The 57671-nt window shown below is 59.9% G+C and carries 50 protein-coding genes (1 of these 50 running past the window's edge); 22 read left to right on the top strand and 28 right to left on the bottom strand.

Annotated elements, in window-relative coordinates:
• The 8 genes from D1641_RS05550 to rnc all read left to right on the top strand — a co-directional run.
• Positions 1–718, top strand: the 3' portion of a protein-coding gene (locus D1641_RS05550) for a transporter substrate-binding domain-containing protein (RefSeq protein WP_160663503.1). The gene continues 239 nt to the left of window position 1, outside the view; the window shows 718 of its 957 coding nt (coding positions 240–957); its start codon lies off the left edge, out of view; its stop codon occupies positions 716–718.
• A gap of 166 nt (positions 719–884) precedes the next feature.
• Positions 885–1580 carry an amino acid ABC transporter permease gene (locus D1641_RS05545; RefSeq protein ID WP_160663501.1) on the top strand — a complete coding sequence of 232 codons (696 nt, stop codon included), beginning with the start codon at positions 885–887 and terminating at the stop codon, positions 1578–1580.
• Positions 1567–2289, top strand: coding sequence for an amino acid ABC transporter ATP-binding protein (locus D1641_RS05540; protein ID WP_160663499.1), 723 nt, complete (start codon positions 1567–1569; stop codon positions 2287–2289). Before D1641_RS05545 ends, D1641_RS05540 begins: the two co-directional genes overlap by 14 nt.
• A 117-nt stretch (positions 2290–2406) precedes the next feature.
• Positions 2407–3567, top strand: a complete 1161-nt coding sequence (locus D1641_RS05535; protein ID WP_160663497.1) for a leucine-rich repeat domain-containing protein — start codon at positions 2407–2409, stop codon at positions 3565–3567.
• 46 nt (positions 3568–3613) lie between these two features.
• Positions 3614–4054: a hypothetical protein gene (locus D1641_RS05530; RefSeq protein WP_160663495.1), complete on the top strand. Its 441-nt coding sequence runs from the start codon at positions 3614–3616 to the stop codon at positions 4052–4054.
• 47 nt (positions 4055–4101) lie between these two features.
• A complete protein-coding gene (locus D1641_RS05525; RefSeq protein WP_347707389.1) occupies positions 4102–5493 on the top strand; it encodes an alanine/glycine:cation symporter family protein in 1392 nt (463 codons plus the stop codon).
• A gap of 85 nt (positions 5494–5578) precedes the next feature.
• Positions 5579–5812, top strand: coding sequence for an acyl carrier protein (acpP, locus tag D1641_RS05520; protein WP_160663491.1), 234 nt, complete (start codon positions 5579–5581; stop codon positions 5810–5812).
• 87 nt (positions 5813–5899) lie between these two features.
• Complete coding sequence (gene rnc / locus D1641_RS05515) at positions 5900–6568, top strand: ribonuclease III (RefSeq protein ID WP_160663489.1); 669 nt, start codon at positions 5900–5902, stop codon at positions 6566–6568.
• Between the two features lie 41 nt (positions 6569–6609).
• Here rnc and D1641_RS05510 read toward each other — a convergent pair whose 3' ends face one another.
• The 8 genes from D1641_RS05510 to D1641_RS05475 all read right to left on the bottom strand — a co-directional run bounded on the left by D1641_RS05510 (position 6610) and on the right by D1641_RS05475 (position 16385).
• Positions 6610–7488: an AAA family ATPase gene (locus D1641_RS05510; RefSeq protein WP_160663487.1), complete on the bottom strand. Its 879-nt coding sequence runs from the start codon at positions 7486–7488 to the stop codon at positions 6610–6612.
• A gap of 139 nt (positions 7489–7627) precedes the next feature.
• Positions 7628–9019 carry an NADPH-dependent glutamate synthase gene (gene gltA / locus D1641_RS05505; protein ID WP_160663485.1) on the bottom strand — a complete coding sequence of 464 codons (1392 nt, stop codon included), beginning with the start codon at positions 9017–9019 and terminating at the stop codon, positions 7628–7630.
• Positions 9012–9860, bottom strand: a complete 849-nt coding sequence (locus tag D1641_RS05500; protein ID WP_347707388.1) for a sulfide/dihydroorotate dehydrogenase-like FAD/NAD-binding protein — start codon at positions 9858–9860, stop codon at positions 9012–9014. Before D1641_RS05500 ends, gltA begins: the two co-directional genes overlap by 8 nt.
• Before the next feature lie 80 nt (positions 9861–9940).
• Positions 9941–11932, bottom strand: coding sequence for a metallophosphatase (locus tag D1641_RS05495; RefSeq protein ID WP_160663483.1), 1992 nt, complete (start codon positions 11930–11932; stop codon positions 9941–9943).
• 24 nt (positions 11933–11956) lie between these two features.
• Positions 11957–12958 carry an asparaginase gene (locus D1641_RS05490; protein ID WP_160663481.1) on the bottom strand — a complete coding sequence of 334 codons (1002 nt, stop codon included), beginning with the start codon at positions 12956–12958 and terminating at the stop codon, positions 11957–11959.
• A 10-nt stretch (positions 12959–12968) separates the two neighbouring features.
• A complete protein-coding gene (gene rfbA, locus D1641_RS05485; RefSeq protein WP_160663479.1) occupies positions 12969–13826 on the bottom strand; it encodes a glucose-1-phosphate thymidylyltransferase RfbA in 858 nt (285 codons plus the stop codon).
• 360 nt (positions 13827–14186) lie between these two features.
• Positions 14187–15761 (bottom strand): recombinase family protein, encoded by a 1575-nt coding sequence (locus tag D1641_RS05480; protein ID WP_160663477.1) that lies wholly within the window; start codon positions 15759–15761, stop codon positions 14187–14189.
• Positions 15762–15965: 204 nt separating this feature from the next.
• A complete protein-coding gene (locus D1641_RS05475; RefSeq protein ID WP_160663475.1) occupies positions 15966–16385 on the bottom strand; it encodes a hypothetical protein in 420 nt (139 codons plus the stop codon).
• Between the two features lie 402 nt (positions 16386–16787).
• On the opposite strand from D1641_RS05475, the gene D1641_RS05470 reads away from it, so the two are divergent.
• Entirely contained in the window at positions 16788–18098 is a 1311-nt protein-coding gene (locus D1641_RS05470; RefSeq protein ID WP_201757254.1) for an ATP-binding protein, read from the top strand.
• A gap of 36 nt (positions 18099–18134) precedes the next feature.
• Positions 18135–20789 carry a TrlF family AAA-like ATPase gene (locus D1641_RS05465; RefSeq protein ID WP_160663473.1) on the top strand — a complete coding sequence of 885 codons (2655 nt, stop codon included), beginning with the start codon at positions 18135–18137 and terminating at the stop codon, positions 20787–20789.
• Positions 20790–20928: 139 nt separating this feature from the next.
• Here the strand turns inward: D1641_RS05465 and sigK are convergent, their stop codons facing one another.
• The 3 genes from sigK to D1641_RS05450 all read right to left on the bottom strand — a co-directional run bounded on the left by sigK (position 20929) and on the right by D1641_RS05450 (position 23342).
• A complete protein-coding gene (gene sigK / locus D1641_RS05460; RefSeq protein ID WP_160663471.1) occupies positions 20929–21576 on the bottom strand; it encodes an RNA polymerase sporulation sigma factor SigK in 648 nt (215 codons plus the stop codon).
• 83 nt (positions 21577–21659) lie between these two features.
• A complete protein-coding gene (gene sigE / locus D1641_RS05455) occupies positions 21660–22361 on the bottom strand; it encodes an RNA polymerase sporulation sigma factor SigE (protein ID WP_243149273.1) in 702 nt (233 codons plus the stop codon).
• A 111-nt stretch (positions 22362–22472) separates the two neighbouring features.
• Positions 22473–23342, bottom strand: a complete 870-nt coding sequence (locus tag D1641_RS05450; protein WP_160663469.1) for a sigma-E processing peptidase SpoIIGA — start codon at positions 23340–23342, stop codon at positions 22473–22475.
• Between the two features lie 171 nt (positions 23343–23513).
• Here D1641_RS05450 and D1641_RS05445 point away from each other — a divergent pair, with 171 nt between their 5' ends.
• The 5 genes from D1641_RS05445 to D1641_RS05425 all read left to right on the top strand — a co-directional run bounded on the left by D1641_RS05445 (position 23514) and on the right by D1641_RS05425 (position 28859).
• A complete protein-coding gene (locus tag D1641_RS05445; RefSeq protein ID WP_160663467.1) occupies positions 23514–23831 on the top strand; it encodes a helix-turn-helix transcriptional regulator in 318 nt (105 codons plus the stop codon).
• Positions 23828–24997: a DUF2812 domain-containing protein gene (locus D1641_RS05440; RefSeq protein ID WP_160663465.1), complete on the top strand. Its 1170-nt coding sequence runs from the start codon at positions 23828–23830 to the stop codon at positions 24995–24997. Before D1641_RS05445 ends, D1641_RS05440 begins: the two co-directional genes overlap by 4 nt.
• Before the next feature lie 28 nt (positions 24998–25025).
• Positions 25026–26264: a DUF2812 domain-containing protein gene (locus D1641_RS05435; RefSeq protein ID WP_160663463.1), complete on the top strand. Its 1239-nt coding sequence runs from the start codon at positions 25026–25028 to the stop codon at positions 26262–26264.
• 76 nt (positions 26265–26340) lie between these two features.
• The gene (locus tag D1641_RS05430; protein ID WP_160663461.1) at positions 26341–27615 is read left to right on the top strand and encodes a DUF2812 domain-containing protein; all 1275 of its coding nucleotides are present in this window, start codon (positions 26341–26343) and stop codon (positions 27613–27615) included.
• Complete coding sequence (locus D1641_RS05425) at positions 27612–28859, top strand: DUF2812 domain-containing protein (RefSeq protein WP_160663459.1); 1248 nt, start codon at positions 27612–27614, stop codon at positions 28857–28859. The genes D1641_RS05430 and D1641_RS05425 overlap by 4 nt, the downstream gene beginning before the upstream one ends.
• A 22-nt stretch (positions 28860–28881) precedes the next feature.
• Here the strand turns inward: D1641_RS05425 and D1641_RS05420 are convergent, their stop codons facing one another.
• From D1641_RS05420 to D1641_RS05410, 3 genes are all read right to left on the bottom strand, one after another.
• Positions 28882–29475, bottom strand: a complete 594-nt coding sequence (locus D1641_RS05420; protein WP_160663457.1) for a DUF4093 domain-containing protein — start codon at positions 29473–29475, stop codon at positions 28882–28884.
• A 93-nt stretch (positions 29476–29568) separates the two neighbouring features.
• Positions 29569–30654, bottom strand: a complete 1086-nt coding sequence (gene holA, locus D1641_RS05415; RefSeq protein WP_160663455.1) for a DNA polymerase III subunit delta — start codon at positions 30652–30654, stop codon at positions 29569–29571.
• Positions 30655–30670: 16 nt separating this feature from the next.
• Positions 30671–32971 carry a DNA internalization-related competence protein ComEC/Rec2 gene (locus D1641_RS05410; RefSeq protein WP_160663453.1) on the bottom strand — a complete coding sequence of 767 codons (2301 nt, stop codon included), beginning with the start codon at positions 32969–32971 and terminating at the stop codon, positions 30671–30673.
• Positions 32972–33169: 198 nt separating this feature from the next.
• Between D1641_RS05410 and D1641_RS05405 the strand changes: the two genes are divergently transcribed.
• From D1641_RS05405 to D1641_RS05385, 5 genes are all read left to right on the top strand, one after another.
• Positions 33170–33571 carry a ribonuclease III domain-containing protein gene (locus D1641_RS05405; RefSeq protein ID WP_160663451.1) on the top strand — a complete coding sequence of 134 codons (402 nt, stop codon included), beginning with the start codon at positions 33170–33172 and terminating at the stop codon, positions 33569–33571.
• A gap of 1 nt (position 33572) precedes the next feature.
• A complete protein-coding gene (locus D1641_RS19835; RefSeq protein ID WP_160663449.1) occupies positions 33573–33857 on the top strand; it encodes an antitoxin Xre/MbcA/ParS toxin-binding domain-containing protein in 285 nt (94 codons plus the stop codon).
• An 88-nt stretch (positions 33858–33945) separates the two neighbouring features.
• The gene (locus D1641_RS05395) at positions 33946–35712 is read left to right on the top strand and encodes an NFACT RNA binding domain-containing protein (RefSeq protein ID WP_160663447.1); all 1767 of its coding nucleotides are present in this window, start codon (positions 33946–33948) and stop codon (positions 35710–35712) included.
• 101 nt (positions 35713–35813) lie between these two features.
• Entirely contained in the window at positions 35814–36497 is a 684-nt protein-coding gene (locus D1641_RS05390) for a hypothetical protein (protein ID WP_160663445.1), read from the top strand.
• Between the two features lie 3 nt (positions 36498–36500).
• The gene (locus D1641_RS05385) at positions 36501–36938 is read left to right on the top strand and encodes a hypothetical protein (RefSeq protein WP_160663443.1); all 438 of its coding nucleotides are present in this window, start codon (positions 36501–36503) and stop codon (positions 36936–36938) included.
• A 45-nt stretch (positions 36939–36983) separates the two neighbouring features.
• On the opposite strand, the gene D1641_RS05380 is transcribed toward D1641_RS05385, so the two are convergent.
• The 8 genes from D1641_RS05380 to tsaE all read right to left on the bottom strand — a co-directional run bounded on the left by D1641_RS05380 (position 36984) and on the right by tsaE (position 48034).
• Positions 36984–40001: a tetratricopeptide repeat protein gene (locus D1641_RS05380; RefSeq protein WP_201757253.1), complete on the bottom strand. Its 3018-nt coding sequence runs from the start codon at positions 39999–40001 to the stop codon at positions 36984–36986.
• A 122-nt stretch (positions 40002–40123) separates the two neighbouring features.
• Positions 40124–41335 carry an RNA polymerase sigma factor RpoD gene (gene rpoD, locus D1641_RS05375; RefSeq protein WP_160663539.1) on the bottom strand — a complete coding sequence of 404 codons (1212 nt, stop codon included), beginning with the start codon at positions 41333–41335 and terminating at the stop codon, positions 40124–40126.
• Between the two features lie 83 nt (positions 41336–41418).
• The gene (gene dnaG / locus D1641_RS05370; RefSeq protein ID WP_243149270.1) at positions 41419–43176 is read right to left on the bottom strand and encodes a DNA primase; all 1758 of its coding nucleotides are present in this window, start codon (positions 43174–43176) and stop codon (positions 41419–41421) included.
• A 53-nt stretch (positions 43177–43229) separates the two neighbouring features.
• Positions 43230–44234, bottom strand: coding sequence for a deoxyguanosinetriphosphate triphosphohydrolase (locus D1641_RS05365; RefSeq protein ID WP_160663439.1), 1005 nt, complete (start codon positions 44232–44234; stop codon positions 43230–43232).
• 118 nt (positions 44235–44352) lie between these two features.
• On the bottom strand, positions 44353–45834 hold the full coding sequence (gene abc-f, locus D1641_RS05360) for a ribosomal protection-like ABC-F family protein (protein WP_160663437.1): 1482 nt from the start codon (positions 45832–45834) through the stop codon (positions 44353–44355).
• Positions 45835–46141: 307 nt separating this feature from the next.
• Entirely contained in the window at positions 46142–46777 is a 636-nt protein-coding gene (upp, locus tag D1641_RS05355) for a uracil phosphoribosyltransferase (RefSeq protein ID WP_160663435.1), read from the bottom strand.
• A gap of 121 nt (positions 46778–46898) precedes the next feature.
• On the bottom strand, positions 46899–47612 hold the full coding sequence (gene tsaB, locus D1641_RS05350) for a tRNA (adenosine(37)-N6)-threonylcarbamoyltransferase complex dimerization subunit type 1 TsaB (RefSeq protein WP_160663433.1): 714 nt from the start codon (positions 47610–47612) through the stop codon (positions 46899–46901).
• Positions 47609–48034, bottom strand: a complete 426-nt coding sequence (tsaE, locus tag D1641_RS05345; RefSeq protein ID WP_160663431.1) for a tRNA (adenosine(37)-N6)-threonylcarbamoyltransferase complex ATPase subunit type 1 TsaE — start codon at positions 48032–48034, stop codon at positions 47609–47611. Before tsaE ends, tsaB begins: the two co-directional genes overlap by 4 nt.
• 230 nt (positions 48035–48264) lie before the next feature.
• On the opposite strand from tsaE, the gene D1641_RS05340 reads away from it, so the two are divergent.
• Positions 48265–49470 carry an FtsW/RodA/SpoVE family cell cycle protein gene (locus tag D1641_RS05340; protein WP_201757252.1) on the top strand — a complete coding sequence of 402 codons (1206 nt, stop codon included), beginning with the start codon at positions 48265–48267 and terminating at the stop codon, positions 49468–49470.
• Positions 49471–49526: 56 nt separating this feature from the next.
• Here D1641_RS05340 and D1641_RS05335 read toward each other — a convergent pair whose 3' ends face one another.
• The 3 genes from D1641_RS05335 to gltX all read right to left on the bottom strand — a co-directional run bounded on the left by D1641_RS05335 (position 49527) and on the right by gltX (position 53322).
• Positions 49527–51173: a hypothetical protein gene (locus tag D1641_RS05335; RefSeq protein ID WP_160663429.1), complete on the bottom strand. Its 1647-nt coding sequence runs from the start codon at positions 51171–51173 to the stop codon at positions 49527–49529.
• Positions 51170–51727 (bottom strand): sigma-70 family RNA polymerase sigma factor, encoded by a 558-nt coding sequence (locus D1641_RS05330; RefSeq protein WP_160663427.1) that lies wholly within the window; start codon positions 51725–51727, stop codon positions 51170–51172. Before D1641_RS05330 ends, D1641_RS05335 begins: the two co-directional genes overlap by 4 nt.
• A 116-nt stretch (positions 51728–51843) precedes the next feature.
• Positions 51844–53322 (bottom strand): glutamate--tRNA ligase, encoded by a 1479-nt coding sequence (gene gltX, locus D1641_RS05325; protein ID WP_160663425.1) that lies wholly within the window; start codon positions 53320–53322, stop codon positions 51844–51846.
• A gap of 222 nt (positions 53323–53544) precedes the next feature.
• Between gltX and D1641_RS05320 the strand changes: the two genes are divergently transcribed.
• Positions 53545–55332 (top strand): CvpA family protein, encoded by a 1788-nt coding sequence (locus tag D1641_RS05320; RefSeq protein ID WP_243149269.1) that lies wholly within the window; start codon positions 53545–53547, stop codon positions 55330–55332.
• Positions 55333–55517: 185 nt separating this feature from the next.
• Here D1641_RS05320 and D1641_RS05315 read toward each other — a convergent pair whose 3' ends face one another.
• From D1641_RS05315 to D1641_RS05305, 3 genes are all read right to left on the bottom strand, one after another.
• Positions 55518–55763, bottom strand: coding sequence for a GIY-YIG nuclease family protein (locus D1641_RS05315; protein ID WP_160663423.1), 246 nt, complete (start codon positions 55761–55763; stop codon positions 55518–55520).
• Between the two features lie 12 nt (positions 55764–55775).
• Complete coding sequence (locus D1641_RS05310; protein WP_160663421.1) at positions 55776–56354, bottom strand: hypothetical protein; 579 nt, start codon at positions 56352–56354, stop codon at positions 55776–55778.
• Between the two features lie 105 nt (positions 56355–56459).
• Positions 56460–57515: an IS30 family transposase gene (locus tag D1641_RS05305; RefSeq protein ID WP_160663419.1), complete on the bottom strand. Its 1056-nt coding sequence runs from the start codon at positions 57513–57515 to the stop codon at positions 56460–56462.
• Positions 57516–57671: the final 156 nt, after the last annotated feature.

Raw genomic sequence — 57671 nt, 5'->3', positions numbered from 1 at the left:
CATCGTGGGTGTGGACGTAGACGTCATGAACATGGTGGGCGAAAAGCTGGGCCGCAAGGTGGTCTACACCAACGTGGAGTTCGGCACCATCATCGACACCGTCTCCGCCGGCAAGCTGGCCGACGTGGGCGCGGCGGGCATTACCATCACCGACTCCCGGAAGGAGCTGGTGGACTTCTCCGACCCCTACTTCACCTCCGTGCAGTATGTGATCTATCCCGCCGGTTCCATGACCCCCGACGGAGCTGACGGCGACGTGAGCTACATCCTCTGGGACTCCCTGGCCGGCAAGAAGATCGGCGTCCAGGCCGACACCACCGGCGATATCTATGTGGACATGGAGATCAACGCCGCTGACGGCGACGACTACGACCTGGGCCGGGACGGCGTCCTTCTCAACACCGGCGCCGAGGAGACCCGCTACGACAGCGCCCAGCTGGCGGCGGACGCCGTGGGCGCGGGCCAGGTGGACGTGGTAGTTGTGGATTACCTGCCCGCCTCCTACATTGTGGAGAAGAACAGCGGCTTTGAGTGCGCCGCCCTGTACTACGACGCGGGCGTTGACGGTGCAGAAGCCCCCTTCCCCACCGAGGAGCAGTACGCCATCTGCGTCACCAAGGGCCAGGACGAGCTGCTGGCGGCCATCAACGGCGTGCTGGCCGACCTGGGCAAGGACGGCATCAACGACCTGGTGATGAAGCACATGGGTCTGGAATAAGCGTATACTGCGGCGGAACGGTACTCTCAGGCACTGTTCCGCCGCTTGCCGTAGGGGCGCACATTGTGCGCCCGCCACGATGCAGGAGCCGCCAATCGACCACGGGCGTACAATGTGCGCCCCTACACGCCCTGTTATGGGCATTACAGCGGAAAGAGGGAATCACATGACCTTTTTTGAGAAATTCACCCTGATCTTTACCAACGCCAAATATCTGGACAGCATGCTGACCGGCCTGCGCATGACTCTCGCTATCTCCGTCGGCGCGGCGGTGCTTGGCCTGATCCTGGGGACCATTGTGGCCCTGGTGGGGCTGGCCAAGTCGAAAAACCCGCTGATGAAGATACCCAAGCTGATCTGCGCCCTCTATGTCACCGTGGTGCGGGGCACCCCCATGGCCCTCCAGCTGTTTATCATGGCCTTTGTAGTCTTTGCCATCCGGGGCTTCCCCCTGGTGGTCACCGCCATCATCGCCTTCGGCATCAACTCCGGGGCCTATGTGTCGGAGAACATCCGGGGCGGCATCCTCTCCGTGGACATCGGGCAGACGGAGGCCGGGCGCTCCCTGGGTCTGTCCTCCGCTGCGACTATGTGGTACATCGTCATCCCCCAGGCTATCAAGAATGTGATTCCCTCCATCGGCAACGAGCTGATTGCCCTGATTAAGGAGACCTCCATTGTCAGCATGATCGGCATGTACGACCTGACTGCCGCCGCAAAGAACGTGGGCAGCGGACAGAATCTGGCAAACTACCTGGCCCCCATGTCGGTGGCCGCCCTGTTCTACCTGGCTATTGTCTATCTGCTCACATTCATCATCAAAATCATTGAGGGGAGGCTGCGTCAAAGTGATCGACGTTAAAAATCTGTCCAAGTCCTTTGGCGACCACCTGGTGCTGGACAACATCTCCGAGCACATCAGTCCCGGAGAAAAGGTGGTTGTGATCGGCCCCTCCGGGTCGGGCAAGTCCACCTTCCTGCGCTGCCTCAACCTGCTGGAGACCCCCACGGCGGGGACCATCACCTTTGAGGACACCGTCATCACCGACCCCAAGGTGAAGATCGACCAGGTCCGCCAGAAGATGGGCATGGTGTTTCAGCACTTCAACCTCTTTCCCAATATGACCATCCGGAAAAACATCACCCTGGCCCCGGTTCAGACCAAGCTGATGAGCCAGGCCGAGGCCGACGAGGTGGCCGATACCCTGCTCAAGCGGGTGGACCTGGCTGACAAGGCGGAATCCTACCCCAACCAGCTGTCCGGCGGCCAGAAGCAGCGCATCGCCATCGTCCGGGCCCTGGCCATGAAGCCCAAGGTCATGCTCTTTGACGAGCCCACCTCCGCCCTGGACCCCGAGATGGTGGGCGAGGTGCTGGACGTGATGAAGGAGCTGGCCCGGGACGGCATGACCATGGTGGTTGTCACCCACGAGATGGGCTTCGCCCGAGAGGTGGGCAGCCGGGTCCTCTTCATGGACAGCGGCCACATTCTGGAGCAGAATGAGCCCCACGCCTTCTTCGACCACCCCCAGAACCCCCGGACCCAGCTGTTTTTGTCCAAGGTACTGTAATCAACCCGAAAGGGGCCGTCCAGCCGACAGCCCCTTTTTATTTTTGCGTTTTTCCCTTTTCAGGGGTAGAAATACCCATGAATCTGGTGTATAATGACGAAAAAGGAGGATGCAGAAATGAGAAAAACCTTTATCCTGCTGGCCGCCCTGACGACGGTACTGCTCTGTGGCTGCGGTCAAGGGGACGCGGCCCCCTCAGGCGCCCCCCTCTCCAACTCCGGCTCCGCCTCCCTGCCCGCTCCGGAGCCTCCCCCGCCTCCCCCCTATACCCTGGACCGCTCCGGCATCCCGGAGGAGGTCAATGTGGAGGTCACAGCTCTGACGTCAGGGACGCCGGTGACCTACAGTCAGGTGTTGGACGAGGCGGAACGCCAGGGGGACCTGGGAGGACAGATCGACCTGACCGGCTACCAACTCACCGTCCCCCAGATCAAGGACGTGACCGCCCGGTGTCAGGGCAGGTCGGTAATGTGGCAGCTGGACGTGGACGGCGAGATCGTGACCCCTGACATGGCGGCGCTGGACCTGTCGGGCCACGACCTGGCCGGTCAGGGGGTGAACCTGTACGAGATTTTTGAGGTGCTCCCCTGTTTGACCTGGGTGGACCTGTGCAAGACCGGCTTCACCAACGCAGAGTACGCCGCCCTCCAGGATACCTTCCCCGACATCCGCATGATCTGGGAGATCGTGTGGCACCACTGGACCTTCCGCACCGACGTGGTAGCCTTCTCCACCATGAAGACCTGTGCCCAGACCTTCTTCCTCTACGACGAGGACGCCCAGTACCTGCGGTACTGCACCGACCTGGTGGCCCTGGACCTGGGGCACAACCGGGTTCACGACTGGTCCTTCCTCCAGTACATGCCCAATCTGAAGATTCTCATCGCGGTGGATAACCAGGTAAAGGACCTGTCCTGGATTCAGTACACCCCCAAGCTGGAGTACCTGGAGTTCTTTGTGGGCTATGTCACCGACCTGAGCTTTTTGCAGTACACCCCCAACCTCAAGGACCTGAATATCAGCTACAACCGGGTCAGCGACGCCACCTACCTCTACAACCTGCCCAACCTGGAGCGGCTGTGGATGGAGCACACCCGGATTCCCTACCGCGACTACCAACAGCTGAGGGAGACCTACCCCGATGCCAAAATCGTCCGCAACGGCGAGGGCTCCATCGACCAGGGCTGGAGGACCCATGAGCGGTATTACGCCATGCGGAGCATGTTCAAAAACAACAATGTCCATGAGCTGTTTATGGACAAGGAGGAAGCAGGATAGCCTCCGCCATCTTATTTCATCAAAATTCATTGTCAGGAGTATCGCTATGTTTGAGTACAGATGCGGCATCAAGCTGAAAAGTACCACGGCAGACGCGGCTGCCTTGAAGCTACTAAGAAAGCATTTTCCCAACACCTCCCTCGGGGATCTGCGGAGCAAAATACAAGCCCATGACTATGTATATCTGTCCGACATGCTGAAGCAGGACGGGGAGCGGGAAGCCGTAAAAATGCTTCGGGAATTTGACAAGGCAGGCATTGAAACGGAGCTCTTTGAGGAGAGTCGGAACACCCCTGGTCCCTGGAACACCAGGCCCTTAGATAGAGATGTGCTTTACAATATGCTCCAGCGCTCCAGAGGCATCCAGCGACAGGTACTGGAGGATATTGAACGGGAAACAACGGGATATATCAGTCCGGAGGCTGAGGCATACATTGACGAGGAGATATCAATAGAGGAGGAAATAGACAGAAAAATAATGGAGTAATCATGTCCTTGATTTCCGCCGCATATCACTCATTGAGGTGGTATGCGGTGGATTTTTTGTCGCGGGCGGCGGACGCCCTGTGGAACCCCTGGCTGCTGGGGCTGTTTCTGCTGACCGGGCTGGTGTACTCCGTGGGCTCCGGGTGGTTTCAAATTTTCGGCTTTCGGACCTGGTGGCAGGCGACAGCGGGGTCGCTGCTCCGCAGGCAGAAGGGGCGGGGCGGCGGGCTGTCCCCCCTCCAGGCCCTGGCCACCGCCCTTGCCTCCACCATGGGCACCGGCTCCATCGCCGGGGTGGCCGCCGCCCTGACCCTGGGCGGGCCGGGGGCGGTGTTTTGGATGTGGGTGTCCGCCCTGCTGGGGATGATGACCTCCTTCGGGGAGAAGCTGCTGGCGGTGCAGTACCAGCGCCCCGGGCCGGAGGGCGGGCTCCGGGGCGGGCCCATGTACTACCTCCGGGACGGGCTGGGCTCCCCTGTCCTGGCCGCCTGCTTCTGCCTGGCCGGCATCCCCGCCACCCTGGCGGGAGGAAATCTGGTCCAGTCCTCCTCCATCGCCTCCAGCCTGGAGGCCGCCTTCGGCTGTCCCCGGCCGGCTGTAGGGCTGGTCACCGCCCTGCTGGCCGGGCTGGTGATGCTGGGCGGGCTGGGACGGATCGCAGCAGTGTCCTCCGCCCTGGTGCCCGTTATGGCGGCCCTCTATCTGGGCAGCGGTGCGCTGGTTCTTCTGTTTCACTGGAGCAGCATCCCCCGTGCTCTGGGGCTGATTTTCTCCTGTGCCCTCTCCCCCGCCGCGGCCGCCGGAGGCGGGGCAGGCTGGACGCTGGCGGCCGCCCTGCGGTACGGGGTGGCCCGTGGGGTATTCACCAACGAGGCCGGTCTGGGCACCTCCGCCATGGCCCACGGGGCCGCCCGGACAGCCCCCGCTCAGCAGGGCATGTGGGGCATTTTTGAGGTTTTCCTCTCCACCATACTGGTGTGCACCGTCACCGCCCTGGCTATCCTGGTCAGCGGACTGCCCCTCTCCCCCACGGGACTGACGGGCGCACCCCTCACCGCCGCCGCCTTCGGCAGCGCTTTGGGCCGGACTGGCGAGCTGGTAACCGCCCTGTCCCTGCTGCTGTTCGCCTTCTCCTCCATTCTGGGCTGGAGCTACTATGGGGAGCAGTGTCTTTCGTTCTTTTTCTTGAAAGAAAAAGAACCAAACAGAATTTTGGCTGTTTTTTCCCTTTTATACCGCGCGGCCTTTCTGGGATGCACCGTTCTGGGGGCCGTCTGGGAGCCCGGGCAGGTCTGGGCGCTCACCGATTTGTGCAACGCGATGATGGCCTTTCCCAATTTGACAGCCCTGCTATGCCTTGCGCCCCAGGCGTTTGCTCTTCTTCCTCACCAATCTGGAGGGCCTGTCCGGAGGATTCCCCGGTCAAAATGCATAAAATGAAAAAAACCTATTGACAGTTTAAAGGAATACTCCTATGATAAGGGCAGGAAAGTATGCAGACACAAAACAGAAGGAGCGACTTGTTATGATCTTTGAAAAGCTGGCTGCTCTGATTGCCGAGCAATTCAATGTTGACGCTGACAGCATCACCCTGGAAACCTCTTTTACCGACGACCTGAATGCGGACTCTGTGGACATTGTGGACCTCTCAATGGCATTGGAAGAAGAATTTGGAATAGAGGAGCTGGACGAGGAGGAGGCCTCCGCCATCAGAACGGTGGGCGACCTGGTCCACTTCCTCCAGAATAAGATCGACTGACAAATTGACGGAACTCCGCCTTAGGCGGAGTTCCACTGCTGTGACCTGCCGGGCGGTTTTCTTCCGGCGGACTCTAAGGAGTTTACCATGACTGAATTGGAACAAAAGCTTGGATATACCTTTCAGGACCCCGCTCTGCTGGAGAATGCCCTGACCCACAGCTCCCGGGCCAACGAGAGCCGCGGGAAGCTGCCCAGCAACGAGCGGCTGGAATTTTTGGGGGATTCCGTTCTGGGCATGGTGGTGGCCGACCACCTGTACCGCAATCACCCCGACCTCCCGGAGGGCGATCTGACCCGTACCCGGGCCGCCCTGGTGTGTGAGGAGAGCCTGGTGGAGGTCGCCCGGGAGCTGGGTCTGGGGGAGTATCTGCGCCTGGGCAAGGGAGAGAGCTCCGGCGGAGGCCGGGAGCGCCCCTCCATCCAGGCCGACGCCGTGGAGGCAGTCCTGGCCGCCATCTACCTGGACGGCGGCATTGGCTCAGCCCGAAAGTTTATCCAAAAATTTGTCCTCAGCCGGGAGGTGGCCGGGCTTGCCAAGCCCCGGGACCACAAGACCTCCCTTCAGGAGCTGGTCCAGCGGGAGAGCGGCCAGGTTCTCCAGTACCGCCTGGTGGGCGAGGAGGGCCCCGACCACAACAAACGCTTCTTTGTGGAGGTCACCCTAAACGGCAGGACCATCGGCTCCGGCTCGGGCCACAGCAAGAAGGAGGCCGAGCAGATGGCCGCCCAGGCCGCGATTCAGACGCTGCAATAAGATGATAAACAGCCGGCTTTCCAAGGGAAAGGCGGCTGCTTTTATGTCTCAAACTCCCCGCGGTGCTCCTGAAAGAACTGCCAGTAGGTCCGGATGTGCTCCAGCTCGGTCCAGGAGCAGGGCTGGACCGGAGCGCTGTCCAAATCATAGATTTTGGCCTCCCTCATAGCCAGCAGAAAGGGCGAGTGGGTGGAGATAACAAACTGACAGCGGTAAAACCGGACAGAGTCCTCCAGAAAGGACACTAGCTCCCGCTGAAGCCTGGGGGACAGGCTGTTCTCCGGCTCATCCAGCAGGTACAGGCCCCCCTCCTGAATCTCCTTTGTGAAAAAGGCGAAAGCGCTCTCCCCGTTGGACTTCTCCACCACGTCGTTCATCACCCGATCCCGGACATACCGGGAGCCGGTCCTGCGCTGGGCATCCACCACCTGGCGCAGCCTGTCCACGTCCTCCATGGACCGCATCTGGAATTTGGCGTATCGGGCGTCGGCGTACTCCTCCAGCAGCTCCCGGCGGCGGTGGTCGATGTTTTCGTTCATGTACCGCAGGTCCAGCAGATAGTCGAACACGTCGTCGCTGGTGATGACCCGGCTGTTCTCCTTCGCATCCCGGAAGGCGGGGGCGGTCTCCGCCCGGCACAGCTCCAGGTAGTCTTCAAAGAAGGAGCTGCGGTTGAACACCGTCCCCCGGCTCAGGCCCAGCTTCTCCCCCATCAGGTTCAGAATGGTGGTCTTGCCGCTGCCGTTGCCCCCGCAGAGGATGGTGACGGGCTCCAGCTTCAGAGTCAGGGCTCCCCGGCTGAGAAAGACGCCGAAGGGGTAGCGGCTGGTGTAGCAGGTGCGCTTATTCTCCCGGCTGTTTCCGAGAAAACTCAGCTCCGCCCCCTCGCCTGGGAGGGAAAAACGGGTCAGGTAGATCATGGCGGCCTCCTTGATTCGGATGCAGGGGCGGGTATTACCCGCCCACACGATATAACCACAGTGGAACGGGCGGATGATATCCGCCCCTACAGGAATACCAATATAGGGGGCGGTCTAAATCAGACCGCCCCCTCTTACATTACTGCTTGCTCTTGATATACTCGTCAATGGACTTGGCGGCGCTCTTGCCGGCGCCCATCGCCAGGATGACGGTGGCCGCTCCGGTGGCGGCGTCGCCGCCGGCGAAGATGGCCGGGCAGGAGGTGCAGCCGTTCTCGTCGGCGGCCACACAGCCCTTCCTGTTTTTCTCCAGGCCGGGAGTGCCCTCGTAGCTCATGGGATTGGGCTGGGTGCCCAGGGACATGATGACAGCGTCCACGTCCATCTTGAACTCGCTGCCGGGGACCGCCATGGGGCGGCGGCGGCCGGAGGCGTCAGGCTCGCCCAGCTCCATTTTGATGCAGGTGATGGACTGAACCTGACCCTTCTCATCCCCCTCAATGGACACAGGGTTGGTGAGCAGGTCGAAAACGATGCCCTCCTGCTTGGCGTGGTGGACCTCCTCGGCGCGGGCGGGGAGCTCCGCCTCGGAGCGGCGATATACGATGTGGACCTCGGCCCCCAGACGGCGGGCGCACCGGGCGGCGTCCATGGCCACGTTGCCGCCGCCCACCACCGCTACCTTCTTGTTCCGGAGCACGGGGGTGGGAGAGTCCTCCTTGTAGGCCTTCATCAGGTTGATGCGGGTGAGGTACTCGTTGGCGGAATAGACGCCAACCAGGCTCTCGCCGGGGATTTTCATAAACATGGGCAGACCCGCGCCGGAGCCGATGAATACAGCCTCGAAGCCCTCCTGCTCAAACAGCTCGGTGATGGTGAGCACCTTGCCGATGACCATGTTCAGCTCGATCTTGACCCCCATCTTCTTCAGCTTCTCCACCTCACGGTTGACAACCGCCTTGGGCAGACGGAACTCGGGGATGCCGTAGCTGAGCACGCCGCCGGCCACATGGAAGGCCTCGAAGATGGTGACGTCGTAGCCCATGCGGGCCAGCTCGCCGGCGCAGGTCAGGCCGGCGGGGCCGGAACCGATGACCGCCACCCTGTGACCGTTGCTGGGAACAGGCTCCACCTTGTCGGTAATCCCCCGGAAGGCAGCCCAGTCGGCCACAAAGCGCTCAATGCGGCCGATGGCGATGGGCTCACCCTTGATGCCCCGGACGCACTTGCCCTCGCACTGGGTCTCCTGGGGGCAGACCCGGCCCGAGATGGCGGGCAGAGCGTTGGCGGCGGAGAGAATCTCATAGGCGCCGCCGATGTCGCCGTCGGCCACCTTCCGCAGAAAATCGGGAATGGGGATGCCCACCGGGCAGCCGCTGACGCAGGGCTTGTTGACGCAGTTCAGGCAGCGGTCGGCCTCGTTCATGGCCGCGCCGGTGGAGTAGCCCAGAGCCACCTCTTTAAAATTCCTGGTGCGGTTGACCGGGTCCTGATCCCCCATGAGGGTCCTTACATTCTGTGTATTAGCCATTCATGGCACCTCCTCCCAGGCGGCAGAGATGCTTCTCTCTCGCCTTCGTCTCCTGCTCCAGATAGGTCGCGTTGCGGGCGATAACCTCGTCAAAGTCCACCTTGTGGCCGTCGAAGTCGGGGCCGTCCACACAGGCGAACTTCACCTCGCCATCCACAGTAAGGCGGCAGCAGCCGCACATGCCGGTGCCGTCGATCATAATGGGGTTCATGCTCACGGTGGTGGGGATGTTATACTTCTCGGTGAGCTTGCAGGCAAACTTCATCATCAGCAGGGGGCCGATGGCAAAAACGTGGTCAAACTTGACGCCGCTCTCGATCAGCTTCTCCAGCATGCCGGTGACAAAGCCGTGGTAGCCATAGGTACCGTCGTCGGTGCAGATGTGGAGGTCGGTGCAGGCCTCTTTCATCTCCTCCTCCAGAATGACGATCTCCTTGGTCTTAAAGCCGCCGATCAGGTCCACCTGATTGCCGGCCTGATGCAGGGCCCGGGCCACAGGCAGGGCGATGGCACAGCCCAGACCGCCGCCCAGAACGGCCACCCGGCCCAGGTCCTCCACCTCGGTGGGCAGGCCCAGGGGGCCCACAAAATCCTGGAGGCAGTCGCCCTCGTTCATCTGGTCCAGAGCCATGGTGGAGCCGCCGATCTTTTGGAAAATTACCGTGACCAGGCCGTCCACCGCGCTGGAGATGGTCAAAGGAATCCGCTCACCCGCTTCGTCCACCCGCAGAATAATGAACTGGCCCGCCTTGGCTTTGGCAGCCACCAGCGGCGCGTACACCGAAATCTGACTGATCTCCGGCGTCAGCACCTTTTTTGTTACGATCTCGTACTTCTTCACTGTTTCTCCTCCTGTCAAAGTACTTCCCTTTTCCATCATAGTTATATTGCCAGCGGCTCGCGCCGCACAGATCATATGCTTTACCACCTGTTCCGGCGCCCTCCGCCGTAGCGGCGGCGCCTTTTGGCCGCCAGCAGCCACCGGACCAGGAAAACCGCCAGGGCGATTGCCGCCGCCAGCACCAGCAGGGCTGCGGCCCCGATCCAGTTCAGGTTTGTCACCAGCTCGAGGGGGTTCCAGCTGCGGCTGACATGCTTCCGCCCGTCGCCGCCGGGCTTGGCATACCTGTCAGGCAGGCCCTCCTCCCCGAAGCTCTGGAGATAGGCGGCCAGCGCATACCACTCCTTGATCTCATTGCCGTTGGCATCCCGGAGGATGCAGGCTTCAAAGTCAGTGACCGGACTGCCGTCGGCCATTTTGGGCTCCAGGGACAGCAGGCCGAAGGACTTGCCCTCCACCGCGCCCAGCATCTGGGCGGAGTACATGCCGGTAACCACCCGATAGAGCCGGTCGTCCTCGATTTCACTGGGAAAAACGGCGCTGTTCCCGCCAGGCTCTCCAGGCGTGCCATCGGGGTTTGTCACCTCTGCATCGTAGGTGTAGTCCATTCTCCAATACAGCTGTGCATCCGTCACCCGGTTGAAGAACATCCGGTGGGTGTTGAAGGAGTAGTCCAGCCCCGCCATATACAGCTGGGCGGCGGGCATGAGAGGGGTTACCGAGGCGTCCACCTCGGCAACGGCCTTCAGCTCCCTGCCGGTGAGGTACACCCCCACCAGGGGAAAGCCGGAGGTACCGTCGCTCCCAACCCCCATGGACAGCACGTCGAAGGCCATGGAGGCGGTAATCTCCCCCTTCGCCAAGGGGGCACGGAGCACCCCGTCGGCGGTGACGGTAATCATGACGTCGAACAGATCGGGGGCGTCAGCCTCCAGATTACGTGCCGCCCAGAGGAAGGAATCGGCCACCAGCTCCCCCAGTGCGCTGCCGCTCTGGACCCCGGACTCCGGGGTGGGCAGGTCGAAATCCGTTCGGGTGAGCACCTGGTCATAGGTCAGGCCGTACCGGCCCAGATAGGTTCCCCCCACCAGCCGCTTCCACTGGTCCACCAGCAGGCCGATCTCCCTGTCCTCGGGAAGGGTCTCGTCAATGGGGGTCAGGTGGTAGTCGGCGAGGGTCTTGTCCCCGCCCTCCGTCCAGGTCAGGGTTATGGAGCCCAGATTCTGGCAGTAGGGCCCGGCGGAGACAATATAGGTGTCCCCCACCACAATTGGCTCGGTGAGGGTGGAGTGGGTGTGCCCCGAGACAATAAGGTCGATGCCGCTCACCGCCTCCGCCAGCCGCTCATCCTCAGACAGCTTTCTTTTCTCGCTGGTCCCCGAATGCGACAGGCAGATGATAAACTGAGCGCCCTCCGCCTTCAAGGCGTCCACACACCGCTGGGCGTTGGAGGCCATATCCCCCAGCGTGAAGCCGGAGGAGGGGGCGCAGGCGTGGGAATCCACCCCCATCAGACCAAAGAGACCGTAGGTCACCCCGCCCCGCTCCAGGAGCATATAGTCCTGGACGCCGTAAGCCGCCATGGAGCGCTGGATATCCAGCTTATCCGGGTTATCATTGGCGGGCTTGTAGTTGGCCATCAGAAGGGCGGGGACCGGATCCCCGCTGTCCGCCGCAGCATTGAGCATGGAGGCGAAGCCCGTTCCGGTGTGGTCAAACTCATGGTTGCCCACGGCGGCGGCGTCATAGCCCATGGCCCCCATGGTGCGCAGCTCCGCCCCCTGGGTGGTATACAGGGTCTGGATCAGAGAGCCGATGGAGAAGTCCCCTCCATCCACCGTAAGGGCGTCAGGATGGGCCCTCCGCTCCCGGTCCAAAGCGGTCTTGAGCCGGGCGTAGCCCCCCGACTCGCCCCCCTCTCCGTCCGCCTGGGGCAGGAAATGTGAGTGAAGGTCATGGGTAAAAAGCACCGTTGTGCTGTGGCTCTCCGGGGCGGCCGCCCAGGCGGCCGGCAGGGAAAGCAACAGCAAAATCGCCAGCAACACAGCGGAAATACGGTGGAAACGCTTCACTGAGAACCTCCGTTATCTGAACAATCATTGAATCATGTCAAACTGCACCGGGCGGTAAAACAGCGCCCGGACCTGTTCCAGGTCACGGGTCTGGCCCAACACCCACATCAGCTTGGCGGTGGCGGCCTCCAGAGTCATATTATAGGCCTCCAGCAGCTGAAAGCGCTCCTTCACCTGCTGGCCCACCTGATAGACCGACATATCGCTGCCCTCATAGGGCACCTGCGTCATCATCACAATGGTCCTCCCGGCGGACAGCCACTCCTCCATCGCCAGGGCCAGGGGGCCGTGTCCCCCGCCGGGCAGGCCGCCCACCCCGAAGGACTGGAGAATCACCGCCTGATAGCTGTCCTTCAGCCGACGGAGGCCCTCCGCTCCCATACCGGGGATGAGGGTGAGCAATAGAACCCTGTCTTCCAGCCTGTCGTAGCAGGTTGGCTCCGCCCCGCGGGGGTAGGACCGGGGAGCCAGATAGCGGATGAGCTTCCCGTCCCGGATGACCGCCCGCTCCGGGTAGTCCACACAGGAGAAGGCGTTAAAGCTCTTGCTGCGCTCCTTCCTGGCCCGGGTGCCCAGAATCACCTTGCCGTCAAAGACCAGACTCACGTCGTGGGACTGGTCGTCCGCGGCGTAGAGAAAGCTGTCGTACAGGTTCCGCCGGGCGTCGGTGTCGTTGAGGGCGATGGACTTCTGCGAGCCGGTGATGACAATAGGCTTTGGGGAGTCCTGAATGAGATAGGACAGGGCGGCGGCGGTATACGCCATGGTGTCGGTGCCGTGGGTGAGGACAAAGCCGTCAAAATCAGCGTACCGCGCCCGGATGGCGGCGGCCATCTCCAGCCAGTGGCCGGGGCCCACGTTGGTGCTGTCCAGATTCATCAGCTGGACGGCCTCCACCTGGCACAGCTCCCCCACTGCGGGGACATGGCTCAAGATCTCCTCCGAGGTGATAGCAGGGCTCAGCCCCTGTCCGCTGTCCATGGAGGCGATGGTCCCGCCGGTGGCCAGCATCAGGATACGTTTCATGGGCTTCTCCTCAAAGGCACTGCAAATATTTTCCGTACAGGGTCATGGACAGCTCGTCGCCGATGGCATGGACCTGCTCCTCGGTGACCCAGCCCTCATAGAGAGCCAGCTCCTCCAGACAGCCCACATACCGCCCTGTGGTGTCCTGAATCCTCTTGATGGTATCTCCCGCCGAAAGCAGGCTGTCCGCGGTGCCGGCGTCCAGCCAGGTAAAATTCTTCTCCAGGGGAATCACCTGAAGCTGCCCCCGGCGGAGATACTCCAGATTCACGTCGGTGATCTCCAGCTCTCCCCGGGCGGAGGGCTTCAGCTGGTGGGCGATCTCCATCACCTGGTGGTCGTAGAAGTAAAGACCGGGAATGATATAGTTGGACTTGGGGTAGCGGGGCTTCTCCTCGATGGAGATGGCCCGGCCGCCCTTGTCAAACTCCACCACGCCGAAGGGGCGGGGGTCCTCCACCCAGTAGCCAAACACAGTGGAGCCCCGGTCGTTGGCGGCGGCCCGTTTCAGGGTGACGGCCAGCGTGGGGGCGTAGAAGATATTGTCCCCCAGCACCAGACACACCCGGTCACCCCCTACAAACTCCTGCCCGATCAGCAGGGCATCCGCGATGCCCCGGGCCACCGGCTGCTCGGCGTATTCAATGTGCAGCCCATACTGCTCCCCATTTCCCAGCAGGGCCTGGAAGGTGGCCGTCTCCCCCGGCGGGACAATAACCATAATTTCCGAAATGCCCGCCTGCATGAGAATAGCAATGGGATAGTAAATCAGAGGCTTGTCATACACCGGCAGCAGGGGCTTGCACACCGGCTTGGTCATCGGATACAGGCGGGTCCCCTTCCCCGCCGCCAGGACAATACCTTTCATAGTTCCTTCCTTTGTTCTGCCGCCTGTTTTTCGCAGTTCGGCCTTCTTATGTCTATACTATTTTGTTATTTTATCATACAATATATCACTTTTCAAGAAAAAGCTGTGCCCAAGAATCACAACCGGCGGTGCCAAAAAGCCCCGCCGGTTGTTTGATTTATCTAATTGGGCCGTCCTCCTGCCCTCAGGCGGCTATGTCCTTTTTCGCACCCGCGTGCCGGCAGGCCGCAGCTTCTGTTTTTCTTCATGGCGTCCACCCATCCATCCCCACCTGAAGCTTTTCCAGTGCCTTCTTTTCGATACGGGACACATAGCGCCCCTGGTATTGTAAACGATGCAGTTTGTGATTTTATGCCGAATTTATGCGGTTTCCAGCTGTTTGAAGCGGAATTTGATGATGATTTGCTTGTCGCTGGTCAGCTCCACCCGTTCGATGAGGCTGACCAGCAGCTCCCGGTTGGTGGAGGCGGTTTCCAGGAACCGCTCCACCAACTTTTTTGCCAGGTTAACCTGTTCCGCCGGGGAGTAGTCCGGGCGGTCCAGCTGGCTGAGACGCTGCTCCAAAGCGGCACGGTCGGCTTTGACTTTGGCGTAGATGCGCTGGAAGTCGGCTTCATCCAGGACGTCGCTCAGCTTATCCATGTACACTTTGTCCAGGTGGGTGGTCAGGCTGTCGATTTTGGCTTTTAGTGAGACAATCTCCTTTTCGTTGTTCGCTTTCGCGACAGCCTTGGCCACCGCTCTCTGCGCCTGGGGAAGAAGCTGATCTGCTTGCAGATAGCCTCGGCAGACCTCCTGCACCTTCTCAATCACCGTCTGGGTGACCGTCTCCTCCTTGATGGTGTGGCTGGTGCAGACACCTGCCTTGGTGAAACGCTGGTAGGTGCGGCAGACAAAATACAGCCGGTCCTCCCCTGCCGCATTCTTGCGGTTGAGCACCGCCAGCGGGTAGCCACACTCGTGGCAGAAGATCAGCCCCTTGAACAGAAAGTCATAGGTCCGGCTTCGGGTGTGCCTGCGGCTGTTGACCAGCGCCCGTACCTTGTCGAAGGTCTCCCGGTCAATAATCGGCTCGTGGGTGCCCTCTACTACCACCCAGTCCCGGCGGTCCTGTTTGATGCACTTTTTGCTTTTATAGTTGATTTTCCGTGTGCGGCCCTGCACCATACTCCCGATGTAAGTCTCGTTTTGCAGCATATCGGAAATGCGCTCACTGCTCCACAGGCCAGTGTAGGGGCCAGGATTTGCCACCGGCAGACCGGCATAGGTGGCGGGAGTAGGTACGCCCTCTGCATTCAGTTGAGTGGCAATTTTTCGGCAGCTCATGCCATCCAAAGCCATAGCAAAAATCCGCCGCACCATAGAGGCTGCGTCCTCGTCGATGACAATTTTGTTCTTTTCTGTCGGGTGCATCTTATAGCCGTAGACTGGCTTGCCTCCGATGAACAGACCTTTCCTTTGCTTGTCATGCTTGACGCTGGAAATCTTTTTAGAGATGTCCTTGGCGTACATATCGTTCATAATGGCGCGGAAGGGTGTAATGTCGTTGGCGGTGGAGTCTACCCCAGTGTCGATGCCGTCCAGCAAGGAAATATAACGCACACGGTGCTCCGGGAAGTATCGCTCCATGTAGTGGCCGGTCAGAATGTAGTCGCGGCCCAGGCGGCTCAGGTCCTTGGTAATGACCATGTTGACCTTTTTGGCCTCAATGTCTGCAATCATGCGCCGGAAATTTGGCCGGTCAAAGTTAGTTCCGCTCCATCCATCATCAATATAGGTGTCGAAAACGGTCAGGCGGTGCTGCTGGACAAATTCATTGAGCAGGGATTGCTGGTTGTTGACGCTTTCGGACGGACCTTCATTTTCATCCTCCTTCGATAACCTGATGTATAATGCCGCATGGTAATCCATGGGGTTGCTTATCTCTAAGTACATATCATACCTCCAGAGATAAGCGGCCATTCATCGTATGTATCATACAATATGGCACAAGAAACTTGCAATGTTGTGAAGCTCCTTTTTGAGAAAAAGTTCTAAGGAATTTAGGATGATTTGCTGGACATCGGGTGCATCTTTTGTACAGAGGGTGGTTACAGTCAACTCTTGCGGTTTCACGGAAACGCCTCCTGATCTGAGATGTTAAACTATATTCACAGTACGCGAGAAATAGCCTTGGAGATACATATGCAGATATTTTTGTAAGGAAACGCAGAATTCATAAAAAAGCGTCGGATCGACCATGTGTTGAATGATCGCATAGGGCGGGAATCGTCCGGTCCATTCGTAAGCAGTAAAAATCCAAGCCATGACGGAGGTGCGTTCTTCCTTGTCCAAATTTTCTGCAATCGTCCAGAGGAAAATGTCCCGGCACCGGTCTGAGATGCTTTCCTGTGATGCAAACTGTATGAGCGACAACGCTCCAGCCTGAGCATTTTGCTCAACGGCATCCGCACTCCAGCCACCACGTTTCACATCAATCCCACTCAGTCGAAGCGAGTCAATAAAGTCGGCGTGGTTCTCTCGCAGAACTTTTTGGATTCTTAATTTTAAAAGGATCATTCGGTTATCTCCTCTATTTAAATTTTCAGAGCATAAGAAAACGTTGTTATCGTGTTAAGTCAACCAGCCCCAAAATATTGGGGCTGGCAACGGTGACAACTTCTTATCCATAGCACTTTGCTGATTTATCACGATAATCACATAAGAAAAAGGCCCACTCTTTATAGAGCAGACCTTTGGAGCCATTCGTCTCATAGTATGTTGGCGTTTTTTAATTCCCCCTCTTAAAAATTCGTTCAACGAGTCCTATGCCCGCGATATTGCCCTCCTGCCCACAGCAAAAATCTTTCTATTTCAATGTAAAAAATCGTGTCAAATTTATTTTTTATTATTTTGATGTAATAAACTTGCTTTCTGGGCATAAATATGCTATGCTTGACATGAATAGGGAGGGTAATGATTATGCAGAAGCCAATGCTGAAAAAGCGCGACCTCTATCTGAATCGGATGATTGCATTTCAAGACACCGAGATGATAAAAGTCATAACCGGTATACGGCGCTGTGGGAAATCCAGCCTCATGAAACTGATGGCCCAGCATTTGCGTGAAAACGGCATTGGCCAGGATCAGATACTGGAAATGAACTTTGAGTCCATGAGCTTTCCTGATATGGATGTCAGAGGTTTTTACGAATATGTGAAAGCCCGTGTCCTACCTGAGCGGCGGATGTACTTGTTCTTTGACGAGGTACAGAGAATCTCAGGTTGGGAAAATGCTGTCAACTCCTTCCGTGTAGATTTTGATTGTGATATTTATATCACTGGCTCTAATGCCTACTTGCTTTCGTCTGAGCTGTCCACCTACCTTTCTGGCCGATATGTTGAGATCAAGGTACTCCCCCTTTCTTTTAAGGAGTTTTTAGATTTCCACGGCTACACCGTGACTGAAAAAAAATCGCCTACTGGAGCACTGAAGCGTCGGATCACAGACCAGGACGGCGATATTTACGATGAGCGGGAACTGTTCAATGAATATGCCCGGTTCGGTGGTATGCCTATGTTGGCAGATGTGGGCCTGGAAATTGACCGTGTAACAGCGGCGCTGGACGGCGTGTACTCCGCCGCTGTTGTCAACGATATTTTGGAGCGTGAAAAGCGGAAGGGGCGCCGCACCATCACTGACCCGGTCCTGCTCCGAAAAATCATCATGTTCCTAGCAGATAACATCGGTAACAATGTGTCTGCGACCTCTATTGGCAACACGCTGGTCAACGAGGGTCTATTAGAAGAAAAAGGCCGCAGGAAACCTGCGGTGCATACGATACAGAGCTATATTGAGGCACTGTTGGAGGCGTATATCTTCTACGAGATCAAGCGGTTCGACATCAAAGGCCGGGAGTATCTGCGCACACTGGGCAAGTATTATATCGTGGATATGGGCCTGCGGAACTATCTGTTAGGTTATCGGGATGGCGACAGTGGGCATATTCTGGAGAACATCGTCTATTTTGAGTTGCTGCGGCAGGGATATGATGTAGCCATCGGAAAGATTGACAACCAGGAAGTAGACTTTATTGCCACAAAGGCGGATGCGAAGAAGTATATTCAGGTTACGGAGAATATGAATGCTCCAGAAACCCGGGAGCGGGAATTGGCTCCGTTACGGAAAATTCGGGACAATTATGAGAAATTGGTGATTGCGTTAGAATGTGACCTAATGCAGACACAGGATGGGATTAGAATTCAAAGCGTGTTAGATTTCCTTTTAAAATAGAAATTTTTATTTATAGATAGAAAGAGGGTCTTTGTAATGAATGGAGCAAAATGGTGGAAATTTGATTTCCATTTGCACACACCGGCATCATCTGACTACAGAGAACCAGAATTATCTGCCAAGGATTTCTTACTTTCTGCTATGCAAAAACATATTGACTGTATTGCTATTACAGATCACGATTCTTGTGCTTGGACAGAAATTTTACGAACAGAATTACAGAATATTAAAGCTGAAAATAGTGATTTATACAGAGAACTCGCCATTTTTCCTGGGGTAGAAGTCGAAGTCTTTCCTGCAATTCATTTGTTGGCCATTTTTGATCCCCAAAAACCTGTTGATGATATATCTTCAGTAATTTCACGCATACAAAATGGTGGAGATCAAATAAAATTTCACCAAGCAGTAAACTTAATCCAACATTCTGGGGGCATTGCAATTCCGGCACATGTGAATGATGTAAAGGGTCTTTTTAATGCAGTTGACGGTAGTGCACTGAAAAATGTGTTGGACAACTGTGATTTTTTTGCGGTTGAAGTTACAGACCCCATGTATCAGCTCCCACAGCTTTGTGTAGATATGAAGCGTGAATTTACTTATGTTATGGGATCTGATGCGCACAAGTGCTCTGATGTTGCAAAACGATTTTCTTGGGTTAAGATGGAAGCTCCAACTATTGAATCTTTGGCCCTCGCCTTACAAGACAGGGAGGATGGAGTTATTATAGATGGGACAAGCGTTGATGATCCAAATAATCTTGGTGAACGTTGCTTCATTGAAAAATTAGAAATTGAACAAGGACAAAAAATAGGGAATGGAGCTGCATTTTGTATACATTTTAGTCCTTGGCTCAATACAATAATTGGAGGTCGAGGATCAGGCAAAACAACCATTACAGAGTTTTTGCGTATTGCCTTCGGGAAAGTCCATAATCTTCCAAGTGAAATAGAGACCTCATTTAATAAGTTTTCAAAAATCCCAACTAGCCGCACAGATGTTGGTATGTTGCGTCCAAATACGACAATACAAGTTCATGTAAAAAAAGATGGACGAAAACTTAAATTGATTTGGGAATCCGAAAAATGGACTGAATATTACTATGAGCATGGTGACTGGAAACTAAGTGATGGGGCTGGTAATGTTGACCAGAGGTTTCCTGTCCAAATTTATAGTCAAAAGCAATTATATGAAATGGCGGAAGATCCCAATTGCTTGATTCATTATATCGACAGCTTATTTGACTATGATGCTTGGAAACAACAACTATCAACTCTTAGTGAAGAATACAAAACTATATGTAGACAGTCGCGAGAAATAAGTAATAAAATAGCCCAAGAAGAATCCCTGAAAGCACGTTTAACTGATCTCGATGCGAAAATTCATGCACTTGAAACCGTTGCAAATAATCCTATACTAACAACCATAAAATCATTTTCTTCCAAGTATGAAACCTTTAAATCAGAACTGGCTACCATCATCTCCAGACTGTCTGAGTTGCAGTATGATATTGTTCAAACAACTTTGGTAGATCAGGTCGATATTGATGCCATCTTAGACGAAGAGTCAGCTAAAAAATATAAACGCTTTATTTTAGAGTGGAGCAAATTGATGAGCGAGTATATAGCTCTACAAGAAAAAATGGTTGCTCTGAAGAATGCCGCAGAAGAGTTAAGTAAAAATCACCGTATATCTGCTGATTTTGAAACCGCTAGAACAGAATATTTAAGTGCAATTTCTCTTTTAAAACAACGAGGAATTGATAGCATTGATGAACTTGAGACACTGTATTCTCAGAGAACGGATTTGGAGCAAAAAATTGCAGATGTACTATATTGGAAAAATCAGTTGGAAGAAATCGAGGGAAAAAAGTCTGCTCAATTTGAAGCAATCATCTCGCATCAAAAGCTATTACGTCAAGAGCGGGCTCGTATCATAGCGGAGTTAAATTCGGACCAAGTACGGATCACATTGCTCCCTATGCAGGATATGAGTTTAGCTGAGAAAGAATTTAGAAATATTATCCGTAAAGATAGCCAGTTTCAATCTGACATCCTTGATTTAGATGATATTCATAATTCTTTCATTGGACAGCTCTGCGCCCCGAATCATGGAGCAGATATTTGGCAGAATAGATTAGAAACTCTGTCTAGCCTTATAAACAAAGATCTTGGCGGTAAAAAGTACGGGAAACGTTTTAGTGCTTATATTTCTTCTTTGTGTATTGAGCATCCTGAGGATATTGACGACTTGCAAATATGGACTCCACCTGATGCTATTCAATTGGAAATTAAAATGGATGGGAGGTTTTCAAATATTGCTCAAGGCTCAGCTGGACAAAAGACAACAGCATTATTGTCTTTAATTTTGCGTTCTAATAATGGCCCCCTCATTATTGATCAGCCAGAAGATGATTTGGATACGAAACTGATTTCTGAAATGTTAGTATTTGAATTGCGTAGACAAAAGCTTAAGAATCAAGTGATTGTCGTGACACATAATCCAAACATTCCAGTTAATGGTGCCGCAGAACAAATAATCGCTATGTACTTTACGAATGGGCAGGTTCTCTGCAAGGTTGAGGGAGCATTGCAAAATCAGGCGATTAGAAATGAAATCTGTGATGTTATGGAGGGTGGGCGCGATGCCTTGAAGAAGAGATATTTTAGAATATATAAGCCTTTATACCAATAATCCGAGCAAATATCAAATGATGAATGGCCGCTTATCTCCCTAAAATTCCTCCACCGTTTGCAATAACCACGGTGCTACCCCAAACATCCGATGCCCGGACAAGCCCTTGCGTTGCAAGGCTTTCCGGGCATCGTTTACATTAAGCGCGGCGGGATACATAGGACCGACTGATGCCGCACCGGCTGGCAATTTCCCGCTGAGTCTGGGGCAGCTTATTGTTCAGGCCGTAGCGCAGAGTGATAATCATCCGCTCCCGCGGAGTCAGACAGGTCTGGACGCATTGACGGACCTTGACGCAGGCATCCCGAGTATCCAGATCCTCCAGCATGTTGTCGTCTACCGCGATCACATCCATCAGCGACAGGGTCCCTCCGTCCCCCGCCGCCTCCAGGGTGTCGGTGAGGGATACCTCACTCTGGAGCTTGCGCTGCGCACGAAAATGCATGAGAATCTCATTTTCAATGCACCGGCTGGCATAGGTGGCCAGCCTTACATTTTTATCCGCCTTGAAGGTGGAGATTCCCTTAATCAGTCCAATGGTCCCAATGGAGATCAGGTCGTCCTGATCTCCGGTTTGAGCGTAATATTTTTTAACGATATGCGCCACCAGGCGCAGGTTGTGCTCCACAAGGATATTTCGTGCCTCCAAATCCCCCTGGGCGCAGCGCTCCAGATATTCCTTCTCCTCCGCGGCCTTCAGCGGTCTGGGAAAGGAGCCTCCTCCTCCAGACAGGCGCAGGGTAAAAAACAGTCCGTTCATCATCAGGTAGATCACAGGTGACAGCATTTTATCACACCTCCGCTCTACCTTATTCGCACCCGGCACGTCCCTATACCCCCTCCTGCCGCTGGCCTGGCGGCGGGACATCCTCACAGCATTTTCACAATCTCCTTTTTCAGCCGGGCGATGATCCGCTTCTCCAGCCGGGAAATGTAGGACTGGGAGATGCCCAGCCGGTCGGCCACCTCCTTCTGGGTGCACTCCCGCCGGCCGTCCAGCCCAAAGCGCAGGGTAATGATATGCCGCTCCCGCTCGTTCAGCCGCTCCATGGCCTGGCGGAGCAGCTGCCGGTCCACGTCGGCCTCCAGGGGCTGGACTACCAGGTCCTCGTCGGTGCCCAGCACGTCGGACAGCAGCAGCTCGTTCCCGTCCCAGTCGGTGTTCAGCGGCTCGTCGAAGGACAACTCTGTCTTTTGGTTGGCCGTCTTGCGCAGGTACATCAGGATTTCGTTCTCAATGCACCGGCTGGCATAGGTAGCCAGCTTGATAGCCTTAGCGGGCTGATAGGTGCCCACCGCCTTGATGAGCCCGATGGTGCCGATGGAGATCAGGTCCTCAATATTGATCCCTGTATTCTCAAACCGGCGGGCGATATAGGCCACCAGGCGCAGGTTGTGCTCGATGAGGCGGTTTCGGGCCTCGGTGTCCCCCGCCTCCAGGCGGGCGATGAGCTGGGCCTCCTCCTCCCGCTTCAGGGGAGCGGGAAGTGTGTCGCTGCCGCCGATATACATCACCTTGCCCGGAACCAGCAGTCCCAGCCGGTTCAGGAGAGCTGACAGGCCCTCTTTCAGATTTATGTAAACTGTTTTCAATACAAACACCTCGTTCATTTCCGTTCTGTAGGGGCGCATATTATGCACCCGCAATATGCAGATACGTCCGCGGGCGGATGATATCCGCCCCTACATACCATCCACCGACCCGATCAGCGCCTGATACCCGCCTCCGTCGGACACAGGGGTGGGAGACAGGGCCACCAGCGCAGGGCCTCTCCCCTGCCCGTCCAGTTCCAGGCTGTCCGCCCGGACGCACAGCAGCAGCCCCCGCTCCACCCCCACGCTGCGGTAGGGCAGCAGGCGGAACCTGGCCTTCCACTCCCCTGTCCCCAGCCGGGTCAGGGCGGAGGAGGGGTCCGTCAGGTCGGCGGGACCAGGGCGGTGGTCCGGCGGAAAAAGCGGCCCCAGCCGATCCCCCTCCGCCACCACCACCGGGCGGCCGGAGGCGGGATCGGTGAGGGTGTTCCCTGTGTCCACCAGGGCGGTGAGGACCACCTGCTCCCTGCCCAGCCGCAGCCGGAGGGGCACCAGCTCCCTGTCAGTGGCGCTGTGCCGCCCTATCCGCTGAAACACCAGGGTTATCACTCCGTAGCACACCGCCGCCGACAGGAGGACCACCTTGATATCCAGTGCGGAGTAAAACACCCCGTTTCCCAGAGCGAGTCCTGTCCCTCCCAGCAGACCAATCGCAACCACCCCGCCCCCCAGGGCGCAGGTGAGAGCCACAAACAGCAGCCCCTGACGCAGCAGCCGGCGGCTGCCCCCGTAGGCGGTTACCAGCATCAGGACCAGGGAGGCCAGCCTGCACAGGGGGTGGGCCAGAAAGCCCAGTCCGGGCAGGAAGATGGCAACTGCATACATCCCCCCCAGCGCCCCGCCCAGGGCGAAGCGCCAGCGCAGGAGGGGCTCCCCCGCCAGCCGGGCAGCCGCCAGCAGCAGCAGGTAGTCGATGACCCCGTTGAGGAGGAACAGCGTATCCACATAGATAATTGTCATGGTCTCGCCTCCCCCCTCAGCACGTCCTATTATAGGAGCTTGGCCTGGAGAAAGCGGTCAGATTTTTGATAGGGCTTTGGGGCGAATTTGGTCCGGCCTATTGACATCCGTGTAATATCCTGTTATAATATCGTCAGACGATATTATAAACCGATAGAAAGGAGAAGCAGTATGCCAGGACGGGAAAAGGGGCCGCTGACCGAGCCCATGTACTATGTGCTGATGTCCTTCCTGCGCCGGGAGATGTGCGGCACTGAGGTCACCGACTTTGTGGACCGCAAGACAAAGGGCCGGGTGCGCCTGGGTCCGGGGACGCTGTATACCCTGCTGGCCCGGTTCCAGGATGAGGGGATGATTGCCGAGACCTCGGTGGATGGCCGGAAGCGGACCTACAAGCTGACCGACAAGGGCCGGGCGGCCTTCGAGGAGGAGCTGGCCCGGCTGCGGGCCTGCGTCAACGACGGACTAGAGGAGGAGGAAGCGCCATGAGCAAGCTTTGTATTCGATTTTCGCCGTTAAACGGCTATGACATCCCCGGCCTGGAGAGCTGGCTGGAGAAGCAGGCGGCCAAGGGTCTGGTATTCGCCATGACTATGGGGCCTCTGGTCCTGTTCGAGCGTCAGGAGCCCGCCAAGCTGCGGTTCCACCTGGAGCCCGCCCCCAGCAAGCCCGACTGGACCGACCCGGAGCTGAACGAGCTCTACGAGCAGGCGGGGTGGAAATACCTGGGGCTGTTCCGAAACAGCTTTGCCGTCTTTGTGACGGAGGACCCGGAGGCCCAGGCCCACACCGACCCGGAAACCTGGGATTACGCTCTGAAACGGTTCCTCCGGCGGAAGCTGCTGGGGGGCGTCGGGCTGGCAATCCTGAACTTTGTCCTGCTGAATTTTTCCTGGTCCTCCCAATTTACCCCGGAATACATTCACTACTACTGGGCGGAAATTTTGAGCTACGGCTTTTTGCCTTGGATACTGACCGTCCTGGGACTGGTGCTGATGGATATCTCCTACCTTCACGGCCTGTTTGTCCTGTGGCGGCTCCACCGGCAGACCAAGAGCGGCCTGCCCATGACCCCCGCCCCGGGCAGCCGCCTCAGCGGAGCGCTGGCGGCCCTGTCCGCCATCCCCCTGTTTCTGGTGGCGGTGGAATTTGCCTTTCTCTGCGCCACCCACGGCTACTTCCCCTACGATCTGGCCGACTCCAACTTCGTCACCCTGACCGAAATTGAGGGCTCCGGTTTTCAGATTTCCCAAAAATGGCCCGACTATATGGACTACATCTCCCATGAGTACACCCCCCTCACTCCCGAAAGCTGGTTCTTCCGGCAGTACGGCGTCGGTCACTGGAACGAGGACGGTACGGAAAACCGGAACGTCCCACATTTGGAGATCAATATCACCCGGTATTTCCTCCCCAACCTGGCAGAGCGCCGGGTGTGGGAGTGGGAGTCCTGGGGGCGGGGCGGCTATCGGGACCTGGAGCCAGCCTATGACCTGGACCAGATCCGTTTCTGTGAAGATGAACATCTGGATGGAACAATATCCTATTATCTGATCCTCCGCAGGGGCGGCACCGTCCTGCGGGTGGAGTACCGGGGCGAACAGGACATCACCCAATTCCTGCCCCGGTTCGCCGAGATGATTGACAGCCTGTGAATCCCGTTGTGTGAAAGGAGGAGCCGTTATGACCGAAATCAGACCCATCCCCTGTTCCTTTTTCGACATCCCCGGCTTGCAGAGCTGGCTGGACGAGATGGCCTGTCAAGGGCTGTTCCTGCAAAAATTCAACTTCCACCGGGACCGGGCCGTCTTTACCGTGGGCGACCCCTATCCGGTGCGCTACCGCCTGGACCCGGTGGGAAAAAGCAAAAAGAAGGACCGGGAGCGGGCGGAGCTGTACCAGGAGGCGGGCTGGACCCATGTGGTCACCATCTCCAAGGCGTTTCACATCTTCTCCTGCGGCGACCCCGACGCCCCGGAGCTGTACTCCGACCCCCAGTCCCTGTCCCTGGCTCTGGACGGGACCATCCGGGCCCAGATTCGGTATCAGCTGTCCTTTGTCCTGAGCACCCTCCTTCTGATGGGCGGCCTGCTGTTCCTGACCCGGGACATCTTCTGGGCGGACTTTCTCCTGTGGACCAGCCCCCGGAATCTGTTCACCCTGGCCCTCACCGCCATACTGTTTCCCGGCCTGTTCCTCGTCCTCGCCCTGGAACTGCGGAAGCTGCTCAAAATTCAGCGCACCCTGGCCCAGGGCCTGCCCCTGAAGGCCAAAAAGCGCTGGAACCGGCCCCGGTGGATTCTGGTGTGGATAGCTGTCTACCTGCCCCTCTCTCTCTTCCCCAGGGTGTTTCTGGAGGACTATCGCCCCAAGCTCTACAGTCTGGAGGAGGCTGTCCTGTCCCACCCCTGGCCCACTCTGGGCCAGCTGGAGGGGACCGGCCCCCGCCCTCTGGAGGAGGAGCCCAAGGTGGACGGCCACGTCCACCAAAACGACTCCTGGTTCGTCCCGGTGCAGGAGTACGTCTCCATCGACTGGCGGACACACTCCATTCCCACCGACACCGGAAAGATTCCCGGCATCGAGCGGCCCTACTCCCTGTGGACCTATTTTCAGTACGACCGGGCCCGCTCCCCCAGGGTGGCCCAATGGGTGTATGAGCTCCGCCGGGACGAGGAGGCCAAGTACCTGACCCGAGCCCAGAAAAACACCAGCTTCTACGGCAAGGTCACCGACCTCCAGCCCTGGGAGAAGCTGGACTGGCCCGGCCTGGACCGGCTGGAGGCTGTCCGCTACCGCCAGCAGGACCAGGACTGTTGGACGCTCGCCGCCCTGCGGGGAAATGAGGTCCTGATGATCTGCTACGTGGGCTATGCCGGCCTGGAGGACTGCCTGCCTCTGTTCCTGGAGGCGATGGATTAAATTGTGCGGGCGGATACTATCCGCCCCTGCACGATGTTCCAGATTCTGATGGCCGCGGCAGTAAAAGGAGGTTTCCATGAAAAAACTGGTTTGGAAGATATTACCTGTGGAGCCCTATGACATGCGGGGGCTGGAGGAGTGGCTGGCCGCCATGGCCGCCCGGGGGCTGCATCTGGTCAAGATCGGCACAGACTTTGCCCGCTTCGCCCCCGGTACGCCCCGGGCCGGGGTGCGGTACGCCCTGGACATCAAGGCCTGGGGCGACATCGACAAAGAGCGCAACGAGCTCTATGCCCAAGCGGGATGGGAGTTTGTCACGACACTCAAGGGGCTGTATTATGTCTACCGCACCGCGGACCCGGCCGCCCCCGCCCTGCACACCGACCCGATGACCCAGAGCTTTACCTTCGACCGCCTGCTCCGCCGCAGCCGTTGGACTCCGTTTATCCTCCTCGCCTTTGCCCTCTTTTCGTGGCGGAGCATCTTTGCGGACTTTTTTGACAATCCCTGGATTCTCCCCAACAGCTTCCTGCTGAATACAGAGGCAGCCTGCCTGATCCTGGCGCTCTTTGTCTGCTATGCTTTGAGTCTCTTCCGCTCCATCCGTTGGCGGCACGCCTTGAAGGTCCTGCAAAAACAGCTGGCTGACGGCATCCCCTTAGATGAGGGCCGCCGCTGGCCCCGGCGTTTCCCCTTAAAGGAATGGGCCCCGCTCATCCTTTGGTTCTGCGCCGCTCTGGTCTGGGGATTTTGCATACAGCCTAAGACCTCCAAGCAGCTGCCCCTCCCGGAGGACTGGAACTTCCCCCGCGTCAGTCTGGAGCAGGTAATGGAACGGGAAGACGTGGTCAACCTGACCGCCGAGCCTTCCAGCGGGAGGCTCCTCCCCCACCCCACCTGGCGGCGCTCCCTTCTGGTCCCGGAGCAGATCAGCTTTCAGCAGTGGGGTACCGCCCTCCTGGAGGACGGCAGCGCCCAGGAGTGCAGCGTCTATCTTCACCTGTACCGCCTGCGCTTCCCGGACATGGCCCCCCTCCTGCTGCGGTGCCTTCAGGAGGACCAGCTGGCCTGGTGGCGGCGGTATGAGAAAAACACCGGGGAGTACCACATCAACTCATTGCTGGCGGAGTTCTACATCAACTCACCACTGGCGGAGTTCTCCGGCTTCCAGAGCGTGGACCACCCCGCCTTCGACGCACTGACCGTCCTCACCTGGCGGACCGAGAACATGGACGCGCCCAGAAAGCTCTACGCAGGCCAAATAGGGAACCTGGTGTTCACGCTGAGCTGCTCTGGCCCGGCAGACGTTGACCAGGCGCTGGAGATTTTTGTAAAGGAGGTCACAAAATGAAGCATGTCTTTAAAACCACCCCGGTGTCCCTGTTCGACATCCAGAGCCTGGAGGGCTGGCTGGAGGAACAGGCCAACGAGGGGCTTTTCCCCCTGTGGGTCAACGGCGACTTCACCCAGTTCCGCCGGGATGACGCCGCCCCCGGCACCCGCTTCCGGCTGGAGGCCGCTGACGGCAAAGAGGCCCCGGAGCCGGAACAGCTGGAGCTGTACAAAGAGGCGGGCTGGGAGTATGGAGATATGGTGGGCAAAGCCTACTTCCTCTTCTACACCACCGACCCCAGCGCCACTGAACTGCACACCGACCCGGTGACCCGGGGACTGTCCCTGGAACAGCTGGCTGGGGAAGTTCAGAAAGCCCGCAGGAAGCAGCGCATTTGGCGGTACGTCATTTTGGGTATTCTGATCGCCGGGGGCGCCGTGATCTGGCGCGTCGATTCCCGCCAGCTGCCCCTCTACTTTCTGGATATGTCCGGAAGTTTGCTCATTCTTCTGCCGCTCTTTCTCTGTTTTTGGCGGAACGACGAACGGGAGTACCGCTGTCTGCTGGACCTCCAGCGCTCTCTGGAGCTGGGCATCACCCCCAAACCCCACCGCCCAAGGCGGCGGAACTTCTGGTTTGTCCCCTTCTGGATCGCCATTCCGCTGTTCGGTCTTATCATCGTTCTGTGGACGGGGCGCCTGTTCGGCTTCTGGGATTACCCGACAGCCAAGCCGCTGGAGGACTTCTCCGGAACTTATGTAAACCTCCAGCAGCTGGAATCGGAGCCGTTGCTCACCTATGAGGATCTCTTTGGCGAGCCCCACCACAAGTCCCCCGGCAGCGACTGGGGAGAGAGCACTGTCACCCGGAAATTTGCCCTCCTCTCCCCCGGCTACTACACCGTGAATCAGACCCTGCTCAGCCCGGAGGACTGGGAGTCAAAAAGCGGCTACTCCTCCTCCGGGGAACCGGAGTATGTCTACTCCCCCACCCTGGAGGCGGTCTACTTCCACCTGCTTATCCCTGCTATGGCCCGGCCCGTCGCCCTGGCCCAGATGGCGGAGCAGGAGGCCGTCAACCTGACCTGGACCTATGAGGAGATCGACTACCCCGGGCTGGACTTCGTCATCCTCTCCCGGAGCAACTCCCAGTATCAGGGGGTGGCCGTGGCGAAGGGCGGGCGGCTGGCCGTTTTTCACTACGGCGGCCGGGAGGACCTGGCCGACCACCTGGACGCGCTGGCGAAAGCGGTAAACCCGTAGGGGGCGGCCTCCGCGCCGCCCCCTACAAATTCTCCAATATCTCCTCCGCCTCCTCCCTGCTGTAGCAGCCGTTGAGGACAGCCAGCAGGGCGTTGGCAGACATGTGCTCCGGCAGCTCCAGGCGCTTTAAGAGGGCCTGACGCCGCTCCCCGCTCCCCGGCCCTCCGGACAGGCCGGCGGCGAAGAAGTCCGCCTTCGTCAGGGGCGGGCCGGAGAGGCCCGGCAGGGTGTTCTCCTCCAGAAAGACAGCCCCCGCCCGGCGGAGGACGTCCTCCAGCACAGCGGGGGGCATCCCCTCCACCCCCAGCTTGCCCTCTCTCCCCGGCTGGCGCTTGCGCCGCTCCTTGCCGTAGACATCGGGGATATAGGCGTGCTTTAAAAATCGGGCCGGGATGGCCCCCTTGATCCGGTTCCGGATGACGAAGCCCGCCCCGTCGGAGTCGGTGAGGACGATCAGTCCCCGCCGCTCCGCCGCCCTTCGCAGCAGGGCCATTTTTTCCGGGTCCTTAAAGATTTGAAAGCCCCCTGTCTCCAGGATCAGGGTATCCACCACCTGGGACAGGGTGTTTTTGTCGTACCGGCCCTCCACCGCGATGGCCTCTCGGATGCAAAACATGTGCAGGTCACCTCCCAAAAGCCTCCCTTCGCAAGGGGAGGTGGCATTTCCGAAGCAAATGACGGAGGTTTTTCCCTTTCCCCCCATTGGTCCCTATAGGAAACCCCCAGTCAGCCTACGGCTGACAGCCCTCTTTGCGAAGGGGGGCTTTTCATCTCCCGTTGCCAGCTCCAGCAGCAGGGCAGTCAGCAGCTCCCTTGGGTCCTGGCCGGTGGACTTCATGGCCAGATCGGTCTGGGCGCACCGGATGACAGCCCGCCTGCACCAGGGCAGGGAAAACCGCCGGGCACTGTTCATCAGCCGGTCGGCGGGGTAGCGCATGCCCCACAGCTGGGCCACATAGGCGGCGCTCCTCCGCCCGTCCAGGGCCAGCCGGGCGGAGTAGAGCTGGCGCAGCTGCTTGCCCAGGGCGGCCAGAATCTCATAGGGGCTCTTCTGCATCTGGTACAGCTCCCCCAAAATCTTCGCCGCCCGGTCGTAGTTCTTCTCCCCGATGGCGTCGGCGATGCGGAACACCACAGCGCTGAGCTGGGGGGTGGCTACTGCGTCAATGTCCGCCTGGGTAATCTTGGGTCCCCGGGCGTAGGCGGCGACCTTTCCGATCTCCTGCTGGAGGCCGTGCATCAAATCGCCGCACAGCTCAATCAGGTACTCACACAGCCGGACATCAATGTCCTTACCCTGGGCCTTAAAGTGCCTGCGGACCCAGTCGGCCAGCTCCCGCTGGCCCTGGCGGACAAAGTTCACCGCCGTGCCGTACTGCTTCACCGTCTGGGCCAGTTTGGTCCGGGCGTCCGGCTTGTAGTCGATGAGGTCATAGAGGAACACCAGACAGCAGTAATCGGGCAGGCTGGACAGGATGCGGATATACTCCTCCTTCTCCCCCGCCTTGAACAGGTCGAAGTCGGTGACCTGAATCAGGGTCCGCTCCGCCATCATGGGCAGGCAGTCCACCGCCTCCTCCAGGGCGTGGGGAGACATGTCCCTGGCACTCAGGTCGTGGCGGTTGAACTCCCCCAGCCCCCCGGTGAGCACCGCCTCCCGCAGGCGGCCAAGATAGTGGTCCCGGAGGTAGGTCTCCTCCCCGTGGAGGATGTAGAGCTGCCCCAGCGTCCCTGTGGACAGGTCCTTTTTCAGTTTTTCAAATCCGGATGTATCTGGCTTGGCTTTCGGCGGCATGGCCGGTCCCCCTCTGTCACTTTAATTGGACCTCTATTGTCCCGTGCAGGTCGGTGCGGTAAATTTCGGCCCCCGCCTCGTGGAGGCGGTCCAGCGCGCCAGCGCCTGGATGTCCGTATTTGTTGTTCAGCCCCACGGAGATCAGGGCCAGCTCGGGCTTTACCTTCTCAAGCAGCTCCCGGGTATTGGAGGTGTCGGAGCCGTGGTGGCCGGCCACCAGCACCTCAATATCGGGCAGGGCCGCCGACTCTGCCAGCCGCCGCTCTCCCTCTGCCTCCATGTCGCCAGTGATGAGGACATCGTTCCTGCCAACGGTGGCCAGCACGGTCAGGCCCAGCTCATTGGCGGTCCCGGCATCGGACATGGGAGGGAGCACCAGCACCTTGCCCGACCCCATCTCAAGAGGCAAGTCCTCCCGGATGAACAGGACCTGTATGTCCCGCTCCTCCGCGGCGGCAACAATCTCTGCCCGGAGTGGGCTGTCCTCCTCCACATCGGGCAGGCAGATGGTCCCCACCCTGACCCGGCGGAGCAGCTGGGGAACGCCGTTGGCGTGGTCCGCGTGGTAGTGGGACACCACCAGCATATCGACCTCGCTCCGCCCCAGGGCCTGCAGGTAGTCGGCCGCCACGTCGCCGGGGTTGTCCCGGCTGTCGCCGCCGCAGTCCACCAATGTCAGATACCGCCCAGTTCGCACCAGCACACTCTGGCCCTGGCCCACGTCCAGCACGGCCACTGCCATATCCCCCACATAGAACGCGGCCCGGGTCAGCGCCACCGCCAGTACCAGCGTGACCGCTCCGGCGGCTGCAGGCATCCACAGGGGGCGCCTTCCCTTCACGCGGACGGAGACCAGCAGCAGAGCGTAGACCAGCACCACCCAGGCCCGGTAGCAGACAGAGTCCAGAGGCAGGGCGGCCAGGGCGGGCCTGGACAGCAGGTCGATGACCCACTGGAGGTAATAGACCAGCCCTGTAAAGGGAATCGCCAGTACAGCCGCCGCCCCGGGCAGAAAGGCCCCAAGCGCCCCCGCGGCCAGTCCGCCCAGAAACAAAAAGCCGATGGCCCACAGGGTGAGCAGATTGGACAGGGGCGAAATCAGGGAGATCATATTGAAATGGACCGCCACCAGCGGAATGGTAAGCAGAGAGGCGCCCAAGGTGGCGGAGAGTGTGGAAACAGCAAAGTAAGGCGCCGCCCGCAGGCACTTCTCCCTCCGATTTTTGGGCCTTTTGTCCAGGCGGAACAGCTTGACCAGCCGGTCCTGGACCTGGTCGGACACGAGAAGGATGCCCGCCACCGCCGCGAAGGACAGCTGAAGGCCGATATGTGCGGCGGAAAAGGGGTTGAGCCACAGCAGAAGCATGAGGGCCAGCGCCAGGGAGGTTGGGCCGTCCCGTTCCCGGTCCAGCAGGGGTGCGAGCTGGAGCATCAGCACCATCACCGCCGCCCGGAGCACCGAGGGGGTGTTTCCCGCGATACCGCAGAAGAGAAACACCCAGAGAATGGTCAAAAGGGCGGTAGACCGCCTCCCCCGGCCCAGCAGGGCGGTAAGCAGGCTGGACAGAAAAGCCAGGTGCATTCCGGACACCGCCACCGTGTGGCTCAGGCCGGTCCGCTCCAGAGAGGTGGTGAACTCGTCGGTAAGGCTGCTCCGGTTGCCAGTCACCAAGGCCTGGACAAAGCCGGCGGCGTCCTCCGGAAAGGCGGCGGCAATCCCCTCTCTCAGGGCCTTCGCCGCCCAGGCGGCGTAATACTGGGGCGGGACATGGTCCGGCCTCTGAACGTCCAGCCGGCCATAGGCCTGGGCCCGGAAAAAGACGCCCTTGGCGGTGTAATAGGTAATCCTCTCCCCGGCAAAGGTCCGGTCCCCCAGGGTGCAGCGGGCGACAGTCTGAACGCGGTCACCGGGGCGCAGGCCTGCTCCCTGTTCGTCGGTGTAGAGGATGGCGGACAGCTTCACCCAGCTCTCTGTCTCCGCCTGAACTACCACCGTACAGCCGCCGTAGGCCCCCTCCTGGGGCCAGTCGGACACCGTGGCGGTGAGCCGGACGGTCCGGCCGTCCAGATCCCTGGCGGGCTGGAAGAACACCGCCATATACAGCGCCGTCCACAGGAAGCCCGCCGCTAGGCCGGACAGAATCAGCGCGGTCCTCAGCCGGACATGTCCCTCCCGCCTGCGCAGGGCAATCCAGCCGGCTGCCGCCGCCAAAATCAAAATCGCCCCTAAGGGGAGCAAAAAGAGGTCCAGTCCGCCGTAGATGGTGAGAAAGATGGCAGCGGAAAAGGAGAAGGCAAAGGCGGCCAGTATGCGCATATCCTCTCCCCCTCCCCGGCTTTTTTCCAGAGTATCACGTTTGGGGAAAATTTGCAAGTAGGGCGCGACGACCCGGCGCGCCGTTTTCCAGCCCTCTGCCCTTTTATAGGCGGGGCGCCGGGGTCGTCGCCCCCTACTTGCCATCCCTGAAAAAATGTGATAAAATCATCCCACTTCGCGAAAGAGGAGCTCTTTGCCATGACCGACTACTTCCACCTGAACACCGACAGGAACACCCTTCTCTCCCTGTCCACCCTGGGGCTGGCCCACCTGGGGGACGGGGTCTACGAGGTGATGGTCCGCTCCTGGCTGGTGCTCCACGGAAAGGCGAAAGCCAAGGACCTGCACCGGGCCACCGTCAAGTATGTGGCCGCCCCCGCTCAGGCGGAGCGGTTTGAGCGGATTCAGCCCCTCCTCGACCAGGAGGAGGCCGACGTCTTCCGCCGGGGCCGGAACACCGCCCCCCACTCCATTCCCAAGGCGGCCAGCCGGGCCCAGTACCAGACCGCCACCGGCCTGGAGGCCCTGTTCGGCTGGCTATACCTCCAGGGGAGGACAGAGCGGCTGAACGAGTTATTTGCTGTGATGATGGAGGAGTAATGTGGAATGTCATAAAATTCAGGAATTAGCGTTAATATTTGACTCTTTAGAGGCTGAATACTGCAATTTTTCTCAGCATTTTGATGGTATTTCTGTCGAAGAAAACGAGCTGCCCGGTATCCCAACCGAGCTTACAAAAGTTATCAAGGGGGTCCTTGGCGTTCAATCTTCTAAATGGATTTACAAAAAGGTTCCGGCTCTTAACCACCAATGTCCAGCAGATATGATTAAAACGGAGGCTGGATACAAGGCTGTTAAGCTAATTTTAATGCGGATGCCTCTGTAGGGGCGGATATCATCCGCCCGTAAATGATAGGCAGGACCTGCGGGCGCATAATATGCGCCCCTACAAACGATCCCAAGAGGTGATCTCTATGCCCTTAGACGCGCTGTGCTTATCTGGCGTCATCCACGAATTGAATACCAGCCTGGCCGGAGCCCGGGTGGATAAGATCTACCAGCCCGGCCGGGACGAGGTGGTGCTGGCTCTGCGGACCCAGAACACGGGCAACGTGCGCCTGCTGCTGTCGGCCAGCCCGCCCCACCCCCGGCTCCATCTCACTACCCTCCCTCTGGAGAACCCGGAGAAGCCCCCCATGTTCTGCATGCTGCTGCGCAAGCACATGTCCGGGGCCCGGCTGCTGGAGATCGTCCAGACTCCCCTGGAGCGGGTGGCCGTCCTCCGCTTTGAGGCCCTCAACGAGCTGGGTGACCGGGTGGAGCGCAAATTGGTGCTGGAGGCCATCAGCCACAAGACCAACCTCCTCCTGCTGGACGGAGAGGGCCGCATCCTGGACTGTATCCGCCACACCGGGGGAGACGTCACCGCTGGACGCATTCTCCAGCCGGGGATGTTCTATCGGCTTCCCCCAAGGATTGACAAGGAAAATCCCCTTACGGCAGACAGGGAGAAACTGGAGGCTCTGCTGTCCGCCGCCCCGGAGGAGGCCCAGGCGGACAGATGGCTGCTGGACACCTTCGGCGGGCTGTCCCCCCTGGTCTGCCGGGAGCTGGCCCACCGGGCCGGAGGCTCCACCGATATCCGGCTGAATGCCTTGGGCCCGGAGGGTCGGGGGCGGCTGCTGGACCGCCTCACGGAGCTGCAAAACATCGTAATGGAAAACCGCTTTACACCGACTGTAGTCTCTCTGGACGGCCGGCCAAAGGATTTCACCTTTCTGCCGGTGGAGCAGTATGGGGGAGCGGCGGAGATTACCGCCTGGCCCGGCTTCTCTCCCCTGCTGGACGCCTTCTTCGAGCAGCGGGAGCGCCAGGACCGGGTAAAGCAGAAGGGCCAGGACCTGATTAAGCTGGTCACCAACGCCCGGGACCGCACCGCCCGGAAGCTCGGCAATCAGGAGAAGGAGCTGGCCGCCACAAAGGACCGGGACCGTCTGCGCCAGCTGGGCGACATCGTTACCAGCAATTTTTACCAGATGGAGAAGGGGATGGCCCGTCTCCGGGCGGCGGATTTTTACGATCCCGAGGGAAAGGAGATCGAGATCAAGCTGGACCCCCTCCTCACCCCCCAGCAGAACGCCGCCAAGTATTATAAGGATTACAACCGGGCCAAAAAGGCGGAGGAGATGCTCACCATTCAGCTGGAGAAGGGCCGGCAGGAGCTGGACTATCTCAACAGCGTGCTGGAGAACATCTCCTTGGCCGAAGGGGAACGGGACCTGACAGAGATCCGTCAGGAGCTGACGGACACCGGCTACCTCCGCCGCCCCGGCAAGGCCAAGGACCGGGGCAGGCGGGCGGTATCCAAGCCCATGGAATTTATATCAACCACCGGCCTGCGCATCTCGGTGGGCAAAAACAACAGCCAGAACGACCTGCTCACGTGCCGGCTGGCGGGCAAGGGGGACATCTGGTTCCACACTCAGAAAATCCACGGCTCCCACGTGATTTTGTGGACTGAGGGAGGCCAGCCTGACCTGCAAAGTCTGAACGAGGCCGCAGTGCTGGCCGCCTGGTTCTCCCAGGCCCGGGACAGCAGCAAGGTGCCGGTGGACTACACCCCTGTCCGGTATGTCAAGAAGCCCGGGGGCGCCCGGCCCGGCATGGTAATCTACACCACCTATGAGACCGCCCAGGTCACCCCCGACGGGGAGCTGGCCAAGCGGCTGAGGGTGAAATAACAGCGCCAAGCGGCTGCCCTTGACCCGGGACAGCCGCTTAATTTTCCCAGCTTTTCGCCGATATATATGATATCAGCCATCAAAAAAGGAGTGAACAGTTTATGGACATTATTTTTGACCCCAGAGCCGGCCAGATTTCTCCCATCCGGACGGCCCGGTTTGCCGCCCCGGAGAAAAAAGCGGACCAAACCCCGGAGCAATCTCAGGACAGGCTGGAGCTCTCCTCCAAGGGGCGGCAGGCCGCCGCAGAAGCGCCTGGCCCTGACCAGATCTGGGTCAACATGACCAGAGACGAATTGATGTCCATGGTTCGGGAGCAGCTGGGTGAGCAGAAGCTGGAGGTCAACTGGAACGCCACAGTGGACCCGGACGGGCAAATCTGGTGCAAAAGCTATTTCGACTCCTACATCTCCCAGATCACGGAGTTTCGCGACGCCGCTGAAGGCGCCATCAAAGACTACTACGCCGGCGCCTTCCAGGAGGCGCTGAACAGCCCTCTGGGACGGGACCTGCCCAGCCAGCTGAATTTCATCGCCGCCAAGTATCAGTGCTCCTGGAGCGGCTACTTTGACGCTGGTATGCCGGCAGGAGAGCGGCAGTGGACCTACACCCAGGTGCGGGCCATGCTCACCGGCTCCGGTCTGCGGCTTAATGACCCCTATGCTTTGAAGGATATCCATGTTCCCACCGTGGAGGAGACCTCCAAAATCGCCAGGCAGGCCGCCAATGACAAGATCAATGAGCTGGTCCGGCAGGCGAAAGAGGCCTCCGGAATTTCCAACTAAGGTATGAAGAGACTAAGACCCCTGCTCTATGCTTTGGTCCAGTGCACCTGGGGGCTGATTCAGACAGTTCTGGGCGGAGTCGTCCTTCTGCGGTACTGGAGCCGCCCCCACTTCCGCTACCACGGCGCGGTGGCGACGGTCTATCCCCTCTACTCCAGCCTGTCCCTGGGGCTGTTCCTCTTCATCACGGACAAGCCCCCGAACGGTCAAGACAGGCAGCTGCTGGTCCATGAGTACGGGCACACGATTCAATCCCTGATCCTGGGCCCGCTCTATCTGCCGCTGATCGGTCTGCCCTCCCTCCTGTGGGCCCAGCTGCCCGCCTGCCAACGGAGATGGCGCAGCGGCATATCCTATTACGGCTTTTATACCGAGAGATGGGCCGATCTCCTGGGCGAACGGGTGACGGGGGAGCCCTCTATGAGACTGACAGGACTATAAAGAACCGGCGGCTGACCCAATGTCAGCCGCCGGTTTCTAAATACTTTACTTTTTGAAGAAACCGAACAGGCCGCCCCTTTTCTTCTTCTCCGGCGCCTTGGCCTTGGGGGCCGGGGGCGCGGGCTTGTCAGCTTTTGGGGCGTTGTAGGTGTAAGGGCCGCTGGCCGGCTGGTCGTCCAGCCGCTGGAGGGCCTCCTTGGCGCTCTGATAGCCCTTGTCTGCGGCCTTCTGATAGAGCTCCTTGGCCTTGGCCAGGTCGGCCTGGATGCCGTTGCCCTCCTCATAGCACTCACCCAGCAGGAACAGCGCCCGAGGCTGACCCCGGTCGGCGGCCTTCTGGAACCACTTGACGGCCTCCGCCTCGTCCTCGGCCACGCCGATGCCGGTGTAGTAGCAGTACCCCAGGTTGCACATGGCGGTGACGTTGCCGCTGTCGGCGGACTGGCGGTAGTACTCAGTGGCCTTCTTTTTGTCCTCCATCACGCCCCGGCCCAGCTCATAGCACAGCCCCAGCATACACAGCGCCCGGGTCTGGCCCTGCTCCGCCGCCCGGCTGAACCACCGGAAGGCCTGATCGTCGTCCTTTTCCACCCCAATGCCCTCGTAGTAGCAGTACCCCAGGTTGCACTGGGCCCGGGAGTAGCCCCGCTCCGCCGCCTGACGGTAGAGCTCCACTCCGCGCTTCTTGTCCATCTCCACGCCGATGCCCAGCTCGTAGCACAGCCCCAGAGAGCAGATGGCAGGGGGATAATCCTGCTCCGCCGCCTGGCGGTACAGCTCCGCCGCCCTAGTCTCGTCCTTCTGGGTGCCGTAGCCGTTCTCATAGCACTCGCCCAGCAGCTGAACGGCCCGGGTGTATTCCTGACCGGCCGCCTTCTGAAACCACATGAAGGCCTGACTGTCGTCCATCTCCACGCCAATGCCCTGGTAGTAGCAGAAGCCCAGATTGCATTGGGCCCGGGCCATTCCCCGTTCCGCCGCCTGGCGGTAGAGCTCCACCGCCCGGGCCTTGTCCATCTCCACCCCGTCGCCGTATTCATAGCATACGCCCAGGGCGCAGGTTGCGGGGGGATAGCCCCCCTCATGGGACTTCTGATAGAGCTCAACCGCCTTTTTCAGGTCCTTCTCCACGCCGTAGCCGTTCTCATAGCACTCGGCCAGCAACTGCTGGGCCCGGGGGTAGCCCTGGTCGGCGGCTCTTGTGAACCACTTCACCGCCTGCTCGTTGTCCTCCTCCACGCTGATGCCCTGGTAGTAGAAGAAGCCTAAATTGCACTGGGCCCGGGGATAGCCCCGCTCGGCGGCCTTGAGGTAGAGCTCCCGCGCCTTCTCCTTGTCCTCCTCTACCCCCTGGCCCAGCTCATAGCACAGGCCCAGGGAGCACATGGCGGGGACATTCCCCCTGTCGCTGGCCTGCTGGTAGAGCTGCGCGGCCTTTGTCAGGTCCTGTTCCACGCCGTAGCCCCGGTCATAGCACTCGCCCAGCAGCTGCATACCCCTGGAATAGCCGTCCGCGGCGGACTTCTCAAACCATTTGGCAGCCTCAGCGTCGTCCTCCTCTACCCCGATGCCGACATAGTAGCAGTAGCCCAGGTTGCACTGCGCCCGGGAGTCCCCCTTCTCGGCGGCCTCCCGATACAGCTCCACCGCCCGGGCCTTGTCCATCTCCACGCCGGTGCCCGTCTCATAGCACAGCCCCAGCGAGCAGGAGGCGGGGGGATAGCCCGCCTCCCGGGCCTTGGTGTACAGCTCCACCGCCCGGGCCTCGTCCTTTTCCACGCCGTAGCCGTTCTCATAGCACTCGGCCAGCAGCTGCATCCCCCGGGGATAGCCCTGCTCGGCGGCCTGGGCAAACCACTTCACCGCCTCGTCGTTGCTCTCCTCCACGCCGATGCCGGTGTAGTAGCAGAAGCCCAGATTGCACTGGGCCCGGGGCATCCCCCGCTCCGCCGCCTTGCGGTAGAGCTCCACCGCACGGGCCTTGTCCTCGGCCACCCCCTGGCCCAGCTCATAGCACAGGCCCAGGGAGCAGAAGGCGGAGGTGTAGTCCTTCTCCGCCGCGCTCTGATAGAGCTTGACCGCCCGGTCATAGTTCTGCTCCACGCCGAAGCCCCGGTCGTAGCACTCCCCCAACAGGAACATGGCCCGGGGATACTCCCGCTCGGCGGCCTTGGTGAACCACTCCACCGCCTGCTCCGGCTTCTCCCTGGTGCCAATGCCTATGTAGTAGCAGAAGCCCAGGTTGCACTGGGCGGGGGGAAAGCCCTGCTCGGCGGCCTCCCGGTACAGCTCCACCGCGCGCTCCTTGTCCTCCTCCACGCCGGTGCCCGACTCGTAGCACAGCCCCAGGGAGCAGGCCCCGTCAGGGTAGTGCTGCTCATAGGCGGCCCGGTAGAGCTCCACGGCCTTGGCCGGGTCCTTCTCCACCCCGTAGCCGTTCTCAAAGCACTCCCCCATGAGCACCTGAGCCCGGGGGTAGCCCTGCTGGGCCGCCTTGGCGAACAGCTCCGCCGCCATATCGTTGTTCTCCTCAAAGTGGATGCCCTGGTAGTAGAAGTAGCCCAGGTTGCACTGGGCGGGGGCATAGTCCTGATCTGCGGCTTCCTGATAGAGGTCGGCGGCGTGGCCCTTGTCCATAACCACTCCGTGGCCCAGCTCATAGCACAGGCCCAGCTCAGTCACGGCGGGCATATAGCCCTGATCCGCCGCGTCGGCGAACAGCTCCACCGCCCGGACCTCGTCCTTCTCCGTGCCGATTCCCCGGACATAGCACAGGCCCAGATAGTACTGCGCGGCGATGTTGTCCCCCTCGGCGGCTCTGCTGAACCAGTAGAAGGCCTGCTTGCCGTCCTTGGGGGCGCCGTCCTCCCCGTAGTAGTAGCTGCGGCCCAGGCTGTACTGGGCCTCCAGGTCCCCGTCCTCGGCGGCGGATTGGAGGGCCTTCAGGTCCTCCTGCTTCCGCTCCGCCAGATCGTTCAGGCTGCTCATCAGCTTGGGATCGATATAGACCATCATGGAATCCTGATCGAAGGAGCCTGGATTCATGCTTTTCTCATCTGCCATGCAAACCGCTTCCTTTCTCTGTATTTCCGGAGGGGCTGTTCCGTAGGGCGCGACGACCTCGGCGTGCCGCTTTTCCGAACATTCCCCGTATTATAACGGCGGGCCGGGTCGTCCCGCCCTACTCAGTTCAAAAAGTCCTTCAGTTTTTTGCTCCGGGAGGGATGCCTCAGCTTGCGCAGGGCCTTGGCCTCAATCTGGCGGATGCGCTCCCGGGTGACGTTAAACTCCTTGCCCACCTCCTCCAGAGTGCGGGTGCGGCCGTCCTCGATGCCGAAGCGGAGCTTGAGCACCTTCTCCTCCCGAGGGGTCAGAGTGGACAGCACCTCAATGAGCTGCTCCTTCAGCAGGGTGAAGGAGGCGGCCTCAGCGGGCTCGGATGCGTCCTCGTCGGGGATGAAGTCCCCCAGATGGGAGTCCTCCTCCTCGCCGATGGGGGTCTCCAGAGAGACAGGCTCCTGGGCGATCTTCAAAATCTCCCGCACCCGGTCGGCGGGCATATTCATCTCCTCGGCGGTCTCCTCAGGGGTAGGGTCGTGCCCAAGCTCCTGGAGCAGCTGGCGCTGGACCCGGATCACCTTGTTGATGGTCTCCACCATATGCACCGGGATACGGATGGTCCGGGCCTGGTCGGCGATGGCCCTGGTGATGGCCTGGCGAATCCACCAGGTGGCGTAGGTGGAGAATTTGAAGCCTTTTTCATAGTCGAACTTCTCCACCGCCTTGATAAGCCCCAGGTTGCCCTCCTGGATCAGGTCCAAAAACTGCATTCCCCGGCCCACATACCGCTTGGCGATGGACACTACCAGCCGCAGGTTGGCTTCGGCCAGCCGCTGGCGGGCCCGCTCCCCCTTCTTGACGGTCCTCTCCAGCTCCTTCCGGAGCTCCTCGGGAATCTCCTCCCCCGACTTCTTCAGCTCGTCCAGCTGCTCCTGGGCGGAGGTACCCGCAGTCATGGTCTGAGCCAGCTCCACCTCCTCCTCGAAGGTGAGCAGGTTCACCTTGCCGATCTCCTTCAAATACATGCGCACCGGGTCATCGGTGCCGAAGGTGTCAATGAGGGTGTTGGGATCGACAATCTCCTCCTCACTGATCTCCTCCATCTCCTCCGCCGGAGGCTCGGCCGTGTCGGACAGCTCGGGGATATAGTCCTCCCCCACCGTCTCAATGCCCAGATTCTCCAGGGTATCATAGATCTTGTCCATCTGGTCCGCGCTCAGCTCCATATCCTCCAGCGCGTCCAGCAGCTCGTTGGAGGAGAGGTGCCCCTTTTTCTTTCCGCGCTCGATGAGCTCGCCCAGCTTCTCCGCTCCGTTGACCCCCTCCACAACCTTCATGATCTCGATCTTGCCGGTCTCCATTCGGGCCTGGATGTCAGTCTGCTTCTCCGGAACGGTCTCGGGCTCTTTCTTTTTTGTGCTCATTTTTTCTCCTCCATATATGCTTTTTTCTTCTGATATTTCTTCTGCATGGCCAGCAGCAGGGCGTCTCCCTGGACCTCCCCGCCCCGCCTCAGTCTCTCGCCTCGGATGAGGGATATGTAGTCCGCAACAGCCCGCTGGCTGTTGGCCGCCGCCTGGGGCTGGGCGGCCACCTGGGCCAGGTGGTCCATCTCCTCCCGGTCAAAGTCCCCGGCCAGGGCGGCCAGCTGGGTGGACAGCCCCTCCTCCGCCCGGCGGCGCAGCAGGTCGAAGGCCCGGCCCAGCAGGGGGGAGGAAAACTCCGCCCCGGTGAGGCCGTCCAGCCTCCCGGCCAGGGACGGGTCCAGCATCAGCAGCCGGAGCAGCCCCTCCTCCGCCAGGGCGGAGCGGATGTTCTCATACCGCAAGCCCCGGGCTTTGGGCTGGAGCTGGCTGGCCGGCGCCAGCTCCCGGCGCTCCTGCCGCTTCCTCGCCTTGCGCAGCCGGGCCTTAAAGGCCCGGTCCACCTCCAGCTTCATGGCCTCGGAGGTAATTCCCGCCGTCTGGGCGGCGTGGCCGCCGTAGACCTCCCGCTCCGCCGCGCTGTGGAGGCCGGAGATCAGCTGAGCCGCCTCCTGGGAGAAGGCGACGCGCTGGGTGTCGTCGCTCAGGTCGTACTTCTTCTGAACCTGGGCCAGGCGGTAGTCCACCTGGTTCTCGCTCTGGTCCAGCAGCTTGGCGAAGGCGTCCCGTCCATAGGTCTTAATGAACTCATCCGGGTCCTTGGCCCCCTTCATTTGCAGGACCCTCACCTTCAGTCCCGCCTTCTCCAAAATCGGGATGGCCCGCTGAGCCGCCTTTACGCCGGCCCCGTCCCCGTCGTAGGAGATGACCGCCTCCTTAAAATACTTGGCCAGCAGCTGGCCGTGTTCCTCGGTGAGGGCGGTGCCCAGAGAGGCCACCGCGCTGTCGAATCCCGCCTGGTGGAGGGAGATGGTGTCCATATATCCCTCTGTCAGGATAACCCGCCCCGCCTTGGAGCTCTTGGCCACGTTCAGGGCAAAGACGTTACGGCTCTTGTTGTAAACTGGAGTGTCCGGGGAATTGAGGTATTTGGGGGTGGAGTCGTCCATCACCCGCCCTCCGAAGCCGATCACATTGCCCCGCACATCGATGATGGGGAACATCACCCGGTTGCGGAAGCGGTCATAGATGCGGCCGTCCTTGTTGCTCACCGCCAGGCCCGCGTCCAGCAGGTCCCGCTTGTCGAAGCCCTGGGCGGACAGCTCCTTAATCAGCGCGTCCCAGCTGTTGGGTGCGAAGCCCAGGCCAAAGTTGGTCAGCGTCCGCCTGGACAGCCCCCGCCTCTGGAGATACCCCAGCCCCTCTGCCCCCTCCGGGGCGTTGAGCCAGCAGTAAAAGGCCCGGGCAGCCTGCCTGTTGATGGTGAGGAGCTTCTCCCGGCGCTCCCTGGCCCCGGGGGAGGCGCCGAGCTCCGGCATCTCCATTCCCGCCCGCTGGGCCAGCACCGCCACCGCGTCCTTGAAGGGCAGGTTCTCCAGCTCCATCACAAAGTTGATGGCGCCGCCCCCCTTGCCGCAGCCGAAGCACTTGTACATCTGCCGGTCGGGCACCACATGGAAGGAGGGGGTCTTTTCGCTGTGGAAGGGGCAGCAGCCCCACCAGCTGTTCCCTTTTTTTGTCAGGTGCACCGACTCGGACACCAGGTCCACAATATCGGTCCGGGCTATGAGCTCGTCCAGAAATCGCTCGGGCAAGGGCAAAGGTTTTCCCCCCTATTTGTATCCGTTTTTGATGTAAATTATCCCAATTACAGCACCGTCCAGCCCTTGGGGATGAACAGCTCCTGAAAACGGTCCACCGCGAAGGGGTCGGTCATGCCGGCGATGTAGTCGCACACCGCCCGGTCCACGCCCTCCTCCACCCGAATGGCCTGGAAGTCGTCGGGCAGCTCGTCCGGGTGGTGCTGATAGTACTCGAAGAGACGGAGGAGCATGTCCTGGGCCTTGCCCTCCTCCCCCTTGGCTCTGGGATTGGTGTACACGCTGGCGAACATGAAGCCCTTCAAAGCCAGCATGGCCTCCCCCACCTCGGGGGACTGCCTGATCTTCTCCTGTCCCCGGCTGGCCTCCACTGCGTCGGCCACCAGGGTGTTAATCCGAGCGCTGTGGGTAAAGCCCAGCACCCTGGACACCTCCAGCGGGATGTCCATAGGGTAGATAATGCCTCCCCGGAGGGCGTCCTCAATGTCGTGGTTGATGTAGGCGATGTGGTCTGCCAGCCGGACAATCTGTCCCTCCAGCGTCTCGGCGTCCTGTCCACTGGTGTGGCAGAGGATGCCGTTTCGCACCTCCCAGGTCAGGTTGAGGCCCTCGCCCCCTTTTTCCAGCCGCTCCACCACCCGGAGCGACTGCCGGTAGTGGGCAAAGCCCCCGGGCATGACCTGGTTGAGCAGCCGCTCTCCGGCATGGCCGAAGGGGGTATGGCCCAGGTCGTGGCCCAGGGCGACGGCCTCAGTCAGGTCCTCGTTCAAAAACAGGGCCCGGGCCATAGTGCGGGCGATGCGGGAGACCTCCAGGGTGTGGGTCATCCGTGTGCGGTAGTGGTCCCCCTCAGGCTGGAGAAACACCTGCGTTTTGTGCTTCAAGCGGCGGAAAGCCTTGGAGTAAACAATGCGGTCGGTGTCCCGCTGGAAGGGGGTGCGGATGGAGCACTCCTCCTCTGACCGGACCCGGCCCCGGCTCTGAGACGACCGGCAGGCCAGCGGGGACAGCGCGGAATCCTCCCGCGCCTGGAGCTGTTCACACAACGTCATGAGCAGACCCCTCCCATCTATATTTTCTTCACGATTACTTATACGAAATATCTTCCCCATTTCCTTTTTTTCTGAAAAATTTTTTGTGCTCCGCTTCCGGGCAGGAACACCTTTTTTACTACAGCGCCACCGTTCGGGTGGCAATGTTTTCCCGAAAGACCCGGTCGTGCTCCACAAACACCAGGGTAGGCCGGTACTGTAGAAGCAGTTCCTCCAGCTGAATCCGGGAAAACAGGTCGATATAATTCAGCGGCTCATCCCACAGGTACAGGTGGGCGCTGTGGCACAGGCTGGCCGCCAGCAGCACCTTCTTCTTCTGCCCGGCGCTGTATCCCGACATATCCCGCTCAAAGAGGGCCCGGGAGAAATCCAGCTTGCGCAGGACCGTGAGGAATTTTGTCAGGTCGATGCCCTGCCCCTCCGCCCAATCCAGGGGACTGCCCCGGAGGTGGTCCGCCCGCTGGGGGACGTAGGAGATCTCCAGCCCGGAGGCCCGAAACAGCGTCCCGGTGTGGGGGACCTCCTCCCCCAGAATGAGCCGCAGGAGGCTGGTCTTGCCCGAGCCATTGCCCCCCTCCAGGCAGAGCCGGTCCCCCTGGTTCAGTGTAAAGCTGATCGGCCTGCCAGCCATTCCCGGGTAGGCGGCGGCCAGCTCCCGGCCCTCCAGCAGGCGGCGGCTGTGATAGGCCAGGGGGGTCAGCTTCAGGCTGTCCGCCCGCTCGATGTCCTTCAGCAGGGCGGACTTCTCCTCAATGGCCCGCCGCTGCCGGTCCTCGATATTCTTGGCCCGCTGCATCATCTTGGCCGACTTGTGGCCGATAAACCCCCGGTCTACCTTTAATCCGGAGTTCTCACTGTGGTATTTGCTCCGCTCTACTCTGTCCGACCAGCCCGAGGTCCGCTTTGCCGCCTGTTCCAGCCGGCGGATGTCCCCCTTCAGCTTCTCGTTCCGGGCCAGCTCCCCCCGGTCCCGGTCCTCCTTGTCCTGAAACCAGCTGGAGAAGGTTCCCCGCACCAGCTCCGGGCCGCTGGGGTTCAGGGCCAGGATGTGGTCCACACAGCCGTCCAGAAAGGCCCGGTCGTGGGACACCAGGAGAAATCCCCGGTCCAGGCTCCGGAGATATTTCGACACCAGCTCCCGGCCCGGGCCGTCCAGGTGGTTGGTAGGCTCGTCCACCATGGGATAGGCCCCCTCGTCCAGGAAGAGAGCGGCCAGCAGAGCCCGGGTCTGCTCCCCACCGCTGAGGGTGGAAAAGGGACGGTCCAGGGTCTCCTCCTCCAGGCCCAGCTTGGACAGCTCCCAGCTCAGCCGCCACTCCTCCTCCGGAGGCACCCCATCCAGCAGGACGTCCAGCGCCCGCCGGTCCGGGTTTTTCACCGGCCCGGGCCAGCGGAGACAGGGCACGCCCCCCAGGGAGACCGTCCCCCGGCCCTCCAGCTCCCCTGCCAGCAGGCGGAGGAGGGTGGTCTTGCCCCGGCCGTTCCGGCCCACCAGGCCCAGCTTCCAGCCGGTATCCAGCTGGAGGTCCAGCCCCTCAAAAACGGGGATGTGATCCCCGTCGTAGGTAAAATGCAGGTCTTGTATGGTAATTTGTGACATATTGTCCCCTCCTGTCCTGGGCGCGAAAAAGCCGCAAGAGGGTCCTTCCTCTCGCGGCGGCAGGGGCACAATATGCCCATATGAGCCGAAAGGGGAAGACTGCGCCTTTCCTCCTGCGGACCCATGACAGAACAGAGCCGCTTCACGGCCCCGGTTAATCTATTCTGTCACGGAATCAGCAAGTGGTCTTGCGCATCTTCCCGCCTCCTGTCTGTTTGATGAGGAGAGCATACCACAGGGAAAGAGATTTGTCAAGAAAAGAAAGCAGTCCCGGCCTCTTTTCCCAGAGGCCAGGACGCCCTTACATTTATTTTGTGCCGAAGATGCGGTCGCCCGCGTCGCCCAAACCGGGGACAATGTAGGCGTGCTCGTTGAGCTTCTCATCCACGCCCGCCACATAGATCTCCACGTCGGGGTGATCCTTTATGATGCACTCGATGCCCTCCGGGGCGGCCAGCACATTCATCAGCTTGATGTGCTTGCAGCCGTAGCCCTTGATGAAGGTGATGGCCGCAGAGGCGGAGCCTCCGGTGGCCAGCATGGGGTCCAGGACAATCACGTCCCGCTCGGCGATGTCGGCAGGCATCTTGCAGTAGTACTCCACAGGGCGGTGGGTCTCCGGGTCGCGGTACAGGCCGATGTGGCCCACCTTGGCGGAGGGAATCATCTTGATAATGCCGTCCACCATGCCCAGGCCGGCCCGGAGAATGGGAACAATGGCCAGCTTCTTCCCCGCCAGTGTCTTGAAGGTGCCGGTGGCGATGGGGGTTTTTACCTCGATGTCCGCCAGGGGCAGGTCCCGGGTGGCCTCGTAGCACTCCAGGGCGGCGATCTCAGAGACGATCTCCCTAAACTCCTTCACGCCGGTGGTCTCGTCCCGGAGAATGGTCAGCTTGTGCTGAAGCAGAGGATGGTCCAGAATGTGTACCTTTTCGTTATACATGTCATCTACTCCTTAATATTTCATTTTGAATCACGCACATTTTGTAGGGGCCGACGACCTCGGCGGCCCGCTTGATGTCCATATAGATGCTGGTTGGAACGGCGCGCCGGGTCGTCGCGCCCTACAGCCGCCCGCTCTGCTCCCGCTCCAGCCGCTCCCGTTCCGCCTGGGACAGGCGGTGATAAACGGGAATCAACTCCTCAGCCGGCACCAGGCCGCCGGCGCTTACCAGTTCCTCAGCCGCCCGGGCCACCCCCCAGGCGCTCTGCGTCCGCAGGTGGACCGGGGCCAGCTCCAGGTCGGAAATTTCTGTTCTCAGAGTATTATAACACAGTATTGCCCCATCGCCAACGACAATTTTCGATTCCCGGAAATTTTTTAACTCCTCCTCCAGCTCCGCCAGAGAGATGGCCCGGTCTGGGCTGAGCCGCTCCAGGTTGTCCCCCCGGGCACGGAACAGGGCGTTATACACCTGCTTCCGCCGGGCGTCCATGGCGCAGACGATGAGCCTCCCCTCCAGATGGGCCAGGGGCCAGGCCATAGACTCCAGGGTGGAGCAGGGGGCGCAGAGCTGTCCTCCCGCCCAGGCCAGCCCTTTGGCGGCGGACACCCCGATGCGCAGGCCGGTGAAGGACCCGGGCCCGGCTGCCACGGCGATGACGTCCACCCCCTCCAGCTTCTCCCCGCAGTTTTTCAGCATGTCGTTCACCATAGGCAGCAGGGTGCGGCTGTGGGTCAGGCCGCTGCACTGGAAGGACTGGGCGGTCAGTGCCCCATCCCGGCACAGAGCGGCGGAGCAGGCCGCCGCCGAGGACTCCAAAGCCAAAATATTCACCGAACCATCCCCTCCACGGTAATAACGCGCTGGCTGTCGGCCCCGCCCCGGCGGATATCCACCGAAACGGTCCCCTCCTCCATGGCGTCGGACACATTCTCGCTCCACTCCACGGCGCACACGCCCCCCCGGGCCAGGTAGTCCTCCCAGCCGATGTCGAAGAGCTCGTCGGAGGAGGAAAGCCGGTACATGTCGAAGTGGAACAGAGGGAGCCTCCCCCCCTCGTACTCGTTGACAATGGTGAAGGTGGGGCTGGTCACCCGGTCCGGGACCCCCAGTCCCCGGGCCAGCCCCCGAGTAAAGGCGGTCTTACCCGCTCCCAGGTCGCCGGTGAAGGCAATCACCGTGCCCGGCGCCAGCTCCGCCCCCAGCCGGGCGCCCAGCGCCTCGGTCTCCGCCTCGCTGTTGGTGACAAATTCCATCGCCGTTCCTCCGTTCACAGAAAATTTTCACGTTTTTAAATATTATAGCACAGATGGGGTTTGCGTTTCCACCAAAATGTGATAAAATACATGGGTGATTTTTATGGACCAAGCCTCCCCCAGAAAAGGGAGGCGGCATTTGCGAAGCAAACAACGGAGGTTTTCCCGGAAAACCCCCACCGGCTTCGCGGGAGCCCCCTTATAGAGGGGGCCTTTTTGGAGGTAAGGCCATGCCCTTTCTGTCTATGCTGTTCTCTCCCATCCGGGATTTTTTTAAAAAGGGCGACCTGATTCTGCTGGGGCTCTGCCTGGCGGCCAGCGTCTTTGGCCTGGCCCTCATCCACTCCGCCACGCAATATCAGCTGAGCCCCGGCCAGCTGATCAGCCGTTCCGTAATCATCCAGGCCATCGCCATCTGCCTGGGTGTGATCGCCTACATGCTGCTCACCTTTGTGGACTTCCAGCTGTTCATTGAGAAGCGGTGGAGGCTGATGCTCATCGGCAGCATTCTTCTGCTCCTCCTCCTCCTCTCCCCCTGGGGAGTGGCCCGCTACGGCAACCGGAACTGGATTCAGATCCCCCACTTCCCCATGATGCTCCAGCCCAATGAGATTGTAAAGATCCCCTTTATCCTGATTTTGTCCCTTCAGATCATCAAAATTCAGGACCGGGGCTACAGCATCAGCTCCATCCCCTCAGTGATGCAGATCGCCGGCTTCACCGTGTTCATGCTGGGCCTCATCGCCGTCATCTGCCACGATATGGGCACCTGTGCGGTCTATATCATGATCTTCGCCTTCATGGCCTGGACCGCCGGGGTAAAGCTGCGGTGGTTTGTGCTGGTGGGGGGGGGCGCGGTGCTGGCGGTGGTGATTTTCTGGCTGTTTTTCCTGCCGGAGACCAGCCTGTGGACCAACTTCCGGGTCATGCGCTTCCGGGTGGTCTTTGACCACAGTCTGGACCCCCTGGACGTGGGCTGGCAGCAGGCCCGCTCCACCCTGGCCATCGGCTCAGGAAAGCTCTTCGGCCAGGGCTACCTCCAAGGCATCCAGACCCAATCAGCCAGCAGCAACGCCCTCCCCGTCCGGGAGAGCGACCTGATCTTCGCCGTCTGCGGCGAGGAGCTGGGGCTGGTGGGGTGCATGGCCCTGCTGCTGCTGCTGTCCGCCATCGTCCTGCGATGCATCTGGGTGGGGCGGCACGCCAGCTCCCCCTTCTCCGCCTATGTGTGCATGGGAATGGCGGGGATGCTCCTCAGCCAGATCACCTTCAACGTGGGCATGTGTCTCTATATCCTGCCCGTCATGGGTCTGACTCTCCCCTTCATCAGCTCGGGGGGCTCCTCTATCATCACCCTGTTCGCCGCCATGGGCATCGTCTCCAGCGTCAAGGCCAGGCCCATGCCCAGCTGGCTCCGGGACCGGAGCCATGTCTGAGCACCCGCCGCCTCACAAACAGCAGGCCCCCGGCTGTGGCCGGGGACCTGCTGTTCCTATTTTTCAAACCGGCCTTCCCGGCCCTTGACCTCCAGATAGTAGTGTTCCGTCTCCGGGTTCAGCTCCACCCACTTCACCCCGTTTTCCAGGTCAAAGCCGAAGTTCTGCCGGATGATCTCAATCTGGCCCCGGTCCTCCAGAACGGCGGTCTGCCTGGTGCAGCTCAGGTTGGAGCCCAGCTTGGTCACCATGTCGTAGCCGTAGACCCCCCGGTTCTCGGTGTGGGCGCAGTAGAAGTCGTAGCTGCCCTCCCTGGTCATCTCCGCCGCCAGCGTGACGCTCTCCCCGGCGGGGACTGTCACCTCCGCCTCCAGGTAGAACACCCGGGACATGATATTGATGTCCATGGGCTCAATATCCCCCCAGCGATACCGCTCCATTGGGTCGTCGGCCAGCACACCGTAGGACAGCAGCCAGTCCTTCCAAAGCCCGTAGGCCAGGTCAAAATCCTTCTCCTCCCGCAGAGCATATTCGGCCACTGTGTGGAGGATTCTCTCCAGATTGCTCTCGTACCGCCGGATGGTCACCCCGGCCTCTATGGCCGGGTCGTCGTCCCAGCCCCCGGTGACACAGCCCTGGGTAGTCAGACTCCGGATGTCGTCCCCCAGAACAATCAGGTACCTGGGCCACTTTGTGCTCTCGGGCCAGAAGTCCCGGGGGATGGAGAACTGTTTGCCCTGGCGGCCGTTCTCCCGGTCATACATACCGCCGTTGAAGCCGTAGGACAGCACCCCGGTTCTTTCGTAGTCCAGCTCGAACTCCACCCGGATTGTGGGGTTGGGGACGCCTGCTTTCTCGTCGGGCTCGGGCCCCCAGGGGTCGGTGAACTCGTAGACGGTCACCGGGACGCCGCTGAGATCAGCCCACTCCCCCAGGGCGCTCCGGAGGTAGCCGCCGTCCTCCAGGCTGTCCCGAAAATCCTCCCAGCTGTTGGGCTGGTCCAGGTTGAGGGTGCCCGGGTTGTCCCTCCGGCTGGGCCAGCCCTCCCAGGCCCCCTGGAAGCCGCCGGAGTACTGCCCGGCGTGGAGGGTGGCCTCCAACTCTACTCCGCCCGCCGTCAGGACGGGCCGCGCCTTCTCCAGACTGCTCAGATTTCCGGCAAAGGGGTAGAGCACCGAAACTGTTCTCTCCTCCCTGGAGGCGTTGGTCAGAGTGTAGGAATCTGTCACCCGGATATCGGTGGAGGACTTCCAGCGCCCCCCCTCGGGGTAATGCTTATTGTAGAAGTCCAGATCCTCCTGCCTCTCGGCCTCGGTGAGGTCAGGGCGGGAGTTCGCCTCGTCCTCGTTAGACCACCACACCGGCACCCAGGGGGCAAAATCCAGGGTGATCTCCCGCTCCGCTGTGATGGCGCCGTCCGCCTCCCGCAGGGTCAGGGGGAACACCGGCCCCGCGTAGGACATGAAAGTGGACGCTCCGTCCGCCCCCGCGCCTCCTGCGCCTGCGCCGACATTACCCGAGCCGCCCCCCATCCTGGGCAGGACATAGCTGCCCACTCCAATCACCAGAACCAGGACGGCGGCCAGGGCAGTCCACCTTCTCCATCGGAACTGACTCGTCCGGTCATCCGGAGATGCCTCGTCAATTTTTTCCTCACTGATTTCGCCCAAAGCCTCAAAGAGGCGCTCACTTCTTTCGCTCATACGTTGATCCCCTCCTGTTCCAGGGCCCGGCGCAGGCCGGACCGGAGACGGCCCAGCCGCTTGGCCATGCTGTTGGGAGAGCACCCGGCCTGCCTCGCCACCAGATCCACCCGCTGGCCGTACCAGTACCGCCGCAGAAAGGCGGTCCGGTCCGCCGCAGGCAGGGTGTTCAGCCAGCGGTCGATGGCCCGGGCGGTCTCCCGGGCCTCGGTAATCTCCTCGGCGCTGGGAACGGCGGGGAAACACTCCTCCAGCTCGTCCAGCAGGACGGCCAGACCGCCGCTCCGCTTCTCCGCCCGCCGGGCCCGCCAGCGGTCGATGGACAGATTCCGGGTGATTTTAGCCAGATAGGCCCGCAGAGAGCCGGGCCGCTGGGGCGGCATGGTATCCCAGGCCCTCTGCCAGGTGTCGTTGACGCACTCCTCCGCGTCCTCCCGGCTGTCCAGAATGTCCCGGGACAGGGCGCGGCACAGCCTGCCGTACTTCTCGTCGCTGGCTGTAATCGCCCCCTCGTCTCTGGCCCAGTACAGACCGATAATGGCGGCATCCTCCACAGGCAGCTCCTCCTTTCCTTCCGTCTGAAAGGTCCTTTCACCCATTCTGACGGAATTTTTTCGGGGATGTGACAGCGTTTATAAAAAATGAGCCGCGGTCAGCGGCTCATTTTATCTTACAGCTTGTCCAGACCCAGCCTCAGACGGCAGAGGGTCTCCTCCTTCCCCAGGATGCGGCAGATTTCCACCGCCCCGCCGGGGGTGACAGCCTGACCGGCGGCGGCGATGCGCACCGGCCACATGAGGGTGGCGTTTTTCACCTCCAGCTTCTCCGCCAGAGCCGTCAGCCCCTCGTGGATGGCGTCCTGCGTCCAGACGGACAGCCCCTCCAACATGGGGATGGCCGCCTCCAGCATGGCCCGGGAGACCTCCGGGTTGGTCTTGGACTTCTTGTTGGTAAACAGGTCCGCGCCGTACTCGGGCAGGGCCTGGAAGAAGGCCACCTTCTCCGGGATGTCGGTGAGCTTTTCACACCGGGCCTGGAGCAGGGCGGCGATCTCGGCGGCGGGCAGGTCCCTCACGGTCTGCCGGATATAGGGTTCAGCCGCCCTGGCAAAGTCCTCGGGGGACATGGCCCGCAAATACAGGGCATTGAAGTGGGTGAGCTTCTCCATGTCGAAGATGGCGGGGGACTTGGACATGCCCATCAGGTCGAAGGCCTTCGCCAGCTCCTCCAGGGAAAAGACCTCCTGCTCGGCGATGTCTCCCCGGGGGGACCAGCCCAGCAGGGCCACATAGTTGAGGATGGCCTCGGTGAGGAAGCCCTGGTCCTTCAGGTCCTCGTAGGAGGGGTCGCCGTGGCGCTTGGACATCTTGTTCTGGGCGTCCCGCATGACGGGAGAGCAGTGGACGTAGGTGGGCACCTCCCAGCCGAAGCCCTCGTACAGCAGATTGTATTTGGGGGCGGAGGACAGGTACTCGCTGCCCCGGACCACGTGGGTGATGCCCATCAGGTGGTCGTCGATGACGTTGGCGAAGTTGTAGGTGGGCAGGCCGTCCCGCTTGATGAGCACCTGGTCGTCCAGGGTCTTGTTCTCCACCGTGATGTCCCCGAAGATGGCGTCATGGAAGATGGTGGTCCCCTCATCAGGGATGCGCTGGCGGATGACGTAGGGCTCCCCGGCGTCCACCCGGGCCTGGGCCTCCTCCAGGGACAGGAACCAGCAGGGGTCTAACCTCCGGCTGAAGTCGCCGGAGTCCTCCCCGCTATCCGCCTTCTCGCAGAAGCAGTAGTAGGCGTGGCCCTTCTCCACCAGCAGGCGGGCGTATTTCCCATAGGTGTCCCGCCGCTCCGACTGGATATAGGGGGCCACCGGGCCGCCCACGTCGGGGCCCTCATCGTGGTCCAGATGGCACTCGGCCAGGGTCTTGTAGATCACGTCGGTGGCTCCCTCCACCAGTCGGCCCTGGTCGGTGTCCTCGATGCGCAGAATGAAGGTGCCCCCGGCGTTGCGGGCGATGAGCCAGGTGTACAGAGCGGTGCGCAGGTTGCCCACGTGCATATACCCCGTGGGCGAGGGCGCAAACCGGGTGCGCACCCTACCCTTGGGGATTTTGGCCTCCATCTCCTCGAAATACTTCATGTCTAAAGCCATGTTCTCTCCTCCAGTATACAGGTTTTCCTTATTATAGTGAATCTTTCCTGATTTGGCAAGTATTTTAAAATTTAATCTTCTGTTCATTGCTTTTTTCAGGAAAAGAGTATATGCTATATGAAAAGCAGGGGCGGATATCATCCGCCCGCTGTTTCATGGCAAATCCCCAGGTTACACGGGCGGGCAGTCCCCGCCCCTACAGTCAGAGAGGAGAATTTTATCTTGAAAGAAAAAAAGACCCGAAAGCCCATGGGCCGGGTGGGCAGTCTGCTGGTCAGCCTGCTGATTACGGCGGCGGTGGGCTTTGTCTACTTCTATGTCTCCCTGCCGGCCCTCAACCTCCAATCCGGTGACTTCTACAGCTTCCTGGCTCTGCTGTGCGTGGTATACACCGTCTGTGTCTTTATCCTGTCTGTCAAGCCGGCGGACAACGTGGTGCGCACGCCGAAGGAGAGGATAAAGGAGTGGTTCCAGTTTGTTAAGAGGACCTGTCTGCCCGTGCTGATTCTCTTCGCCGCCCTTGTGGCGGTGGCTGTCGTGGGTCAGATCATCTCCATGCCCATCTTCCGGGCCTCCGCCTACCGGGAGCTGCTCACCGTCCAGACCGGCGACTTCGCCACCGATATCGCGGAAATTTCCTTCAATAAAATTCCCACCCTGGACCGGGACTCCGCCAATTTTCTGGGGGACCGGCAGATGGGCACCCTCAGCGACATGGTCAGCCAGTTTGAGTACTCCGATGACTCCACCCAGATCAACTACCAGGGCCGGCCCGTCCGGGTCGCCCCCATCGCCTACGCCGACCTGATCAAGTGGTTCACCAACCGGGGCAACGGCCTGCCGGCCTATGTGGTGGTGGACATGGTCACCCAGGAGGCCACCGTCACCCGGCTCACCGAGGGGATCAAGTACTCCTTCTCCGAGCCGCTGAACCGGAATATCCTGCGCCACCTGCGCTTCCAATACCCCACCATGATGTTCTCCACCCCGGAGTTTGAGATTGACGAGAACGGGCACCCCTGGTGGATCGCCCCCCGGGTGGTCAAGCGCATCGGCCTGTTCGGCGGTGTGGACATCCACGGGGCCGTGCTGGTGGATGCCGTCACCGGCGAGAGCCAGTACTATGAGGAGGTCCCCAGCTGGGTGGACACCCTCTACGTCCCCGACCTGATTATGCAGCAATACGACTACTACGGCACCCTGGTCCACGGCTTCATCAACTCCATCCTGGGCCAGCGGGACGTGACTCAGACCACCAGCGGCTACAACTATATCGCCATGAACGATGACGTGTACGCCTACACCGGGGTCACCTCCGCCAACGCCGACCAGTCCAACCTGGGCTTCCTGCTGTGCAACATGCGTACCAAGGAGACCCACTTCTACACCGCCCCCGGCGCCACCGAGTACGCCGCCATGGCCTCCGCCCAGGGCGTGGTTCAGGACCTGGGCTACACCGCCACCTTCCCCATCCTGCTGAATATCGCCGGGGAGCCCACCTACTTTATCCCCCTGAAGGACGCCACCAACCTGGTCAAGACCTATGCCATGGTCAACGTGGCCCAGTATCAGATCGTGGCCACCGGCGCCACCGTCTCCTCCTGTGAGCAGAGCTATATCCAGATGCTCCGGGACAAGGGAGTCACCCAGACGGAAGAACTGCCCTACGATGAAATCACTGGAACGATTGCCGAGATTCGCTCCGCCGTTATCAGCGGCACTACCCACTACTATGTCCGGCTGGAGGGCGGCACGGCAGAGGACGGCTATTATGGGTTCAGCGCCGATGAGGTGCCTCAGGCCATCCTTCTGAACGTAGGAGATAAGGTGCTGATCAGCTACTACCCTGCGGCTGGCGGTATCTGTGAGCCCGCGTTCGAGGTGGAGCGTCTTACCTCCGCTCCAAGCCAAAGGACCGCTCCTGTTGACCCCGACAAGGATTTCCAGGACTCCCTGGACGCCCTGAACGACCCGCCTGTGGTCACCGGAAGCGGGCTTCCCCTCCCCTGATAAACACAGCAGGACCGTCCGGTTTCCCGGACGGTCCTGTTTTGCACCAAAAGGCCCCCTTCGCAAAGGGGGCTCCCGGCGAAGCCGGGTGGGGTTTTCTCCTAACAGAGACAAATGCGCTTCGAAAGGAAAAAACCCTCCGTCATTTGCTTCGCAAATGCCACCTCCCTTTGAAAAGGGAGGCTTTAGGCGCGCTCAATCAGCTTTTCCTTCTCCGCCCGTCTTAGCCTCTTAATTTCGATTTCCCTCCGCAGGGCGGCGGATTTGTCAGGGACCTGTTCAGCATAGACCAGCTCCAGCGGGCCCCTCCCCCGGGTATACTTGGCCCCCTTCCCCGCCCGGTGGGCGGCCAGGCGGCGGGGGACGTCATCGGTGATGCCGGTGTACAGCGTACCGTCTCCGCAGCGGAGGATATAGACATACCAAGGCATAGTGATTTTCTCCTAATTCCAGGGCACCTGAGCTGTGATGTCCTCGCCGCTTTCGTTGTAAAAGCGCAGCTTTTCCAAATCACTGTAGCGGGCCTCTGTGAGAGGATCAATCTCCGTATACACCAAAAAGCGCTCGCCCTCCGGAACCCTCATCGTATATTCTCTTCCGTTCAGGGCGGTTTTTACCTTCACGATCCCGAAAAAGGTGTTTCGCCCGCCGAGCATATAGAATTTTTCATCGCCGGACTCCACAACCTCCTCCCGGAAATTGCTGCTGCCATAGCCAATGGAATTGATTTTATACCGCCCGTTCAGCCCCTGCTCCATCCGGATGAGCCCCAGCTGATATTCGCCGTTCTCCATGCGCTCGATCAGGACATATCTCTTGTCTCCCAGATCAATGGAGTCATGCAGCTTCACTTCGATCTTAATAAGCTCGCCGTGCTGCAAAAACCGGACAGCGCACTCCTCCAAATTGCTGTTGTCCGCCAGAACGGTATAATTCAGCTCCATATCAATCCATCTGGCACACAGAAATATTCCCGCCAGAACAGCGACGGCAACGGCCCCTTTTATCAGTCTCTTTTTCATCTTTACACCCTCCATCCCTCCAAAATCTTAATTTTATTATATCAGATATTCTTTTTGCATACAACGCCGTTTGTCAAGAGAAATGCGAAAATTTTTATAAATTTTTTAGTACAGGGAGGGGAGGCCAGGAAAAGCGGCGGCGAAAAGCTCCGCCGCGGTGTGGAATCCGAACATTTTCCGAGGGTAATTATTGATCCAGTCCGTTGTCTCCCGGAGCTTTTTCCGGGAGACTTTCTTAAAATCTGTTCCCTTTGGGTGGCGGCGGCGGGTCATGCCGTTTTGTTTCTCATTGGAGCCCCGTTCGCTGGAGCTGTACGGGTGGCAATAATAGATCGTCGTCCTCTTTTCTCCCAGGCGGAGGCAAGACCGCTCCATACCCTCCACGTCCGCAAACTCGGAGCCGTTGTCAACGGTGATTGAACGGAACACGACCGGGAACAAAGCCCCGAGTTTCCGCTCCAGGCGGTCCAGGGCGGCAACGACCATTTTCGCCTCGCCCGTTTTAATTTTTATGTTTATTTGGTTCCTTGTGACGCGGCCAGTCAGGGCGAGAACCCGCTCCAGGCTCCCGTCCTTGGCGCTCTCTACTGTGTCCATTTCCCAATGCCCGACCTCCTCCCGGGCGTTGATCTCCCTGGGGCGCTCCTCTATACTCTTTCCCCTACAATTCCGGGCGGCCCTTGGCTTTTGCTTTTCTTTCTTTTTGCCCTGGTTCCGTTTAATGGGGAGGTCTGCGCTTGAAATGCCCGGTATAATCCCCATTTCGATATAGCGGTAAAGGGTCCGGGGCGATATTTTAGTATCAAATTCCATCCCTTTAACCGCAATTTCCCCGAGGGCGGCCTCCGGGGACCGATAGCCGTCCTTTAGGACCTCTCCGAGGTAGTTTGCCAGCTTGTGGTCCTTCCCGATCTTGAGGTCCGGGCCCTTGCCGGAGAACGTGGCCTCGTATTTCTCCCGGGCGATCTCGGGTATATAGCACTCATAATCTATGAGGTCCGTCGTGCGCTGGACGCCGAGGCCCCGCTTGATCTCCCGGTAAATAGTGGAGACGTGCCGCCCGATCTCGTCGGCTATCTTTTGGGGGTTCCATCCATCCTTGAGGCGGGTTTCAATTCGTAGCCGCTCCCTCCAGGTCAAATGTTTATAATGCTTTCCCATAACGCAAGCCTCCAATATATAAAAATCCCCGCTCGACCACTGGCCGGGCGGGGTTGTGTTTTAGATCAGGTCCCGAGGGTGTCAGCGCCAATGATAAAATGAAAGAAAACGCCGAGGAAAAAATGTAGTTTTGTGGCGGAGAGGAGGGAAAAAAGA

Source organism: Colidextribacter sp. OB.20, from assembly GCF_009911595.1.
GTDB lineage: Bacteria > Bacillota > Clostridia > Oscillospirales > Oscillospiraceae > Lawsonibacter.
The sequence above is the reverse complement of the archived record's forward strand: the minus strand, read 5'-3'. Positions and strand labels throughout refer to the sequence as shown.

What these genes read in the sequence shown, in the direction of transcription:
- D1641_RS05545 (WP_160663501.1), top strand. Translation starts at nt 885, where the DNA reads ATGACCTTTTTTGAGAAATTCACCCTGATCTTTACCAACGCCAAATAT.
- D1641_RS05535 (WP_160663497.1), top strand. Translation starts at nt 2,407, where the DNA reads ATGAGAAAAACCTTTATCCTGCTGGCCGCCCTGACGACGGTACTGCTC.
- D1641_RS05530 (WP_160663495.1), top strand. Translation starts at nt 3,614, where the DNA reads ATGTTTGAGTACAGATGCGGCATCAAGCTGAAAAGTACCACGGCAGAC.
- acpP (WP_160663491.1), top strand. Translation starts at nt 5,579, where the DNA reads ATGATCTTTGAAAAGCTGGCTGCTCTGATTGCCGAGCAATTCAATGTT.
- rnc (WP_160663489.1), top strand. Translation starts at nt 5,900, where the DNA reads ATGACTGAATTGGAACAAAAGCTTGGATATACCTTTCAGGACCCCGCT.
- D1641_RS05510 (WP_160663487.1), bottom strand. Translation starts at nt 7,488, where the DNA reads ATGATCTACCTGACCCGTTTTTCCCTCCCAGGCGAGGGGGCGGAGCTG.
- gltA (WP_160663485.1), bottom strand. Translation starts at nt 9,019, where the DNA reads ATGGCTAATACACAGAATGTAAGGACCCTCATGGGGGATCAGGACCCG.
- D1641_RS05490 (WP_160663481.1), bottom strand. Translation starts at nt 12,958, where the DNA reads ATGAAACGTATCCTGATGCTGGCCACCGGCGGGACCATCGCCTCCATG.
- rfbA (WP_160663479.1), bottom strand. Translation starts at nt 13,826, where the DNA reads ATGAAAGGTATTGTCCTGGCGGCGGGGAAGGGGACCCGCCTGTATCCG.
- D1641_RS05480 (WP_160663477.1), bottom strand. Translation starts at nt 15,761, where the DNA reads ATGTACTTAGAGATAAGCAACCCCATGGATTACCATGCGGCATTATAC.
- D1641_RS05475 (WP_160663475.1), bottom strand. Translation starts at nt 16,385, where the DNA reads ATGATCCTTTTAAAATTAAGAATCCAAAAAGTTCTGCGAGAGAACCAC.
- D1641_RS05470 (WP_201757254.1), top strand. Translation starts at nt 16,788, where the DNA reads ATGCAGAAGCCAATGCTGAAAAAGCGCGACCTCTATCTGAATCGGATG.
- D1641_RS05465 (WP_160663473.1), top strand. Translation starts at nt 18,135, where the DNA reads ATGAATGGAGCAAAATGGTGGAAATTTGATTTCCATTTGCACACACCG.
- sigK (WP_160663471.1), bottom strand. Translation starts at nt 21,576, where the DNA reads ATGCTGTCACCTGTGATCTACCTGATGATGAACGGACTGTTTTTTACC.
- D1641_RS05450 (WP_160663469.1), bottom strand. Translation starts at nt 23,342, where the DNA reads ATGACAATTATCTATGTGGATACGCTGTTCCTCCTCAACGGGGTCATC.
- D1641_RS05445 (WP_160663467.1), top strand. Translation starts at nt 23,514, where the DNA reads ATGCCAGGACGGGAAAAGGGGCCGCTGACCGAGCCCATGTACTATGTG.
- D1641_RS05440 (WP_160663465.1), top strand. Translation starts at nt 23,828, where the DNA reads ATGAGCAAGCTTTGTATTCGATTTTCGCCGTTAAACGGCTATGACATC.
- D1641_RS05435 (WP_160663463.1), top strand. Translation starts at nt 25,026, where the DNA reads ATGACCGAAATCAGACCCATCCCCTGTTCCTTTTTCGACATCCCCGGC.
- D1641_RS05430 (WP_160663461.1), top strand. Translation starts at nt 26,341, where the DNA reads ATGAAAAAACTGGTTTGGAAGATATTACCTGTGGAGCCCTATGACATG.
- D1641_RS05425 (WP_160663459.1), top strand. Translation starts at nt 27,612, where the DNA reads ATGAAGCATGTCTTTAAAACCACCCCGGTGTCCCTGTTCGACATCCAG.
- D1641_RS05420 (WP_160663457.1), bottom strand. Translation starts at nt 29,475, where the DNA reads ATGTTTTGCATCCGAGAGGCCATCGCGGTGGAGGGCCGGTACGACAAA.
- holA (WP_160663455.1), bottom strand. Translation starts at nt 30,654, where the DNA reads ATGCCGCCGAAAGCCAAGCCAGATACATCCGGATTTGAAAAACTGAAA.
- D1641_RS05410 (WP_160663453.1), bottom strand. Translation starts at nt 32,971, where the DNA reads ATGCGCATACTGGCCGCCTTTGCCTTCTCCTTTTCCGCTGCCATCTTT.
- D1641_RS05405 (WP_160663451.1), top strand. Translation starts at nt 33,170, where the DNA reads ATGACCGACTACTTCCACCTGAACACCGACAGGAACACCCTTCTCTCC.
- D1641_RS05395 (WP_160663447.1), top strand. Translation starts at nt 33,946, where the DNA reads ATGCCCTTAGACGCGCTGTGCTTATCTGGCGTCATCCACGAATTGAAT.
- D1641_RS05390 (WP_160663445.1), top strand. Translation starts at nt 35,814, where the DNA reads ATGGACATTATTTTTGACCCCAGAGCCGGCCAGATTTCTCCCATCCGG.
- D1641_RS05385 (WP_160663443.1), top strand. Translation starts at nt 36,501, where the DNA reads ATGAAGAGACTAAGACCCCTGCTCTATGCTTTGGTCCAGTGCACCTGG.
- D1641_RS05380 (WP_201757253.1), bottom strand. Translation starts at nt 40,001, where the DNA reads ATGGCAGATGAGAAAAGCATGAATCCAGGCTCCTTCGATCAGGATTCC.
- rpoD (WP_160663539.1), bottom strand. Translation starts at nt 41,335, where the DNA reads ATGAAGGTTGTGGAGGGGGTCAACGGAGCGGAGAAGCTGGGCGAGCTC.
- D1641_RS05365 (WP_160663439.1), bottom strand. Translation starts at nt 44,234, where the DNA reads ATGACGTTGTGTGAACAGCTCCAGGCGCGGGAGGATTCCGCGCTGTCC.
- abc-f (WP_160663437.1), bottom strand. Translation starts at nt 45,834, where the DNA reads ATGTCACAAATTACCATACAAGACCTGCATTTTACCTACGACGGGGAT.
- upp (WP_160663435.1), bottom strand. Translation starts at nt 46,777, where the DNA reads ATGTATAACGAAAAGGTACACATTCTGGACCATCCTCTGCTTCAGCAC.
- tsaE (WP_160663431.1), bottom strand. Translation starts at nt 48,034, where the DNA reads ATGGAATTTGTCACCAACAGCGAGGCGGAGACCGAGGCGCTGGGCGCC.
- D1641_RS05340 (WP_201757252.1), top strand. Translation starts at nt 48,265, where the DNA reads ATGCCCTTTCTGTCTATGCTGTTCTCTCCCATCCGGGATTTTTTTAAA.
- D1641_RS05335 (WP_160663429.1), bottom strand. Translation starts at nt 51,173, where the DNA reads ATGAGCGAAAGAAGTGAGCGCCTCTTTGAGGCTTTGGGCGAAATCAGT.
- gltX (WP_160663425.1), bottom strand. Translation starts at nt 53,322, where the DNA reads ATGGCTTTAGACATGAAGTATTTCGAGGAGATGGAGGCCAAAATCCCC.
- D1641_RS05315 (WP_160663423.1), bottom strand. Translation starts at nt 55,763, where the DNA reads ATGCCTTGGTATGTCTATATCCTCCGCTGCGGAGACGGTACGCTGTAC.
- D1641_RS05310 (WP_160663421.1), bottom strand. Translation starts at nt 56,354, where the DNA reads ATGAAAAAGAGACTGATAAAAGGGGCCGTTGCCGTCGCTGTTCTGGCG.
- D1641_RS05305 (WP_160663419.1), bottom strand. Translation starts at nt 57,515, where the DNA reads ATGGGAAAGCATTATAAACATTTGACCTGGAGGGAGCGGCTACGAATT.